This is a genomic window from Roseibium sp. MMSF_3544 (assembly GCF_030732845.1).
In the GTDB taxonomy this organism is placed as follows: Bacteria; Pseudomonadota; Alphaproteobacteria; order Rhizobiales; family Stappiaceae; genus Roseibium.
Genome location: NZ_JASHKA010000011.1, coordinates 1 through 57,671, shown reverse-complemented (window position 1 = coordinate 57,671; position 57,671 = coordinate 1). Strand labels below are relative to the sequence as shown.

Genomic DNA, 57,671 nt, shown 5'->3' with positions numbered 1-57,671 from the left:
TCTGCGTTGGCGCAGGCCTGAACCTGAGCGCCCTTCGCCGGCCCGGGCCCGCTCTCACCATGGGCACGTTTTTGAGGCCATTGCTCATGCCTGTGCTCGCATTTGGGTTTGCGTCCCTTTTTGGCGTGGACGGCCCGGCATTCATGGCCATGATCGTCGCCAGCGCAGTCCCGTGCGCCAGCAATTCCTTTCTTCTTGCCAAGCAAATGGGCGGAGATGCAAAACTGATGGCGGAAATCATCACCTTGCAGACACTCGCTGCAACCGTGACTGTGCCCCTGGCGCTGCTCATTTTCACCTGACTTTCGCGTGCGGGGCCCGGAGCCGTGCTCTGCGTCATCCGGTGTGCATGTGGACAGCGGGCATGAGGTGAATTGTGTCTTGTGCACATCCCCGATTCGCCCTATAGGGATGGTCTCGATGACCGCGACAGATACCCATCGAGACAGCCCCTATCCCCATCGTCATTTGCTGGGCATTGAGGGCCTTCACCCCCACGAAATTCTGGGCCTTTTGGATCGTGCAGAGGAAGCTGTCGAGGTTTCCCGGCAAGTGCACAAGCGCAAGCAGGTCCTGGAAGGCCGAACCCAGATCAATCTGTTTTTCGAAAACTCGACGCGCACGCAGAGCTCGTTCGAGCTGGCCGGCAAACGGTTGGGAGCGGACGTCATGAACATGGCGGTGTCCCAATCATCGGTGAAGAAGGGCGAAACGCTGATCGATACGGCTGCAACGCTCAACGCTATGCATCCGGATCTTCTTGTCGTGCGACACCATGCAGCCGGCGCAGTTCACCTGCTCGCGCGCAAAGTCGGTTGCTCCGTTGTCAATGCCGGTGACGGCCCGCATGAGCACCCGACACAGGCGCTGCTCGACGCGCTCACCATCCGCCGGCACAAGGGTAAGATCGCCCGTCTGACAGTCGCCATATGTGGTGACATCGCGCATTCTCGAGTTGCCCGCTCAAACATCATTCTCCTGAATGCGCTCGGTGCGCGCGTGCGCGTCGTCGCGCCGACCACGCTGCTGCCGTCGGGAATTGCAAAGATGGGTGTCGAGGTCTTCAACGACATGCACGAGGGCCTGAAAGGCGCGGACATTATCATGATGCTGCGCCTCCAGCGCGAACGCATGAACGGTGCCTTCGTGCCCTCGGTGCGGGAATACTACCGCTACTACGGCCTTGATGCGGAAAAGCTGGCCTTTGCACGCGACGACGCCCTTGTCATGCATCCCGGACCGATGAACCGGGGGGTGGAGATCGATGCCTCCATTGCCGATGGGGCGCAAAGCCTGATCCGGGAGCAGGTCGAAATGGGGGTTGCCGTGCGCATGGCTGTCCTGGAAGCGCTCGCCGCCAATTTGCCGAACCACTAGAGGAACAAGATCGTGGCACTCGATACCCCCAGACCTCTGGTTCTCTCAAATGCCAGGGTGATCGACCCGGCCCGCGACCTCGACGCGCCCGGATCGATCATCATCGCCGACCGCACCATCCTGGCTGCGGGGCCGGAAGCCGCAAACCAGGGGGCGCCCTACGGCGCAGAAATCGTCGACTGCAAGGGGGCGATCGCCTGTCCGGGCCTGATTGACATGTGCGTTTCTGTCGGCGAGCCGGGCGCAGAGCACCGCGAAACACTTGCCAGCGCGTCTCAGGCCGCAGCGGCTGGCGGCGTGACCACAATCTGCACCATGCCGGACACCGATCCGGTTATCGACGACCCAGCCCTGGTTGACTTCATCCTGCGGCGCGCCCGCGACACTGCCATTGTCAACGTTCATCCGCTGGCCGCCCTAACCAAGGGGTTGGAAGGCAACGAGATGTCCGAGATCGGCCTCTTGAAAGAAGCCGGAGCCGTCGCTTTCACCAACGGGCACAAGTCCGTCAAGAATGCGCAGGTCATGCGCCGTATGATGACGTATGCGCGCGACTTCGATGCGCTCGTGATCCATCACACCGAGGATCCGGACCTTGCAGGCGGCGTCATGAATGCCGGCCTCAACGCAAGCTGGAAGGGTCTCTCCGGCGTCCCGCGCGAGGCCGAGATCATCATGCTGGAACGCGACCTTCGCCTCGTCGGCATGTCGAAGGGTAAGTACCACGCGAACCTGATCTCGACGTCCGAAAGCGCGGACGTGGTTCGCACCGGAAAGAAGCGCGGTCTCGACATCACGGCCGGCGTCTCAATCAATCACCTCACCCACAACGAAAACGACATCGGTGCCTATCGCACCTTCTTCAAGATGTCGCCGCCGTTGCGTGACGAAGATGACAGGCAAGCGATGATTGCAGCGGTCGCGAACGGTACCATCGATATCATTTGCTCGAACCATGATCCGCAGGACGTGGAAACAAAGCGGCACCCCTGGGCGGAGGCCGAGGACGGCGCAATTGGTCTTGAAACCCTGCTCGCGGCTGCGCTCAGGCTTTATCATTCAGAACAGGTCGACCTGATCACGCTTCTGGCGACCATGACGAACAGACCCGCCGACAGGCTGGGGCTGGAAACAGGACGTCTAACCAAGGGTGCGCCTGCCGACATCACCGTGTTTGATCCCGAACGGCCCTGGGTTCTGGAAAAAAGCACAATTCGCTCGCGCTCGAAGAACTCCCCTTTCGAAGATGCGCGTTTTTCCGGCCGCGTCATGCGAACAGTCGTCGCCGGCAAAACCGTCTACGCCTACTCCTGACGCGACCACCGCTCAGGTGAACAGACCATTCAGATTGCGTTCAGGTGAAATGGTGTTCGGTTGAGACATCTCGATCGCGCCAAAATTTGAGTGGACACTGGCGCGACGTCCTTAACTGAATGGTTTAGCCAATGCGTCTTGTCAGTCTCGTTTTCGGTGTCGTGGCCCTGTCCGTGACACCCGCCTCATCTGCCGATCTTTACATGAAATACAAGCTCTTTGCGGTCGGGCTGCCGATCGGCTCAGGTGTCGTGAATGTCGATATCAACGACAATGGCTATTCCATCGAGGCAAGTGGCGGGACATCAGCTTTCGGCAAGCTCGTCTCCGACGGCAAGGGCTCCGTCAAGGTCCACGGCGGCGTGAACGGCGGCGGTCTTGCACCCAAGAGCTACGCGCTCGAGGTCAAGAGCGATGACGAGAACGGGACGGTGTCGATGAAGATGCGCAAAGGCAAAATCGACAAGGTTGCCGTCAATCCGCCCCAAGACCGCATGAACCAACGCATCAAGGTGACACCCGAACATCTGAAGAACGTGCTCGACCCGCTGACCGCTGCCGTCTTCCCGGCGCCCAAGGGACTTTCGCCCGAGAGCTGCAACCGGACACTGGAGCTTTACGACGGCAAGGAGCGCTACAACGTTCACCTGAGCTACAAGTCGCGGCGGAAGGCAAAGACTTCCGACGGGCGTTTCAACGGCGACGTGCTGGTCTGCCGGGCTCGTTACGAGCCGATTGCCGGGCACCGGCCAAAGCGCAAGACCATCCAGGAACTCGCCAAGAACAAATCAATGGAGATCTGGCTCGCCCCTGTCGGCGACAAGCCCTACCTCGTGCCGCTCAGAGCGAGCATGAACGCGCCCTTCGGTCCGTTGGTGGTTCAGGCGGAAAAATACAAACTCAAGGGCTGATTTCACCTCCCCATCCCTTGTTCCCTGCCGGTGAAAGCAAGCCAGGGATCTGAAATTCCGTATTTTTCACAAGCCCCGGACTTGATCCGGGGAACCATGCAGTTACATTGCCGAAACGTTCCGTGTCCGCGCGTCAGGGGAGACAATCCGCGTGCCTGATCCCATCAGCTGGGAATTCGCCTGGCCCTATTATCTGGGCGCCCTTTTGTTCGGCTACTTGCTCGGATCGATCCCGTTCGGACTGGTTTTCACACGCATGGCCGGACTTGGCGATATCCGCAATATCGGTTCGGGAAACATTGGCACCACGAATGTCCTGCGCACGGGCAGAAAGTCGCTTGCAGCCGCCACGCTTCTCGGAGACGGCCTGAAAGGCACAGCTGCGGTGCTGATCGTGAGCGCTCTTTATGGGCAGGAAATGGCGCTTGTTGCGGGATTCGGCGCCTTTCTTGGACATCTCTTTCCGGTTTGGCTGAAGTTCAAGGGTGGCAAGGGCGTCGCCACCTATATCGGCATCATGCTCGGACTGTTCTGGCCGATGGGACTGCTCTTTATCGCCATATGGATCGGCATGGCACTGATCTTCCGTTACTCGTCCCTCTCCGCACTCACGGCAAGCCTTGCCACGCCAGTCCTGCTCTATTTTGTCTTCAGCCGGGTTCAACTTGCGGAAATGGCCCTGCTGATGACGGTGCTGCTCTGGGCCAAGCACCATGAGAACATCGGGCGGCTGCTGCGCGGCGCGGAAAGCAAAATCGGTGCAAAGTCGACTGCAGCGCCAGAACCAGAACCTGATGCCGGCAGCGGAGGCTCATGAGCGGCGTCAGCTCCTATAAAGCGTTCAGCCTCACCGAGGATCAGCGACTTGCGTGGCTGCGTTTAATAAGATCGGAAAACATCGGCCCAGCTCTTTTCCGCGATCTTTTGAACCACGCCGGTTCTGCCGAACGGGCTCTGGAGATGCTGCCCGAACTCTCCAAACGGGGCGGCAAGAAAAGCTACCGCCTGTGTCCGGTTGAAGATGCTGTGGCAGAACTCGAGGCGCACAAGCGGTTTGGTGCGAGACTTGTCGCTCTGGGAGAAGCCCACTATCCGCCACACCTGAAACACATTGACGGCCCGCCGCCATTGCTGTCGGTGAAAGGTGGCGAGGTCCCGGTGGCCAGCCGAATGGTCGCAATTGTCGGAGCGCGAAACGCATCGCTTTCGGGTCGCAAGCTGGCCGGAAACTTTGCGCGCGACCTTGGCGCTCATGGTTTTGCAATCGCATCCGGGCTCGCACGCGGGATTGACGCCGCCGCTCACGAAGCAGCCTTGCAGACAGGGACGCTGGCCGTCTTCGCCGGTGGTCTCAATGTGCTCTATCCTCCGGAACATGGACGCCTACTCGCTGCAATGCTCGACGCAGGCGGCGCCGCGATCAGCGAGATGCCGCTCGGGTGGAAGCCGCGCGGCAGGGACTTTCCGCGTCGCAACAGGCTGATATCCGGGGTTTCCCTCGCCGTGGTCGTGATTGAGGCTGCCAAGGCATCTGGTTCGCTCCACACTGCCCGCTTCGCCCTTGAGCAGAACCGGGACATATATGCGGTCCCGGGCTCACCGCTGGACCCGCGCTCGGAAGGTGCAAACGCCTTGATCAGGCAAGGTGCAACACTCGCGAGATCTGCGGACGATGTGCTTGAAGGACTTGCCGGCCGGGTCGAGCCGGATCTTCCGCTGTTTCGCGGCATTACGGAACCGCCGGGCGAACGGTCTGCTGCATCCCACGAACCGGATGACAGGCTGCGCAGCAAGATCGTCGAAGCGCTCGGTCCTGCGCCCGTGGAGCTTGACGAACTGATCCGGTTTGTCGAAGCGGACGCCCGCTCGGTCAACGTTATCCTGCTTGAGCTGGAACTCGCCGGACGGCTTGAACGTCATGCAGGACAGAAAGTGTCCCTGCTGATGGGGACGTCCTGACAGCAAGTGAGGCCGCCGACTGGCAGCCTCTCTGGGCTAGCGCCCGGTCAGGCGGCGCGCACCTCCCGGAGGAAGTTCGAGACCATTGAACTCAGAGTGTTGGCTTTTTCCGACAGGTCCTGCGCTGATCCGAGCATTTCATTGGCAGCGACACCGGTTCGATCGGCGCTTTCGTTCAGATCGGTGATCGTCGCGGTCACCTCATCCGTTCCGCTGGCAGCCTGGTTGATGCTCTGGGCAATCTCGTGTGTTGCGGCATTCTGCTGTTCGACGGCTTCTGCAATCGCCCTGGCGATCTCGGCCACGGTTTCGATCTCGGTCGCAATTTCCTCGATCGCCTTCATTGTGCCGTTGGTGTCCTGCTGAATGGCGTTGATCTGCGCGGCGATATCCTCGGTTGCTTTCGAGGTCTGGTTGGCGAGGCTTTTGACTTCCGAAGCGACCACGGCAAAGCCCTTGCCGGCTTCACCGGCACGTGCCGCTTCGATGGTGGCATTGAGCGCCAACAAGTTGGTCTGCTCCGCGATACCAGTGATCAGATTCAGAACTTCGCCGATATCGGCGACCTTGCCCGAAAGCTCCTGCATTCTTTCCCGGCTTTCCTTGGTCACGTTGAAGGCCTGAACAGTCTTGTTCGACTGCTCGTTGACCTGGCTGGTGATCTGCTGGATCGAGGCGCCGAGTTCTTCCGCAGCGGATGCGACGGTCTGAACGTTGTTGGAGGCCTGTTGCGCGGAGCCGGCAACGCCAGAGGCCTGGACGCGCGACTGTTCGGCCGTATCGGACAAGGAACCTGCGGTGTGCGTCATCTCCAGGGAAGACTGCGAAACGTCTTCAACGATCGCGCCAACGCCCTGTTCGAAGTCACGGGCGAGCGTCTCCATGGCTTCCGCTTTTTCCAGGCGCGCACGTTCGTCGGATTCCCGTGTGGTCTGTTGCAGGTTCTCCACTTCCAGCGCATTGGCCTTGAAGACATGCACTGCCTGGATCATGTCGCCGATTTCGTCGCTGCGGCGGGTTTCCTCGATTTCAACACTCAGGTCCCCTTGGGACAACCGGCCCATAACGCCATTGAGGGATTTAAGCGGACTGGTGACACCCCTGTTGACGAACAGAGAGATGCCGATACCGGTCGCAATCGACAAGGCAAGCAGCCCCCAAAGGACATTGCGCGATAGCGAAATGCTGCTTTGCAGATCGTCCAGTGCCTGCTGTTCGCTGGCAATCGCCTGATCGGCCAGAGCGTTAATCTCACTTTCAAGGACGGCAATGAGCTCCTGCTGCATCTGATCGATCGACGCAATCGCCTGCAGCTTGAGTTCAGGCTTGTACATATCGAAAATCTTGCGGCCGCCTTCGTCCAGAACCTTGTGAAGTTCTTCGACCTTGGCGAGCTGTTCCTGTTCCTTCTCATCGGTCTCGAGCATGCCGAACAGGCCCAGAAATCCCCCGAACGTTTTCGAATACTTGTCGAAATCGGCGGCCGCATTCACGTCGCCGCGCATATGGGCATTCAAAGAGGAAATCATGTCCCCGCCTTCGTCGACCATCTCAAGATAGTACTGGATGCTTGGCAGGCGCTCGTTGAGGACCTCGTCCAGATCAAGCGCGAAGGCAGCGCCGCTGATTTCCTGCGTTTTCAGGTTGTCCAGAATTTTTTCAAGTTCCAAGCCGGTTGCGCTCAGCTCGTTCGCAGCCATTTGCGCCGATCGTTCATTGGCAGGATCAAAGCGATCGAACACCTCGGTGATCGCACGGTCCCGATAAAGCAGGATGTTGCTGTCCAGAAGCTGAACACCGGCATCCTCGTCGCCCACGATCTGGCGGTATTCGCCGAGTTCGGCCTGAAACTCCTGAAATTTTTGTTCAAAAGTCGTTCGCTTGCCTTCCTCTCCGCTCACGAATTCAAGCACGCTCGAATTCATGGCGTTGAGGTTATCCAGCATGGAAAGTGTAAGGATTGCCGTCGGGACGGCCACTTCTTTGACCTGTGTGGCCTTTTCACTGACCGTGTTGTTGATAATCTGCACGCCAAGCGTGACGGTGCCGACTAGACCGAGTAAGCCCAAAAGTGGAATACCGATCTTTTTCCCGACGGTCAGTTTCATTATGCCCCTCCTATAGAAAGTGCAGGTTTTCCCCAGCAACGGACACAAATGCCCGCAAATCCCGCAAACAAACTCAGCCAGAATTCTTAAGAAATGCTGCCCATCAATCAGATCAGTTTGGTTTTACATGCGAGATATTTAAATATAAAATCTTAGGTTGTAACCAATTGTGTACCTTACACAGAAAAATACAAATGATTTTGGGTTATCATATTGCAACCACAGCCTTTTTGGCTGAACGCATTCAGACCTGACGTTTTTTGATTTTTGTTGTCTGAGACCTGCTTTCCGCCGAATCACAAAACCAAGGAGAGCGAACAAGCATCAGACGGTCACTTGACCCCAGACGCGCAAAGGTCCATTTGACAGGCGGCGCCCGATCCTTGATCGTCAGCGCACCTTATTTCTCCTTCTCCACCGGACGGGGGCTCCGTTTCCGGCAAAAAAATTTGGGTAAGAATGAACGTCGTCATTGTGGAATCGCCGGCGAAAGCCAAGACGATCAACAAATATCTTGGCTCCGATTACACCGTTCTGGCTTCATACGGTCACGTCCGTGATTTGCCTCCGAAGGACGGCTCGGTTCAGCCTGACGACAATTTTGCCATGAGCTGGCAGGTAGACAGCAAATCCCAAAAGCGTCTCAGCGAAATCGCGAGCGCGGTAAAGGATGCTGACCGCCTTATCCTGGCAACTGACCCTGACCGTGAAGGGGAAGCGATTTCGTGGCACGTTTTGGAAGTGCTTCAAAAGAAGCGCGTGCTGAAGGACAAGCAGGTTGAGCGCGTCGTCTTCAACGCGATCACCAAGAAAGCCATTCTCGAGGCGATGGACAATCCGCGGCAGCTCGACGCGCCCCTCGTCGACGCCTATCTCGCACGCCGCGCCCTCGACTATCTTGTAGGCTTCACCCTGTCGCCGGTGCTCTGGCGGAAGCTTCCCGGGGCACGTTCAGCCGGCCGCGTCCAGTCCGTCGCGCTGCGGCTGATCTGTGACCGCGAAATGGAAATCGAAACCTTCTGCGCACAGGAATACTGGTCGATTTTCGCGAATATGAAGACCCCCGCGGGCGATATGTTCCAGGCGGGTGTCACCGGGTTCGACGGCAAGAAAATCGGACGGCACGACATTGCCAACGAATCCGAAGCATCGACAATCAAGGCGATGCTCGAAAGCGCAAGTTTCCGCGTCGACAGCGTCGCTTCCAAACCCGCACGACGCAATCCGGCTGCCCCGTTCACAACGTCCACCCTGCAACAGGAAGCGTCCCGCAAACTCGGCTTTGCCGCTTCCCGGACGATGCAGGTTGCCCAAAAGCTCTACGAGGGCATTTCGATTGGCGGCGAAACCTCGGGCCTCATTACCTATATGCGTACCGATGGTGTACAGATCGCAGGTGAGGCTGTCGCCGCCGCCCGCAGCGTGATCGGGCAGGATTTCGGCGACAAATACGTGCCGGAAAAGCCGCGCCATTATTCCTCCAAGGCAAAGAACGCGCAGGAAGCCCACGAGGCGATCCGCCCGACCGACCTGTCCCGCCGTCCAAAGGACGTGGCACGCTTTCTCGATCCGGACCAGGCGAAGCTCTACGAGCTGATCTGGAAGCGGACCATGGCGTCGCAGATGGAATCCGCGGTTCTGGAACGCACGACAATCGAGATTCTCGCCAAGGGATCCGGCAAGAGCGCAAACCTGCGCGCGACCGGATCCGTCGTGCGTTTTGACGGCTTCCTTGCGCTCTACCAGGAAAGCAAGGACGACGAGGAAGACGAGAATTCGCGCCGCTTGCCGCCGGTCGAAAATGGAGCTGAACTGACGGCTGCTTCGGTTGACGGCAAGTCAGAAGCCATCGAGGCTACGCAGCACTTCACAACGCCGCCACCGCGATACACCGAAGCCAGTCTCGTGAAGAAAATGGAAGAGCTGGGTATCGGCCGCCCGTCCACCTACGCGTCCACTTTGCAGACACTGCGCGATCGCGATTACGTCGAACTGGACAAGAAACAGCTTGTCCCACAGGACAAGGGGCGCATCGTCACCGCGTTTCTGGAAAGCTTTTTCCACCGCTATGTGGAGTTCGATTTCACGGCAAGCCTTGAAGAACAGCTCGACAAGATTTCCGCCGGCGAATTGTCCTGGCTGGATGTCTTGCGCGATTTCTGGACGAATTTCTCAGGCGCTGTCGATGAAATCAAGGACCTTCGGGTTGCGGAAGTGATTGATGCGCTCAACGAGCTTCTTGGACCGCACATCTTTCCACCCAAGGAAGACGGCACCAATCCACGGCAATGCCCATCCTGCGACACCGGCCAGCTCTCGCTGAAAGTGAGCCGCTGGGGCGCCTTTATCGGCTGCTCCAACTACCCGGAATGCGGCTATACGCGACAGCTTGGCAAACCGAACGGCGAAGACGGTGAAGCCGACGAAGGTCCCAAGGTGCTCGGCGTCGACCCGGAATCGGGCCTGGATGTCTCCCTGCGCAACGGCCGCTTCGGACCTTATGTGCAGCTCGGCGAAGAAGCCAAACCCAAGCGGGCCTCGCTGCCCAAGGGCTGGTCGGCGCCGGACATGGACCTGGAAAAAGCACTGCAGCTGCTGTCGCTGCCGCGTGAAGTTGGCCTCCATCCGGAAGACGGCAAGATGATCACAGCTGGTATCGGCCGCTATGGTCCGTTTGTCCTGCACGAAGGAACCTACGCCAACCTGTCCTCGGCTGATGAGGTCTTTTCGGTCGGCATCAACCGCGCCGTGGATGCACTAGCTGAAAAGCGCGCCAAGGGCGGCGGCCGGCGCGGCGCTGCCGCGACACCGCTCAAAGAACTCGGCGAGCATCCGGAAGAAGGCGGTCCGGTCAATGTTTATGACGGTCGTTATGGTCCTTACGTTAAACACGGCAAGATCAACGCGACCTTGCCCAAGGATACCGACCCGAAGGCCGTTACCCTGGAGCAGGCTGTCGAACTGATTGCAGCAAAAGCTGCCAAAGGCGGTGGAAAAAAGAAAACCGCTGCAAAGAAGACGACAAAGAAAGCAAACGGAGGCGCGAAGTCCTCCGCCAAGAAAACGGCTGCCGAAAAGACGACGGGAAATACGACAGGCAAGGCCAAGGTAGATGCGTCGTCGGAAGAGGTGCCCTGGGATGACGCGACTTGAGCGCCAAACGGATTAACACCCGCAAACACACCAAACGCAAACACGCCAAAGTTCCAGGCGAGATGCCTTCCCGAGAAGACATTCTCGCCTTTGTCGCCGATAATCCTGGCCGGGCAGGAAAACGGGAAATTGCCAGACACTTCGGTATCATTGGCGGCGCTCGCATTCACCTGAAAAAGATGCTGAAGGACCTCTCCGAGGAGGGCCTGATCGAAAAGCGCAACAAGCGCATGATCCGGCCGGGAGACCTGCCACCCGTCTTTGTTGCCAACCTTGTCGGACGAGACCGCGACGGCGACCTTCTTGGCACCCCACTAGACTGGGACGACGAGGCAGGCGAACCACCAAGAATTCTGGTTCTGTCGGGCAAAACCAAATCAACGCAGCCCGGTGTCGGGGACAGAGCCCTGATCCGATTGACGGAAGCAGAAGCCGGACCTGAAGCTGACCACGTTGCTCGGGTGATGAAGGTTCTGGAAAAGAAGCAGGGCGCAATCCTCGGCATCTTCAGGAAACGGGACGGAGACCGACCGCCCTATCTGGAACCGATTGACCGCAAGCAGCGCGAACTGGATGTCGACCCGTCTGACCTGAAAGAAGCTGATGACGGCGACTTGGTCAGCGTTCAGGTAACGCGCTCCGGCCGCTATGGTCATCCACGCGCATCCATCGTTGAGCGTTTCGGCTCGATGAATTCGGAGAAGGCGATTTCCGAGATCGCCTTGCAGTCCCACGGTATCCCGCATGTTTTTCCGGCTGCTGTGGAAGCCCAGGCAGAGGCGGCGAAACCGGTCAAGACACTCGGCAAGCGCGAGGACTGGCGCCGGATCCCGCTGATCACGATCGATCCGCCGGATGCGAAAGACCATGACGATGCGGTCTTTGCCGAAGCTGACGACACTGCCGAGAACGAAGGCGGTCAGATTGTCTATGTGGCCATTGCCGATGTCGCGCACTACGTCACGCCCGGCTCTCCGATGGACCGGGAAGCCAATATCCGCGGCAATTCGGTCTATTTTCCCGACCGCGTGATCCCGATGCTGCCGGAACGCATTTCCAATGTGCTTTGCTCCTTGCGTGAGAAGGAAGACAAGCCGGCCTTGGCGGTGCGCATGGTTTTCGACAAGAACGGGCGCAAACTCACGCATACATTTCACCGCATTCTGATGCGCTCTGCTGCGAAGCTCTCCTATCAGCAGGCACAAAAGGCGATTGATGGCGTTCCGGACGACAAGAGCGAACCGCTGTTGGAGGGCATCCTCAATCCGCTCTGGGACGCCTATGCCGTCCTGAAAAAAGGCCGGGATGCCCGGGAACCGCTGGAACTCGACCTGCCGGAGCGCAAGATCAAGCTGAAGAAGGATGGAACCGTCGATCACGTCTTCGTGCCGGAGCGGCTGGATGCGCACAAGCTGATCGAGGAATTCATGATCCAGGCCAATGTTGCGGCCGCGGAGACACTGGAAAAGAAGAAGAGCCCCCTGCTCTACCGGGTTCACGACGCCTCTACACCGGAGAAGCTCGAGAACCTCAAAGACTTTCTCTCCACGCTCAACATGAAGCTGCCGTCGAGCGGTGGCCTGCGCCCTTCCGCGTTCAACGGTATTCTGGCGAAGGTGAAGGACACCCCGCAGGCACATCTTGTGAACGAGGTGGTTCTGCGCAGTCAGGCCCAGGCGGAATATACGCCGCAGAACATCGGCCACTTCGGTCTCAATCTGCGCCGGTATGCGCACTTCACCTCACCGATCCGGCGATATGCGGACCTGATCGTCCACCGGGGGCTCATTTCCGCTCTCGGTTTGGGGACCGACGGACTGCCAGAGGGAATTGAGAGCAAACTGGAAGCCATTGGGGCGGAAATCTCGGGGGCCGAGCGGCGCGCCATGCTGGCCGAACGCGACACGATCGACCGGTTGATCGCGTTGTGGATGAGCGACCGGATCGGTGCGACTTTCCAGGGACGTATCGCCGGCGTCGTGAAGTCTGGTCTGTTCATCCGGTTGCAGGACACCGGAGCAGATGGCTTTGTTCCGGCCTCGACCATCGGTCTCGACTATTACCGATATGACGAAGGGTCGCACGCGCTGGTAGGTGACAAAACCGGCGAGACTTACCAACTTGGCGATGAAGTGGAAGTCAGGCTGGTGGAAGCTGCACCGTTTGCCGGTGCACTGACATTCGAGTTGCTCAGTCACGGACGCATTGCAGGCAAGAAGATCCGCAAGGCGGCACCGAAAGCCAGACGTGGTCCGCCCAAGGGCGCCCGCACCAAGACCTCCAGCAAAAAACCGAGCCGAAGGAGGCCAAGGTGACGGTTCGATACGATTTGAACGACGAAGTGGAAATTCCGGACGGCCACGCGGAAAAACCACGCCGCCCGATCTTTCGTTCAATGATGCGCGGCGCCATGAACAGATGCATGCATTGCGGCCGCGGCAAGTTGTTCGACGGGTTTTTGACGACCCGGCACGCCTGTCCGGACTGCGGCGAGGAGTTTCACCACCATCGCGCAGACGACGCACCGCCCTATTTCACGATCACGATCGTCGGCCACATCATCATTCCAGCGCTGCTCATTGTGGAGGTCATGTGGCGCCCGGCCATCTGGATCCACATGTCGATCTGGCTTCCGCTGACCTTGCTGTTATCTTTGGCCTTGATGCGCCCCATCAAGGGGGCACTTGTTGGGCTGCAATGGGCGCTTTACATGCACGGGTTCGATCCCGATGCAGAAGATGATTTTCCGGTCGCTCCCGCGCCCTCTGAAAGGATTTCATGACCGGTTCCTTCGAAAAGCAACTGGCGAAAGACGAACGGGCCGGCGACTATCCCTACATCCGGCCGAAAGACGCCGCGACGCTGCTCATTCTGGATCGCAGCTCCAGCGGACATGTTCGGCTGTTGATGGGCCGGCGTCACATGCGGCACACTTTCATGCCCGGCAAGTTCGTTTTCCCCGGGGGGCGCGTCGATCCGGCTGACTCCCGCATCGCCAATGTTCTGCCCTATCACCCGGATGTGGAAGCCAAACTGTCCCATGGATTGAAGAACAGCAAGTCAGCTGCGCGGGTGCGTGCGCTCGCGCTTGCTGCCATCCGTGAGACCTATGAGGAAGCCGGTCTGTTCGTAGGCCGGAAGTGCGACGGGCAGCAAATGCGTCTCGGCACCGGCTTTGAAGCCTTCCAGGAGCGGGGTATCCAGCCGGATCTTGGAGGTTTGCGGCTGATCGCCAGGGCGATAACGCCTCCCCAGCGCCCACGGCGCTTCGATACACGTTTTCTGGCGGTTTGGGCCGGCGAAATCGCCGACCGGCTTCCGGAAGGAACCGGCCCTTCCGGCGAACTTGAGGACTGCGCCTGGCTGACTTTCGAGGAAGCCCGCGAGAAAGAATTGCCGCTGATCACCACGAAGATCCTGACCGATCTGGAAGAACGGCTGTCTGCAGATCCTGATCTTTCGCCCACAACTGATGTCCCGTATTATTTTTTCAGGAAAGGCAGTTTCGTCCGCAGTTCGATCTGAGGCACTTGAGCCACATCTTTGGTGTCGACGGTAAGTCAGCAATTTTCGTTCCGAAGCCAAGCAAGCGCTTGACTTTCGCGCTCCGATGAGTAGTTTGCGCGCTAATTTCAGACATTGGGGCAGACTCACCGCCAGCCAATCTGGCCATGAGAAATCTTTGCCCGACAACCGAGAACAGGATCCAAGGCCATGGCCAAGGCGACAACAATCAAAATCAAGCTTCAGTCCACGGCGGACACCGGTTTCTTCTATGTCACGAAGAAGAACTCCCGCACTATGACCGAAAAAATGGTCAAAAGAAAATACGACCCGATTGCCAAGAAGCACGTCGAGTTCAAAGAAGCCAAAATCAAGTAATTCCGGCCATCACCGGAACATCAAGAACCCGCCCTCACCGGCGGGTTTTTTGTTGATAAAATCGAAGCTGGAAACGGCGAAACGCCAGCCCGAACTATTCTCTGGCAGGAAGATCGAATTTTAAGGGTTAGTAGTGGTCGGCGGGAACACGGCATTCGAGGAGGCCACTCTTCGGCCGGTTCCCTGCCGACCTGCCCCACGGACCCAGGAGATGCGGCGGACCTGAGCACTCCGAGGGGAAACTTTTGCCAAACTCAGCGTTAGGACAATTGCCTTATCGTCAAAGTCACGATCAGGTAAAACCCTAACCTGCGGCCACACTACCGTATTGTAACCCAATTGCAATATTTTCTGCAAAATATGCACAGATACAATGGGATTTTAGTAAATCCGTAACCTTAACGTGAAGCTAGGTTGCCAGCGAAACGAACTACTCACGCACCGTAACGCGTCGCACAACATCTTTTGATTGTGTCAAAACTTGCCGTTTTCTTTGCCGTATAAAGATTTCGATGAAAGCGCAAGTGTCAGGCTTCGCCCAGATATACCCGGACAGTTTCAAGAAACTTTGCAACCGATATCGGCTTGGAAATGTAGGCTTCACATCCACCCTGGCGAATGCGTTCCTCATCGCCTTTCATGGCAAAGGCTGTGACGGCAATGACCGGAATTGCGGAGATCGTTTCGTCTTCCTTGATCCATTTGGTCACTTCCAGACCGGACACTTCGGGCAACTGTATGTCCATCAGGATCAGATCCGGATGATGCTCACGGGCGAGCTGCAGGGCCTCAATGCCGGTGCGGGTCTGAAGTGTATTGTAGCCGTGCGCTTCCAGCAGATCATGAAACAACTTCATGTTCAGCTCGTTGTCTTCCACGATCAACACGGTTTTTGCCATACAATCCGGCCCTTCGCCCGGCGCCCTGCCGGTCCTATTTTCTCGACCCAGTCTTTTGATGCGGTAGAACCCTGCCCCCACCCGCATTAGATTTGTTGTAACCCGGAATCGTTTCAGAAAGGCAAAAAAACACAATGAAAAATATACAGGGAAAGTCATTATCCGTTGAAGAAGCTCAAGGAATTGCCACTGAAGCGCTTCTTCAACTCAGCCGGGACCCTGAACAGATCGGCCGATTTCTTGCATTTTCTGGAATCGGACCGGATATGATTCGATCTGCTGCCAACGAACCCGGCTTCCTGGCGGGTGTGCTTGAATTCTACATGTCGGACGAGCCATTGCTGCTGGCTTTTTGTGAAAATTCCAGCATAAGGCCGACCATGATCGCCGCCGCCCGCTATGTCCTTGGAGGGGGCCAGGAAGACCATGTCTGAACCGACTCCCGTCCTGCCGGACGTGCTTGCACAGATCCAGGCGCTGCCGTCCTCAACCAGACGACTGATTGTCTGCGATGTCGATGAGGTGATCCTTCATCTGATCAAGCACCTGGAAGACTACCTGCACGAACGCGACCTTGCCTTTTTGAGCCACCAATACCGCTTCACGGGCAATATCGGCCAGCGCAAGGACCGGACCGCGTTGACTTCCGATGAAGTCCGGCGGCACCTGTTGACGTTTTTCGATGAGGTTAGTCACAGGCAGGACATGGTGCACGGCGCAGACAAGGCGCTCGCAAAGCTTTCCGAGAACTGGGACATCGTTTTGCTGACTAATCTTCCGGGCGGGCACAACAAGCCCCTGCGCGAGAAGCTGCTGTCCGACATGGGCATCCCGTTTCCCGTTGTGACCAATTCCGGTGCAAAGGGCGGTGCCGTGGCGGCTCTTGCAGCGCAGCGCTCTGCTCCCGTTGTCTTTATCGATGACAGTCCGACCAACCACACGTCCGTACAGGCATCCCTGCCCTCGGCGGTCCAGATCCAGTTCATTGCAGACGCGAGGTTCAGGGCGAATGCTGAACAAGATGCTCACATCGACCTGCTGACAGGTGATTGGCAGGAGACGGCTGCCTTCATCAGGGCTATCTTTTGAAGCGAGAACTGAGCCAGGCCAGGTTCGAAGGATAGCGGCGCCTTATCGTGACTCAAAACCATCAAGGACCAAAAGCTTTATGCAGGGATTGTGGCGCCAGGCCGGAGGCCGGGTCCAGCCGCTGCCATTCCTGCGGCAGTCCGCGCCTTGTGTCGCATTCTGAGCTCGACGCGCTGGCGATCGCGCATATTGATTGCGATGCGTTTTATGCGTCCGTTGAAAAGCGGGATAATCCGGAACTGCAGGACGTTCCGGTCATTGTGGGGGGCGGTCAGCGCGGCGTCGTCTCAACCTGCTGCTACATCGCGCGCATCTACGGTGTGCGCTCGGCAATGCCGATGTTCAAGGCGCTTGAGGCCTGTCCGGACGCAGTAGTCATCAGACCGAACATGGAAAAGTACTCGAAGGTGGGGAAGGAAATCCGCGAACGGATGCGAGCGCTCACACCGCTTGTCGAGCCCCTTTCCATCGACGAAGCCTTTCTCGACCTGACCGGCACCGAACGGCTGCATCAGGCCACGCCTGCCGAAACGCTGGCGCGGTTTGTCAGAGGGCTTGAATCCGATATCGGCATTTCAGCCTCCGTCGGTCTCGCGCCAAACAAGTTTCTGGCAAAACTTGCTTCGGACCTTGAAAAACCAAGGGGGTTTTCCGTGATCGGTGCCGCGGAAGCAGAAGACGTGCTGGCCGCGATGCCCGTCGGACGCATCTGGGGCGTCGGCAAGGTGTTTCAAAAGAAGCTGGAAAAGGACGGTATCAAGACCATCGGCCAACTCCAGACGATGGATGCTGCGGATCTTGCGCGTCGTTACGGATCAATCGGCCTCAGGCTGGCAACGCTTTCCCACGGCGACGACAGCCGGACAGTCAAGCCTTCGCGCGGTGCGAAGAGCATTTCGACGGAAACCACGTTCCGAACGGACATCTCCAGCCTGGATACCCTTCGGCCAATCCTGCGGAACCTGTCGGAGAAAGTGTCCGCAAGACTGAAAAAGTCAGACCTCTCGGGGCGCGGTATCACGTTGAAATTGAAGACCGGCGACTTCAAGACCATTACCAGAGCGCGGCACCTGACCGATCCGACGCAACTTGCCGACAAGATTTACGCCGCAGGCGAAGCGCTGCTTGAAAACGAAGTGGATGGCCGCAGGTTCAGGCTTATCGGCATCGGTGTCAGTGATCTGGAGGCCGCCGACCGCGCCGACCCGGAGGATCTGCTCGACCAATCGGCAGAGCGCCGCAAGCATGCAGAGCTGGCCGTGGACAAGCTTCGCGACAAGTTTGGCAACGCCGCTGTAGAGCTTGGTCTCACGCATGTTGCCAGAACGGCGGAAAAACCCAGAAAGTCTTGAATTTTGGAACTACTGCTGTGAGCAGTTTCCCTCGTCATACACCTCGAGCGCAGCCATTTTTCCCTTGATGCTGAAATCGCCGTAATCCAGGTTCAGCCGCCCGCTGACACCGTTTTGAAAAAGCCAGAAGGACAACTGGTAGACCGGGGTCAGTTCGCCGGTCGCGTCCTCGGCGCCCGGATCGAAATAGGCGACCGTCACCGGCCAGTAGCTCAGACCTGCGAGCGAGGCTTCGGGACTGTCGGCGTCAGCCTTTATCGGACTTGCCGCCTTTGCGCCGATCACCGTTGTCGTGGAATAGACCTTTTCGCCAGTTTCAGCACCGTCATAAATATCAGCCGTGAGGAAGGACACCCCCTCCTCGGCGGCTTTGAGAACCGAGAGCAGGTGTTCCGTCGGGAAGAGGACCTCTCGGCCGATCTCAAGCGATTTTTCCGAAGGCTCCTTGAGTTCGACTGTCTTGGCGTCGGAGCCGACGCGCGCAGTTCCTCTCGTTTCTTCCACGAGCTCCTGATCCACATAGGTCTTGGACAGGAACTGGTAGCTCTCCGCTTGAGGCTCCTCGAAAGACGTCGTCTGCAGGTCGGTTACCTGCGATCCGCCATCCGTGTTCTGAAATCTTGTGACAAAACGGAAATTGACGCTGTAGCCGTCACAGGAATTTCCGGAAAACTCGTAGACCATCCGACCGCTCAGTCCGGCGATCCCGGCATTGTCATCCGATTCACCAAGCTTCATGTCATAGACTGCCCGGTGCGGAACCAGCTTGTGGCCGGCCTTGCTGCTGACTGTCGCGCCGGTCGCGGCCACCGGAAGCAGGCTGGCCGTTGCGATCATTGCAAAAAAGGAGCCGGCCAAAGACACGGACATCAGAACGCGCGACATGTGTTATTCCTCAATTCTCCTCCGGCCGGTCCTGCCGCCGGATCTCTTAGATTTCATTATGCGATTATCTGCACCTTTCGCTACCGCGAAAATGCAGAAGAACGATAAAACCCCAGATAGCATGCATTATCTCACACGACTGATCCCGGTGTGATGTTGCGAAATACAATTCGCTCACCTCGATTGATCGATTTTCCACCCGCTTTCGGATTTGGCCTTGTCAGCATTTTCAATTTGCGCCAAAGACACGGCGAATTCGCCCAACCCGGAGACCCCAAATGAGCACCATCGAAAACCGCCTCGCTGACCTTGGCATTTCCCTGCCTGAAGCTGCAGCGCCGGCCGCCAACTACGTTCCGTTCGTCAAAACCGGAAACCAACTCTTTGTTTCCGGGCAGCTTCCAATGGCAAGCGGCAAGATCGAGGTAACCGGCAAGCTCGGCGACACTGTTGGGCTGGACGAAGGCAAGGCGGCCGCCAAGGCTTGCGCAATCAACCTTCTGGCCCAGGCAAAGGCCGCCACGGGTGATCTCGACAAGGTAACGCGCCTTGTGAAAATTGTCGGCTTCGTCAACTCGACCGCGGACTTCACCGACCAGCCTCAAGTCATCAATGGGGCATCCGACTTCCTCGTTGACGTCATGGGCGATAAAGGACGCCACGCCCGCTCTGCAGTCAGCGCAGCCTCCCTTCCCTTCGGTGCCGCCGTTGAAATCGAAGCGATCTTCGAAATCGAGGCCTGATTTTCCAAAGACACCACGAGGCAACGCCCGGCGGGACGACAGCCAACACATGCAGACAGATCTTGAAACCATTTTCGCGCGGCCGATTGCGCACCGCGGGTATCATGATGCCGACAACGGCATGATGGAAAACACGCCGACGGCGATATCGCGGGCGATTGAAAAGAACTTCGCGATCGAGGTCGACCTGCAGGAAACGGCTGACGGCGAAGCGCTTGTTTTCCATGACTATACGCTGGACCGTCTGGCGGAAGGCACAGGCAGGGTTATCGACTTTCCGTCATCTGAACTGGTTCAAATTCATATGAAAACCGGTACGGACAGCCTCTGGCTGCTTCAGGACCTTCTTGATCTGGTCGATGGAAAGGTTCCGCTGGTCATCGAAATCAAGTCGCTGATGCGGCGCGACGCACAGGGGGATTTCGTGCGACGCGTCGTTGATCAGGTGTCGAGCTATCGCGGGCCTGCCTGTATCAAGACGTTCGATCCGGACATGCTCTCGCATGCAAGGCGCTTCAAGCCCTTAGTGCTGCGCGGGATTGTGGCGGATGGGGCAGAACCTGGCCCGGACTACACGCGCTATAGCCGTACCGACCGTTTTATCCTGCGCCATCTGCTTCACGTTCCGCGCACGCGGCCTCATTTCATATCCTATGGCGTGAAGGACCTTCCCAAAGCAGGTCCGAGCTTTTTCAGATCGGTGTTCAAACTGCCGCTCATGACCTGGACGGTGAAGACACGGGACCAGCGCGACATCGCTTCCCGGTACGCGGACCAAATCGTCTTTGAGGGTTTTGATCCCGATGCTGCCAACGGCAGGACTTGAGGCAACCGCGTTTTTCCAAAGTCACGCGAGCAGCTTGTGCCTGCCGAAATGCCGTTCCCTCTTGCGATGCAAAATGTCCGCGCTACATTTCGGATGTGGTTTCCAATTGTGATTGCTGTTGACGCATGAGTTCTTCCCAGTCTGAGGAAAACAACGGGCCGGATGTTTCCGGCAGCGAGCAAACCGTTTCGCTGCGCATCCTGTCATCCCTGAAAGACGTTCCTGCAAAATCCTGGGACAGCGTCGCCAACCCGGGCTGGAGCCTCTCGCCGACCGGAGCCCTCGCAAAGGAGGAAGCATGTCCGGCCGATACACAACTGTCCACCTCAGAGTTGGCCCAGGCACTCGGCTCGGACGTTAATCCAGTTTCTGAAGATATATCCTTCAACCCTTTCTTGTCGCATGCTTTTCTTGAATCTCTGGAAGCCGCCGGCTGTGCAACAAATGCAACCGGCTGGATGCCACGCCATATGCTCCTGCAAGATAGTTCGGGAGCGGTTCTCGGTGCTGTTCCGGCTTATCTCAAGAGCCATTCCCAGGGCGAGTATGTCTTCGATCATAGCTGGGCCGATGCGTTTTTCCGCGCCGGAGGTGACTACTACCCGAAACTTCAGATTTCCGTTCCTTTTACGCCAGCCACCGGACGGCGCTTCCTGATCGGTCCGGGCATCAACCGGGAAGCGGGCCTGCAGGCGCTCGCAGCAGGCCTCGTGCAGGTATGCCAGCGAACCGGTGCCTCTTCCGTTCACGCCACATTTCTCACAAAGCCGGAGTGGGACGGCCTCGGCGAGCTTGGCTATCTGCAAAGGACAGATCAGCAGTTTCACTGGGAGAACAACGGTTACGACAGTTTCGACGGCTTCCTGGCAGATCTCGCCTCGCGCAAGCGCAAGGCGATCAAGAAAGAGCGGCGCGAGGCGCTCAGCGCTGAAGGCCTCGAAGTGGAGTGGGTCACCGGCTCAGACCTGAAAGAAGCCCATTGGGACGCGTTTTACGGCTTCTATATGGATACGGGATCACGAAAGTGGGGACGCCCTTATCTCAATCGGAAATTCTTCTCGCTGATCAATGAGCGGCTCAGCGAGCGGACGTTACTCGTGCTGGCCAAGCGAGACGGCCGCTATGTTGCAGGTGCGCTAAATTTCATTGGTTCTGAAACGCTGTTCGGGCGGCACTGGGGATGCACCGAGCACCACCCCTTCCTGCACTTTGAGCTCTGCTACTATCAGGCCATCGACTTCGCGATTGCAAAAGGCCTGAAGCGGGTCGAAGCCGGTGCGCAGGGCGCGCATAAGCTGGCGCGCGGCTATCTGCCAACCACCACCTATTCTGCGCACTGGATCGCCCATGAAGGGCTGCATCAGGCTGTTGCCGACTACCTTGAGCATGAGCGCTTCGCCGTTGAACGGGAAAATGAGGCACTTGCCGACCACGCGCCCTTCAAGAAGGGTGACTGACAAGCGCCCCGACGTTCAGAACGTCAGGTGCATCTCCCATTGCTGGATCGTGTCCTGTGCACCTGCCTTGTCCAGAAACGCATTTATCGATGACGCGTTGGAGTCGACGTTCACAAAGGTCAGTTGCTCCGCGCCCACGCTCGTACCGAGCTTTCTCAAGATCGCTGTTCCGATGCCCTTTCTGCGCTGATCGCTCCGAACCGCGATCTGTGCCACGGACCCATCCGGGTTGGCGGCGCCCCAGCCGAGCAGCCCGTCGCTGCCCCGAAAACCGTACAGAAGTATCTGGTCTGCCAGAGCCACCAGAGCTGCCCGTCCGTTTTGCGGTGTCGGGCGTGCGTCGAAAAAGCGGCTCTCATCCTCCGGGAGCTCATCTACCGTCAATCTCGCCGGTTCCGGTCCATCCTGACTGACAAGGCCCGGACAGTCCGCGGGAAGCTTGCACACTCTCAGGATGCGCGTTTCCGCAAATCCAAAATTGCGGTACGCCTCAACCGCCTTGTCATTGGTGGTGATGACCTCAAGCTGAAGACCGGTAGCTCCATCTGCTTTTTGCTTTTGAATGACCTCGCGCATCAGCGTCCGGGACAATCCCTTACGGCGGTGCGCCGGTGCGGTTCCAACGGAAACCGCGTAGGCCCGCCCTGCGATGCTGATATCAGGTGCGCCGGAATACCAGAAACCGGCAATCTCCGGCCCATCCATTGCCACGAAGGAATGCTCGGCAGAAAACCCGCGCTGCTTCTGGAAAGTGACAAATTTCTCAAGTGTGAGGCTGAGCGGCACCGTATAGTCTGAAAAAGCGTCGTTCATCGCCGCGCACAGTTGCGCGGCCTCTAACGTTCGGCAGTCCGTGATCTGGTAGGGCATACTATCTGTAATTCTGATCTAAGGTTTTGAATAGATTTCTTAAATCACCTTCTCGCGACACCTCATCTTGAGGCGCGAAGCGCAGCGAAACTCGAAGAATGAGTCACAAATTCAGTCCTTGCCGCCCATACTTCGAAACACCGCCAAACGGCCCTTCTCGATGAAGCTCTGGGGTCAATCTGAAAAGGTTTATCAAAACGAAGAGAACCAACAGCTGAGTCGCTGAAACGTCGTCAGTTGAAACTCTCCGCGACATCATACATCACCGGTTCAAAGCTCTTGCAAAGGGCGTGAATGCGCCGGTTGCGTTCACGCATTTCTTCTGTCCTGAGCATTGCAAGAAAGTCTTCGCGCCTGCGCCATTGGGAATAGTTCGCAATCCGTGTCTGCGCATCATTGACATGCAGTCCGGCGCCGATGAAGCCCGGCTGATGCTGGATGAAATTCTGATAGGCGTCCTTCAACTCGTCCAGGAGGTCGAAACATGTTCCGGGGGTCATTTCGAACGTCGTGATGACTGTTTGGCAATCGCTGTCACTGGAAATCTCAGGCATGGCTCTCCTCCATTAATTTAACCCGAAGGCTGGCACGATTTGGCAAGAGCGGCAATATGAAGAGCACCAGTATTCGCAGACCCCCGTGCCGGACGTTGACCTAGGCCAGCGCTCCGTCGAGGTCCGCGATCAGATCCTCGGCATCTTCGAGGCCGACGGACAAGCGGAAAATTCCGTCGCCGGCGAAGTCGCGGTAAGACTGGAGCTGATCTCCCTGGAGCCGGAACGACGTCTCCATCAGCGGGTCCGTTTCCATCCAGAAAACAAGAGACCGGTGATGGCCGAGCGAGACCGCATAGTGGATCACGTCCAGCCGGTCGATCATCTGCTGCGCGACAGAGCGGCCTGTCGCTGCGTCACCGACCTGAAAGGAAATCATGCCGGAGAAGTTTGACATCTGGCGGGCGGCAAGGCCGTTCTGAGGATGCGACGCAAGGCCCGGATACATGACCCGTGTCACCTTCGGGTGGCTTTCCAGCCAATTGGCAACCGACAACGCTCCTTCCTGATGCGCCTTCATCCGCAGGGGTAAGGTGGCCGCGCCCCTGGCAATCAGCCAGGCATTAAAAGGCGACAAGACGCCGCCGTGATGGATCGCGGCCTCAGCGCGCATCCGGGCGATCAGGTCTGCTCGACCGGCGACCGCACCGCCGACCGCATCACCATGGCCGCCGATGTACTTCGTGATCGAATGCATCACCAGATCAACACCAAGCCCGATCGCATCCATCCCGAGTGGCGAGGCAAATGTCGCATCGCAGCTATGCAGCGCTCCGGCCTGTCGCGCCAGTGCGGAAACAGCTTTCAGATCCGTCAAACGGGTTATTGGATTTACAGGCGTTTCGGTATGAACGAGCTTCGTGTTCGAGCGGAGCGCTGCTTCAACAGCGCGAAGGTCGGACATGTTGACCGTCGTGACCTCAATTCCCATGCGCGGCAAAGTGTCTCGCGCGAGCTCCGCGACACCTGCATAGGAGACATCGGAAACGATCACGTGGTCGCCAGCGGACAGAAACGTCAGGAAAATCGCCGTTGCCGCAGCCATTCCCGACGCCAAACAGAGGCAGCTCTCAGCTCCTTGCAGCGCCGCAATCTTCTTTTCCAGCATGGCAACTGTTGGATTGTCCCACCTGGAATAGATGAAACCGCCCTCACCCTCTTCCAGATCATGCGCCGAAAAACCGGTAACTTCATCGCTGACATAAGTTGAGCTCATATGCAGTGGTGGCGCAGAGGCGCGTGTTGCCGGGTCAGGCGACTCTCCGGCGTGGATCGCGGTGGTCATCGCTCCGGCCGGCCTGTTGTTCGTCTTCATTGCCTGTCCCTTTTTCCGCTCGAAGGTCAGCCTTGCGCTGCCTCGACCCCTTCTGCCCGCATACTCTTAACTGCCTCAAGCGCAAGGGAAAGCAGTTTTTCGTAATGCGCAGAACGCGAACTTCCGTGCCGCCAGACCAGATACATGACCCGGCTCATCGACGTGCCCTCAAGCTTCTTCAGAAGGAGGTTCGGCTCCTTGGGAAATTCCGACGCGATATAGGCCGCAGGAAACAGTGCAAGCCCCATTCCGATCGAGGCCATCTGGCGCAATGCGTCGAGGCTGGTGCCTTCATAATCCTGCAGAAAATCCGCGCCCGCAGCTCTCGCAAGCACCTGGACATCGTTATGCAGGCGAAAACCATGCCCGAGAGACAGGAGTTTTTCGCCCTTGAGCAGGGCAACGGGAACAACATCGAGACCTGCAAGCGGATGCGTTCTTGGAACGGCCAGCGAAACACTCTCGTGACACAGCTCACGTTCAACAAGTTGACCTGACGGCGCTATGTCGGGCGTGATGATGCAATCGAGCGACCCTGCCGCCAGTCCCTCTTCAAGTAGATTTGGGCGATCTTCGCGAATGTAGAGCTCAAGATCAGGGAAGTGATGCTTCAGAATCGGCAGCAGGTAAGGCATGAAATATGGCCCAAATGTGGGAGACACACCAAGACGGATCAAACCGCCTAGATTTGCCTGTCCCGCCTGAGCCATGACCACAATTTCGTCCAAACTCTCAAGAGCCTGCCGAGCCAGGGGTAATAGTCTTTCGCCCGCCGCCGTCAGGCTGATGTCACCACCGCCACGCTCCAGCAGGCTGCTGCCCAACTGATCTTCTAAGAGCTTGAATTGAGAGGACAATGTCGGCTGGGACACATGACATTTTTCAGCGGCTTTGCCGAAGTGCAAGGTCTCTGCAAGGGCGATAAAATAGTCCAGTTGACGGGGCGAGGGTCGGAAACGCATGTAACAATCCCAGTCGATAGAGTTTCCCTATCAATATAATACAAACAATGTATTTCTTCTATGTGAAATGCGCCCCATATCTTGGGTGTCAACACAGCACAGCCCGAGATGGAGGTAGGAGATGTACAATCGCTTGAAATCCTTGCGCAGCCAGCACAACACGCTGGATTCCTTGATCCGCCGCGAGGAGATGCATCCCTACCCCGATACGCATCACATCCGATCCTTGAAAAAATTCAAGCTGCGTCTGCGAGACGAGATCGCCCGCATAGAAGGCGGACTGAACGCAAACCGGCTGGTCTACTGATCGGCTTCCGCAAACCCCAAACAAGAAGGGATGAGGATATGACCCCGTTCTGGCCTTTCATGGCCTTACCTGCAGTGCAACCGCAGTTCACCCGCCGGACCCGGTTGCAGGATCTGGAAGCACGTATGTCGTCCTTCCTGACAGAGAAGCAGGCGTCGAGCACCAGCTGCCCCAAGGTGCTCGACAATATCAAGGTCGCAAAGTCGACCGTCCAGCGTGAGTTGGCCACCGGTTAAGCAGACCGGCCCGGGTTTCACCTTCCGAAACCGGCAGAGCCACGGCAGCTGGATCAACCCGCCCGCGAAGGCCCCGCGGGCGGGTTTTATTTTGCGCTTCTGAAGCCGGTGATCATTCCGCCGGAAGAGCCGCAGTCTCCTCGTCCGATGCGACCTGGGTTTTTGCCTTGCTTGGCGGGCGCACCCTGAAGAAGAGCGCATACAGCACGGGAGCTGCGATCAGCGTCAGGACAGTTGCAAAAGCCAGGCCGCCCATGATCGTCACCGCCATGCCGCGGAAGAATGCGTCGGACAAGAGCGGTGCCATGCCGAGAATAGTCGTGATCGCCGCCAACATGACCGGCCGCATACGCGACACGCTTGCTTCAACAATGGCCGCGTATTTCTCCCGTCCTTCCTCGATGAGACGGTCTATCTCTTCCAGAAGAACAATGGCGTTCTTGATCAGCATGCCTGAAAGCGACAGGAAGCCGAGCAGCGACATGAAACCAAATGGAGTGTCTGTCGCCAAAAGCGCGATCGCCACGCCGTTGATCGACATCGGCACCATAAGCCAGATAATCAGGGGCTGACGAACTGACCCGAAGAGCAGGATCGAGATGATCAGCATCACCAGAAAGCCAAGAGGCAGCTGCGCCCCGAGAGACGCCTGCGCATCGTTGGTGCTTTCATATTCGCCACCCCACTCCAGCGCGTAACCGGGTGGCAGGGCAATTGCCTCGATCTGAGGCCGGACGCGGGCAAGCGCCGCAGACGCTGTTTCGCCTGCCGTTGTCTCAGCCTTGACGGTCAGCGTCCGCACACGGTCGCGCCGGTGGATCAGCGTGTCCTGCGGCTCCATGACGAATTCCCGGACAACCTGATCGATCGGAATGTAGCGGCGCTGTCCGGCACTCCAGACCAGGGAATCTGACACGCTCTCATTGACCGATATGCCGTCCGGCCCGGCCTTGCGCGCAACGATCGGAATGCTTTCGTCGACATCGCGATAGGAACCGACCTGGACACCTTCCGTGGCGAACTGGAGCGAAATCGAAAGCTCCTCGCGGGTCACACCGGAAATCCGTGAGCGATCCTCATCGAAAATCGGCCGGACCACCAGCTCGCGCTGACGCCAATCGGTGTTCACATCCGCCAACTTGTTCTGCGGCAGCGCGAAGATCGCCTCCGCCTCGTCGCCGAGATGCTTGAGAACATTGGCATCCGGACCAGAAAAACGAGCCTCGATCTTGGCTCCGCCACCGGGTCCGAACACAAGCCGCTTTGTGATGATCTGTGCGGAGGGGAAACGCTCGCCGAACTGCCGGCGTAGATCCAGCGCCAGCAAATCAATGTCATCGCGGTTGTCTGTGCGGATCAGCATGTGGCCATACGCGGGATTGGCGTCCTCCGGCGCGTAGGTCAGCATGAAGCGCGTCGCCCCGCCCCCTGCGAAGCTGGTGACAGCGGCAACACGATCATCCTTCAGCACGATCTCTTCCATCGCCTTGAGGTCAGCTTCCGTCGCGCGGATGTCCGTGCCCTGCGGTGACCAGTAATGAACGTAGAAGATCGGCGTGTTGCTGTCGGGGAAGAAGGCCTGTTTAACGTTGCCGAAAGCCATGACGCAGACAACGGTGATGCCCACGAGTGCCAGCACCGTCAGCAACCGTACATGCAGTGCCCCGACAAGAAAGCCACGATAAATCGTGTAGAGGATCCCTTTGTAGGGGTCATGGTCGTCCAGATTCCCCGATGCACTCCGGAAAAAATACTTTCCGAACAGCGGTGTCACCGTAACCGCGAACACCCAGGACAAGAGCAGAGAGATTCCGATGACCGCAAAGAGCGAGAACAGGAACTCGCCGGTCGCGTCAGGCGACAGGCCAATACCGGAAAAGGCCATGATGCCGATGACGGTTGCGCCAAGGAGTGGCCACATCGTCTGCCTGACCACCCGGCTGGCTGCTTCGATCGCTCTTTGGCCGCGTTGCATGTTGATCATCATGCCTTCGGCAACCACGATGGCATTGTCCACCAGCATGCCCATGGCGATAATCAGGGCTCCAAGCGAGATCCGTTCCATCTCAATATTGAAGATGCGCATGAACAGAACAGTCGCCATCACCGTCAGCAGCAGCACTGTTCCGACGACGACAGCAGCCCGCCACCCCATGAACAGGGCCAGCACGCTGATGACAATCACGACGGATGCCGCAAGGTTCAGGATGAAGCCGTTGACAGAAGCATCGACAACCACATTCTGTTCGTAGATCGGGTGGATCTGCATGCCGACGGGCAGCAGCGCTTCGATCTCCGCCAGCCGTTCGACCACCTTGTCGCCAACTTCAACGATATTGGTGCCGTCAACCTGGGACACGCCGATGGTTACGGCTTCGTGGCCGTTATGGCGGGTCAGCCGGCTTGGCCGTTCCGGTTCACCCAAATCCAGGGTGGCAATATCCGACAACCGGATCATCGCCGTGGAGCCGGGCCGTCCGATGACGAGATCCTGGATCCCGCTGAAATCCTCAAAAGCCGATGGCGTCATCAAGCGGATACGGGACTGTCCAGAGACCGCGGAGCCATTGGTCTGAATGCGGTTTTCCGCATCAAGGACACCGATGATGTCGGTCATGGAAATACCAAGGCCCGCCATCTTGTCCTGGTCGACATCCAGATAGATGACGTCTTCCGGTTCCCCGGAAACCTCAACCTTTCCGACGCCCGGTACCGCCAAAAGCTCCCGGCGAATGCGCTTCACCGTGTCTCGGATGTCGCGATTGGTGTAGCCATCGGCGGTGAATGCGTAAAAAAGCCCATAAACATCGCCGAAGCTGTCATAGACAAGCGGTGTTCCAGCGCCGACAGGCAGATTTCTGACCTCGTCGTCAACCTTGCGGCGCAATTCGTCCCAGACCTGTGGCAGCTCAGTGCCGTCATAGGTAGGTTTGATTTCAACGCTGATGCGTGACAACCCCGGCTCGGACACAGACCTGATCTGGTCGAGTTGGGGCATCTGCTGAATGGCCGTCTCCAAAATCTCGGTGACTTCATTTTCCACTTCAGCCGCCGTCGCGCCGGGGTATCCAGTAATGACCTGGGCTTCCTTGATGGTGAAAGCCGGATCTTCCAAGCGCCCGACAGACGTCAATCCCCATAGGCCACCGAGGAGCGCCATAAGGACGATCATCCAGGTATTGACCGGTTTTTCGATGGAATAGCGTGCAATGTCCATGGAAGCTGATCCTTTGTCTTCAGGGGTTGGGATCAGCGCAGACGGCGCACGACCTGGCCATCGCTTAGATAAGCAACGCCCGCGGAAACGATTTCGTCACCAGGCTCAAGCCCGGCGCGGACGGGAATATAGTCGCCCATGATCGTTCCGATTTCGACGGGCTGCTTCGAAACAGCGCCCGTGTCGTCTGCGAATTTCCAGACATAGGTTGCCCCCTCCCCGTCAATCGCAACCGCCCCAGTCGGCACGAGAAACTGCTCGCCGAGTTCAAGACCTTCGGGCAAGAACTTCACGATCACCGAGGCAGTCATTCCGGGAGATAGCTGGGCGACACCTTCGCGCGGCATTGCCAGCGTGATCCGATACGTCTGTGCGACATCGTCCACCTGGCTCGAGTGCTCACGGTATTCGAGCGGAAACAGCTTTTCGCCATATGCCGGAAACTTCGCCTCGATGGAGGAAACTTCCGACTCCGTCACACGTCCGAACAAGGCCTCCGCGACGTTGATGTCGACCTGAACTTCCGAGACATCGTGCATTCGCACAATCGGAGTTCCGACACTGACGGTGGTAAAGTTGTCCACCAGCCGGACCGAGACAATACCGTCAAACGGCGCCTCGAGAGAGGTATATTCGAGGTTCTGGCGAGCCTCCTTGAGACGTTCCACCGCAAGGTCATAGACGTTTTGCTGTTCATCGAAAGAAGACTGGGAGATCACGGACCGGTCGCGGAGCGTTTCAAGGCGATCCAGCTCACGCTTGGCCTGCTCGACGTTGATCGTCGCTTCACGCACCGCGCGGTCATAGTCTGTCGTGTCGAGCCTGGCAATCAGATCACCCTTCTTGACCTGCTGGCTTTCAAGGACAGGCAGTTCAACCAGCTTGCCGGACACCTGAAAGGACAGATCCACGGTCTGGACCGCGGCAACCCGACCGGCAAAGCGCCGTTCCAGAAGACCGATCTGATCAGTCACTGTGAATATCTTCGCAGGTCTTGGAGCTGCATGCAGTTTTGCTTCGGCCTCGGCAACCGGGTTCGCTGCATCATCCTGGCAGGCAGCCAGAAATGCTGCTGCCAATAGAAAACCCGCCCAACGGGTCAATGAACTTCTGTTTGCTGCCAACATCGGGTGGTCCGTCCTAACTTAGTCCTGTTCGAGGCGCTGCCGGAGTTCATCGAGAACCAGCGCGCGCTCTTCGTCGGTGAGTATCGAGACACAGTGAGCGACTGAAAAATGCAGTCCTTCGAGGCTGGCCCAGATTGCCATTGCTTTTCCGAACTGATCGGTTTCTTCGGCAATGGCGGCTTTGAGTTTCGCCTTGGCCTTCAAGAAAGGTTCGCTCAGCTCAGGCCGATCTGCTGTCGTCGCCAGAACGGCCTGGGCCACGTCCCGCTTGGTTTCCAGCCATTTCTCCGTCACGTCGATCATGCCGCTCAAGGTCGGTGAGCGTGACGTCAGGTTTCGTGTCCTGGCATCCAGCACATCGGCTTCGAACTGCCCGACAAGAAACTCGACCATTCCAGTTATAAGGGCGTCCTTTGTGGGGAAATTGTAGAGTACGCCACCTTTGGAGAACCCGCTTTCCTCTGCCACAGCATCAATGGTCAGGCTCGGTGCGCCAGCGCGCCGGATAACCTCTATCGCCGCAGCCAGAATGTCCGCTTTCGAATCCTGCGACTTCCGCGTAGCCCGAGCTGTCATTTTTTTACCGTCCAGTCAGTACAGTTTTGAAGGTAAATATACCGTCCAGCCGGTACAGACAAGGCCATTTTTACAGGGCAGCTTTGAGCCGATGGGGCAGCTCATAGAAGAAGGGGCCGGGCTTTGAGGGAAATCAGTGACTTAACCGGGAACAGTTCCTGGCAATGAAAAATCCGTGATCGCAACGGCGCACCCGTGGATGTTCCGGATCAGGCTGCCGCATCCGCCATGGCGGCTTCATTGGCGGCCTGCTCGGCGGCGGCTGCCTCTGCGGCAAGGCGTGCCCGCTCGCGCGCTTCTTCTTCCATGCGTTCGGCAAATTCGATGAATTCATTCGCCGGCATCGGCTGCGCAAAATAATAGCCCTGGGCGGCGGTCACGCCGAGCTCAAGCAGCCGCTCGATCTGCTCTTCCTGCTCGACACCTTCCGCGATGATGCCCATGCCGAGATTGTCGGCCAGCTCCACCATGGAATCCACGATCGTAGTGGAGTTGTCGTCCGAGCTGATGGTGTCGATGAACATCTTGTCGATCTTGATGATGTCGACGCCGAGTTTCTGAAGATACGCCATACCGCCATGCCCGGTCCCCACATCGTCAAGCGCAACGCGAACGCCAAGCGCCTGGAGTTCGGCCATGATCTTGCGCGCTAGATCCATGTCCTCAAGCGGATGACGTTCTGTCACCTCAACAACAATCTGCTGGAAGGAAATCTTGGACTTTTCAAAAATGGATTTGATGTCTGCGACAACCTCGCGATCCAGAAAATGACCGGCGAACAGATTGATCGACAGCTTGAGATCGGGGTTTTCGCCGTAAAGCTCTCCAACCTCTTCGGAGGAAATGCGCATCATGTGACGGGTCATGTCGAAGATGTGGCCATTGTTTTCCGCATAAGCCATGAACTGTCCCGGTGAAACGACCATACCGTTCGGCCGGCGCCAGCGCATCAAGACCTCACATCCGCGTAGTCTCAGGCTCTCGATGTCCATCACAGGCTGATAATAGGGAATGAATTCACCGTTGCGAATGGCTGCAATGAACTCGTCGTTGGCTTCGCTTTCCGGACGCCAGGACAGCCAGACGCCGATGGCCACAAACAGAACCGCAAATCCCGCACAGCCGGTCGCAGCCACCACTTTCAAATCTTTAACGACCTGAAAAGCCGCCGATTCCGGTGCCGTGATCTTGGCAACAAGCGGATAGAGTTCCGACCTCACTTCAACTGAAAGCACGCCTTCCGGCTTGGAGCCCTCGGAGTTGTACCCACCGACATTGTACCAGAGCAGATTGTCGCCAAGACGAAGCTCCGCCCTGCGATAAGACCGCAAGTATTCAGGGCCAGGATCCATCGCGATGACCGCAGGTGTCACTTCGGCAAGCAGGCGGGTCTGGTCCTTGAGATCCCAACTGATCACGGCGGCCTTGGCACCGAGGTAATCGCGGTCAAGCATACCGATCCCAACCAGCGGGCCATCGGTGCGCACAGGCGGCAGGATCACTTTGCCCGCCAGTTCGCGATCTGGAATGATACACATACGCTGGCCCTTGGCATCCGCCAGCCCGATGGCATCAATCATACCGTTTTCGATGATCAACTTTTCATAAATCACGCGATCTTCGGCGCTGCAGGTTTGCACCCCATCGCGGTCCAGCCGTTGAAGGAGTGTCACGGTGCTGCTGATCGCTTCTTCGGCGCGCCGGATGGACACCTGGCCCATCGCCTCCATTTCGGTGATGGCCCGGCGTTCGGCAAACTGGTTCAAGATAATGTTGATCGCAAACAGGGGTGCCGTCGCCAAAATTAGCGCGATCAACACAGTCTTTGCAAAGCCGACATACCGGAAAGACAAAACGCGGGCCTGTTTACCAATAAATTCTTTCTGACCATGGCTGATCTGGGTAAACAAGGACTGAATGTGTTGATATTTCATCCAGATCAAAGCTGCTGTCAAAGGGCATGTGCTTAGGTGTGTTCAACGCCAGAAACCGGATGAAGGGAGATTTTCATGCAGGCGCTGTTTATCGGACAAGCCTATATTGACGTCACGTTTCTGACCGACAACCTTCCCACCGGCGACGAAAAGGCGATCGCCAAGGACTACGCGATCAGTTTTGGGGGCAACGCAGTGACGGCAGCCTTCTGCTGCGCGAAGCTGGGACATAAGCCCGACATTCTATGTTCGCTTGCTGACGATTGGCTGGCGCGCATGTTTCTGGACATGGCAGCCGCCTACGGAATTTCCGTAAACGGCCGGAAGGTGAAAGAATCGTCCCTGTCTTTCATCATGCCCAAGGACGGCAAGCGCGCTATTGTGAGGTGCCGCGACAACGAGTTTCTTCACCCCTTTCCGCCGCTGACGCTGACAGGGACGAAAGCGTTGCATATCGACGGACATATGCCCGACGCGGCCCTCCACTATGCAGCGACGTGCAAAAATCTTGGCATCCTTACGTCTCTCGATGGTGGCGCGGTCAGGGAGAACACGGACGAGGTGCTCGAAAACATCGATATAGCTGTCGTGTCAGAGCGCTTCTGCGAGCAACTCGGCAAGAGTATCGGTGAGACGCTGGCGTATTTGCGCTCAAAGAACTGCCCGGTCGGTGCCGTGACGCATGGCGAACACGGCATGGTCTGGTACGAAGCAGGCGGGCCTGACAAAGTCATGCCCGCGCTCAATGTGCCGCTGGCAAAAGTCGTCGATTCAAACGGTGCCGGCGATGTGTTTCATGGCGCTTACATTGCCTCTTACCTCCACTGGCCGGAACGCAGCTGGACGCAGCACTTCGAGTTCGCGCGCTGCGCTTCGACCTATGCCATCCAGCATCTGGGCAACGAGGCCAGCCTGCCGACACTGGATGACATCGAGCGCACAGGAAAAGAGTTTCAGGAAAAAACGGCCGCCTAAACGCGCGTAGCGAGCGACATTGATCAAAACTTCGAAACCTTGCTTAGCGGCGAGGCTTTCGCCTTGCCTCGCCTTTGAACATGAAGCAGAGTGAGGCCGCCTTTTTTCTGGTGGAGTTTTGAATGATGTTTTCTCCCACGCCCCGTATTGCAGCTGGCCTTTGTGCAGCAGTCAGCCTCATTGCGTTACAAGCCACACCTGCACTTGCGTTTGATCCGACCGGCAACCAGATTGCCGATGCCTTCCTGGGTTTGCTCGATGCACAGGAAGGAACGATCGAAAGCTACGGGGCTGTCAACGAATCCGGCAACACCGTCACGATCCAGGATCTCGTCGTTTCCAACGAGGACGATCAGGACCAGAAGGTGACAATCAAATCCACCATGCTTTCGGGCGGCGAGATCCTCGGCAATGGACGTCTGAAACTGGAAAGTCTCGATCTTGAGAACCTTGAGCTGAGCGCCGACGACGGTGGAATGACCCTCGCAAGCATGAGCGTTACAGAACTGGTTTTGCCTTCGTCCGAGGAAGCTGCCGCCGGAAACGCACCTGTCAATGCCGGCTACAGAACCTTTGAAGTCGATACCATCGAAGTGCGGGATGAGGATGGCAAGATCGCGGACATTGCGAAAATCTCCTCGTCTATCGACAGCATGGACGGCGACTTGCCAACCTCGGGAAGTTTTTCTTTGACCGGTGCGACGGTTGACGTGAAAGAGCTGGAGGTGGAGGAAGCCAAGTCGCTCACCGATCTGGGATACGAGACCCTCTCGTTCGACGTCAGTGCATCGGGAAAATGGGATCCGGATGCCGCGACAGCCGACATTTCTGAATTGAAAATCAATGCCAAGGACGCCGCGAGCCTTGCAATCTCACTCTCCTTCGGTGGCATTACCCGCGACGTCGTCGCGCAATTGGAAGAAAAGTCGGAAAATCCCGAAGAAGCGATGGCCCTCTTGCAGAATGTCACGATCATCAATGCCAAGATTCGGCTCGACGATGAATCCCTGACCGGCCGCATCCTCGATCAGGAGGCCAAGAAAGCAGGTGTTGAGGTGCCGGTTTTCGTCTCCGGGCTCACAGGAAGTCTGCCATTGATGCTTGGCATGTTGCAGAACAAAGAGCTGGAAGCCCAGGTCACAGAAGCAGTGACCGAATACCTCACAACGCCTGGCTCGCTGGAAGTTGTTGCTTCGCCGGCCGCGCCGGTGCCGTTCTCACAGATCATGGGAACAGCAATGATCGCGCCGCAAATGATCCCTCAGATCCTTTCAGTCGGCATTACAGCGAACCAGTAAGACCAAAAAAGCCCGGGCATGCCCGGGCTTTCTTTTTGGCTAAAACACACAACGCTATTCGGCGGCTTCGTTCTTGCTTTGAAACTGAAGCTCACAAAGACGGCGATAGATACCGTCGTGCTCGAAGAGTTCGTCGTGCGTGCCGCTTTCTGTGACCTTGCCCGCATCGATGACGTGGATCTGGTGGGCATGACGGACGGTACTCAGCCTGTGGGCGATCACCAGTGTCGTCCGGCCAACCATCAGGGTCTCCAGCGCAGACTGGATCTTCTTTTCTGATTCGGCATCCAGTGCAGATGTGGCCTCATCAAGAAGCAGGATTGGCGCATCGCGCAGCATTGCGCGCGCAATTGCAATCCTCTGTCGTTGTCCGCCGGACAGGTTGTTGCCGCCCTGCCCGGCCTTAGCTTCATACCCATCGGGAAGCGACACGATGAAGTCGTGTGCATTTGCAGCTTTTGCAGCTTCCTCGATCTCACCCTGCGTGGCTCCGGGCTTTCCAACGGCGATGTTTTCACGAATGCTGTTGTTGAAGAGAAACGGATCCTGCCCGACATAAGCGATATGGTCGCGCAAAGAACGCTGCGTAACATCCTTGATGTCCTGGCCGTCAATCCGGATATTGCCGGATTGCGGATCGTAAAAACGTTCCAGGAGGGCGAATACGGTTGATTTGCCGGCACCAGAAGCACCCACGAGCGCCGTCATCTTGCCCCCATCAGCGATGAAGCTTGTCCCGTGGAGTGCAGCGCTCTCACCGTAGGAAAACGCAACATCGCGAAGTTCGATCTGACCATCCGATATCTTGAGATCGGGCGCGTTCGGCGCGTCCTCGTGGTCGGGCTTTCTGTCAACGAGTTCGTACATGATGCGCAGGCCGACGAGCTGCTTGCCAAGATTGACGTTCAGTCGCGCAAGCCGGCGCGCCGGATCATAGGCTAGCAGCAACGCGGTTATGAACGAAAACAGCGCGCCAGGATCCTGGCCCAGCTCGATTACTGAAAACCCGCCGTAAAAGATGACAAGCGCAATCGCAATGCCGCCAAGCGTATCCATCAACGGAGACGTCCGTGCGGTTAAAGAAGCGATCTTGTTCGATTGCCTTTTCACTTCCTGAAGCCCGACTTCCATCCTCTCGCGCATCACCGGTTCCATGCCAAACGCGCGCACAATGCGGACCCCAAGAACGGTTTCCTGCATGACAGTGCTGACCTTGGCATTGGAGACAACCTGACGCTTGACGTATTCCTTCACCCGCCGGATGAGAAAGGCGACCCCGATGACCGCCGGAGGCATTGTAAAGAAAGCGAAAAGGCTCAGGAGCGGGTTTTGGATCACCATGACCGCGGTCAAACCGATCAATGTCAGCACGTCACGCCCGAGCGTCGTCACGATCATATCCAGCGTCGTCCTGACTGCCCCGACCCCCTGGCTGACCTGAACGCCAATTTCTGCAAGGGAGTGCTTGTCGAAATAGGCCTGATTCTGGCGCAATAGAATCGCAAACATACGCCTGCGCAAATCCGTGACGATTTCGTTGCCAACGCGCGCCAAAACGACAATCTGACCGTAGGTCGCAACGCCTTTAAGCGTAAAGATGAATAGAACCACCGCGCCGATCACGTAGACCATTTGCGCGTCTTTGTTGACGAAGACCTCGTTGACGACATCGCGCATGATCCAGGCGCTGGCCGCTGTTGTCGCGGCAATCAAGCCCATGAAAACGAATGCCAGAAGGTATTTCGGAATATAAGTCCGAAAGTTCTCGCTGAGCACACGCTTGATCAACTGCACCGCCCCATTCGGATCGGTCCAGGTTTTGGACTTGAACGGATTTCGCACCAAGCGGTCCCTTTCTGAGGGCATCGAAGTCGTCCGGTTGTTGCGAGGGCCAGATCAGCCGGCCCTCACGGTTTTCTTGAGAAACGCACTCTCAGTCGCAGTCTGACTGCAAACGGAACTATTTTAGTCTTCTGGCAAGTTCAACCGCAAATGCAGGTCGCGCAACTGTGCGGCAGTGACGTCGCTCGGCGCTCCCATCATCAGATCTTCCGCCTTCTGGTTCATCGGGAAGAGCATCACTTCGCGAATGTTGGCTTCGTCTGCGAGCAACATCACCATCCTGTCGATGCCGGCTGCACATCCGCCGTGAGGCGGTGCACCATACTGAAAGGCATTGACCATACCACCGAAGCGCCTGTCGACTTCGTCTGCCGGATAGCCGGCAATTTCAAAAGCCTTGTACATGATTTCCGGCTTGTGGTTCCGGATTGCCCCGGACACCAGTTCGTGGCCGTTGCAAGACAGATCGTATTGCCAGCCACGGACATCAAGCGGGTCACCTTCAAGCGCTTCCATGCCGCCCTGGGGCATGGAGAAAGGATTGTGCTCAAAGTCGATCTCACCGGTCTCTTCGTCCCGCTCGTAGATCGGAAAGTCGACGATCCACACGAATTCGAACCGGTCCTTGTCGCTATGGCCCAGTTCCTCGCCGATAATCACACGCGCCTTGGCGGCAACAGGCTCGAACTGCTTCGGCTTGCCCCCAAGGAAGAAAGCGGCATCCCCAACCTCAAGACCAAGCTGAACGCGGATCGCCTCGGTCCGTTCCGGACCGATGTTCTTGGCGAGCGGCCCGGCCGCTTCCATGGAACCGTCTTCGGCCTTGCGCCAGAAGATGTAGCCCATGCCCGGCAGGCCTTCACCCTGGGCGAACTTGTTCATCCGATCACAGAACTTGCGGCTGCCGCCCTTAGGCGCAGGTATGGCGCGGATCTCGGTCCCCGGCTGCTCCAGAAGCTTGGCAAAGATCGCAAATCCGGACCCAGCAAAATGCTCGGAAACGATCTGCATCTTGATCGGGTTCCTGAGGTCCGGCTTGTCAGTGCCATACCAAAGAGCCGAGTCCTTATAAGAAATCTGTGGCCAATTGCGGTTGACCGGACGGCCCTTGCCGAACCTTTCGAAACAACCGGCCATCACCGGTTCGATCGTGTCGAAGACGTCCTGCTGTGTGACAAAGGACATCTCCATGTCGAGCTGGTAGAAGTCGGTCGGTGACCGGTCGGCACGCGGGTCTTCGTCGCGAAAACACGGCGCGATCTGGAAATACTTGTCGAAGCCGGAAACCATCAGCAACTGCTTGAATTGCTGAGGCGCCTGAGGCAGCGCGTAGAATTTGCCCGGATGCAGGCGGGACGGCACCAGAAAATCACGTGCACCTTCCGGAGAAGACGCGGTGATGATCGGCGTCTGGAACTCGTTGAAACCAATTGACCACATACGGTCACGCAAATCACGAATCACCTCGGAGCGCAGCATCATGTTGTTGTGCAGCTTCTCGCGGCGCAGATCGAGGAAGCGATACTTCAACCGGACTTCTTCCGGGTACTCCAACTCGCCGAACACCGGTAAAGGCAGTTCCTTTGCAGGCCCAAGAATTTCCATTTCGCGAATGAAGATTTCGATCTCACCGGTTGGCAGATCCGGGTTGATTGTTTCGTCCGTGCGTTTTTTGACGTTGCCGTCAATGCGGATACACCATTCGGAGCGCACGGTTTCGGCCAGCCCGAATGCAGCCGAGTCAGGGTCGACGACACACTGCGTCACGCCATAATGATCGCGCAGATCAATGAATAGCACCCCGCCATGATCTCGGACGCGATGGACCCAACCGGAAAGACGGATGGTTTGGCCCTCGTCGGACAAACGAAGATCACCGCATGTGTGGCTACGGTAGGGGTGCATTCTATTTCCTCAGCAGTTTTCTTGGCATGAAAAATCGTTACGGCCCACCGAAGGCAGGCCGTGTCGGGCTGCACAAGCCATGTCGCGGAGCGAAAGTCAAGGGAGAGGCCTTGGCGATGGCCGCTGATCTTCCTCATCCAGGCCAGCGACGCGCCCTCGTCTCGAGGGAACGAGCCAAAGAATGGGCGCATTAAGGCAGAAGCTGGCTCCCATCCAACCAATCTGTCGATGAGGAGGTGTTGAAACTTGCAAGGAAAAATTGAAAATCGGTGCATTCCAACCTTATCGTTAAGGTCTCTCCGATCTTGGAACTGGGGCCCGAACATGATTTCACTGCTTTTTGCACTCCTGACGATCGCGATTGTCCTGGCTTGGCGGGACCACTGGCGTCTTTCTTACCTCGTGTTTGCGGTCACGCTCGCGATGAGCATCTATTGGCTCGATTTCCACGCAACAACACCGCTTTCAATCAAACTGTAGGAGCCAAGGCATGATCATTCTCGCTCCTCACCCGTCGCGCACGCTCAACGCGATCGGACTTCTTGTGGTCTGCGGCATCCTGATAGCGGCCTATGCGTTCCAGTTCGCACTGGATGAATTGCCCTGTCCGCTCTGCCTGTTGCAGCGTGTTGCGCTGGTCGGTGTCGGTTACGGCCTCTGCCTCAATCTGATTTATGGAGCAAAGCCGCATCACTACGGCATCATGCTGCTATCGGCCATTTATGGAGGCAGTGTCTCGGTGCGGCAGATCCTGCTTCACATCGTCCCCGGCACAGGCAGCTACGGGTCTCCCGTCCTCGGCTTGCACTATTACACCTGGGCCGGGATCTGCTTCTTTCTGGTCATATTGGGGACAGCCGTCATGTTGCTCTTCGAAGGGCAATACAAAAAGGCATTGGTCGACAAACCCGAACACGGGCGTTTCGGCGGTCAGCCGCTCGCGAAGCTTGCCTTCTTCCTGATGCTGTTTTTGGCAGCAGCAAATGTTGTCACCACGTTCCTGGAGTGCGGACCGGGCATCTGTGACGATCCACCGACCGACTACAAGCTCATTGAGGAACTCAAATCTGACGGTTGATCTTGCGCAAGAGCTAGCTGTCGACGGCCTGAAGCAACGGGTGCCACTGGCCCCGAATTTCGTGGGAGCGGGAGTCGCTGTAATCGAAGACCCCCGACCCTGCCGCGGCGTGACAGGCGTAAAGAACACGGTCTGAGATCCGGGCGAGCAAAGGATATCCCTTGTCTGAGAGCGTTTGTTCGAGGTCCTTTACCTGCGTCGAGCGACGGTTGATGCGATTTGCGACGACATAAATGTCAGCTTTGCCTTTTCTCACGCGTTTGATGTCGGAAATGCCATCGAGAAACTTGATGGTCGCATTCCAGTCGAATGCGGACGCCAGCACCGGGACCACGATATCGGATGCCTCGGCAATCAGGTTCTTCGCAAGCTCGGAGCGCAGTCCGCCGGGTCCGTCAATCACGATCGCATCGAGTTTCTTGTCCTTGTCGCCGATGGCGTCTTCCTTGCTCCAGTTGAGCGCTTCGATCCGGGAAAGGCTCTTGGGACGGCGCTTGACCCAGGACAGGCTGGATTTCTGCCTGTCTGCATCCGCAAGCGCGACGTCTTCGCCTCGGGCAGCCAATGCAACGGCAAGGTTCGTGGCCACGGTTGTCTTGCCGCATCCGCCTTTGGAGTTCACCACAAGTATCTTGCGCATTTGCACACCTCTTTCGAAACGGCCCCGTACAATACCACACTCCAACATAGGCGCACTAATTGCGCCTTTTCAAGAGGCCAATTGCTCAAAAATGCCATTTCGTGGCGACAAAGCGGCAGAACTCGGGTATAGCTGAGCATCACCATGCATGTGATTACAAAAACAAAAGATCTCGCCGCCGCCTGCCAGCGCCTTGCAGCCAATGACTACGTTACTGTGGACACGGAATTTCTCCGCGAAACCACGTTTTGGCCGAAGCTGTGCGTCATTCAGATGGCTGGACCGGACATGGCCTTCATTGTCGACGCCCTTTCGGAAGGTCTTGACCTCGCTCCCTTTTTCGAACTGATGCGCGACGATAGTGTGACAAAGGTCTTTCACGCTGCGCGTCAGGACATCGAGATCATCTACCATCTCGGCGAACTCATTCCCGCGCCCCTGTTCGACACCCAGGTGGCAGCCATGGTTTGCGGGTTTGGTGATTCCATTTCCTACGACCAGCTCATCTACAAGGTCACCGGTGCAAGGATTGACAAGTCGTCCCGGTTCACCGATTGGGCCCGCCGCCCGCTGACGAACAAACAGCTCGACTATGCACTTGCCGACGTCACCCATCTGAGGGACGCCTATCAGTTCCTGAAGGCAAATCTGGCCGAACAGAATCGCAGCCACTGGGTGCGGGACGAAATGGAAGTCCTGACCTCGGTCGGAACTTACCGGGCTGAGCCGGATCAGGCCTGGAAACGGCTCAAGCTCCGCGTCAGGAAACCGATCGAACTCGCCGTCATGATGGAAGTTGCCGCCTGGCGGGAGCGCGAGGCACAGGACCGGAACGTTCCCCGCAGCCGTGTCATCAAGGACGATGCGATCTACGAGCTTGCCGCACAACAACCCCAGGACCCCGAAGCCTTGAGCCGGCTGAGAACCGTCCCGCGAGGTTTTGAGCGATCGAAGTCTGCAGACGAGATCATCAAGGCCGTAAAGCGCGCGCTGAAGGTGCCGAAGGAGAGTCTGCCCAGGCTGCCGAAGGGCCGGCAGGCACCGGATGGATCAGCAGCCGCGGTGGATCTTCTGAAAGTGCTCCTGAAAATGGTCAGCGAAGCGCACGGGGTTGCTGCAAAAGTCATCGCCACGGTTGACGATCTTGAAAAAATCGCCGCTGACGATGCCGCCGACGTGGCCGCCATGAAGGGCTGGCGGCGTGAACTGTTCGGAGAACTTGCGCTGCAGCTGAAACGCGGCGAGGTCGCTCTTGCGTTCCAGAATCGCCAAATCATAGCGTTGCCGCAGTCCCGCCCGGCCGAGATGAAAACTCAGGCGGCGGAGTAATCCGTCAGAAGATAGAGGCGTTTTCAACCGGACCGGATGGCAACATCCGTTTCAATGATTTTCCCGAGCTGATAGGCGCGCTTGCGCAGTCTTTCGCCATCCAGATTCGACAAATCGCGGCCGAGATCGAGTGATATGCCGTGGCCGGTCTTTTCAATTCCCACCTTCGGCAGCAGACCCGCCATCGAGGCGCTCAGAAGAGACGCCACGCGCAACGTGGCGCCAAGAACCTTTGCTCGGATCCTCAACCGATCCGTGAACAGCTGCCTGATGACCAGCGACAATGCCCCCTCCCGCAGTCCCTGGTGCCGGTAGAAAACGGCAGCAGCCAGATACGCACGGCTGGCGTGATCGAGGCCGACGAAGGACGCATTGGAGATGATGTTCAGGCTCTGCTCGCCGCGATAATCCGGATGGGCGCGCCAGCCGATATCGGACAAAAGGCAGGCAGCATGGCGCAATCTGCGTTCGTTCGCCGTCTCCTCGATTTCCAACTCACGGAAGAGCGCATCGGTCCAACTGATAAGCTCTTCGGCATGGTCCGGTGAGCGAGAGCGCAAGATGCACAATTCACGAGCCGCTTCGATGACAGGGTCCTGTGCCTGCATCTCTGGCGGCAATTTTTCGTGCAACAAGCCTTCGCGGACCCCTGTTGCCGAGAACACCAGCCGCTCCGCCTTCATTGACGTCAGCACCTGCTCGAGCACGACGGCCCCGATCGGCACAAGCGGGCGACGCTGTTTGGAGACAACTTCGGCCATCTCGATCCCTTCAAGGTTCGGGACCGCAATCTTCCGGCAAAAGGCAATCGCCTCGTCCGCGCTCATTTCGTAATTGTGCATTACGTGCAAAGGGTAATCGTTCTGCATCAGATGCAAACGGCCGAGGGACCGCCATGTCCCGCCGACAGCAAAAAAGGTTCGTTCGCCCGGCAGAAGACCTGGCCAGTCATAACCCGCCAGAGCATCTTCCGTGATTTTTCGGGCTTTTGAGATCTTGCCGTCGGCTTCTTCTGACAAGCGCAATCCGCCAAGCGGAAACGTGGAACCCCGGCCCGGCTCGTTTTCTGATATTTCAACAAGTTCAAGGCTGCCGCCACCCATGTCACCGACAATCCCGCGTGGCTGCCAGAACCCGGCGATGACGCCGAGTGCAGAGTAATACGCTTCCTCGCTGCCATTGAGGATGCGCACCGGCGCATCCAGATACTGCTCGACCTCGCGAACAAAGTCTGCACCGTTTTCCGCATCGCGCGCGGCCGCCGTCGCAACAATGTAAAGATCCTTGCAACCTGTGTGCTGGATCAGAGCCTTGAAGCGCTCCAGTTCACTCAACGCGGTCTGCACGGATTCTTCCGCAAGCCGCCCCGTGGCCGCTACGCCGCGCCCCAGGCCAGCCAGAACCTTTTCATTGAAAAGCATGGTCGGTGTGCGTGCCTTGCGTTCATAAATCACCAGGCGCACCGAGTTTGAGCCGATATCGACCACTGCAACCGGTCCGGTCCCATTGAGCCGCCCACGGGCCGGACGAAACTGGCTAGTCATGTCATCCTCGTTTTTGCCGTTTCACGAACGGCTTCGGGCGATCGCTCTTCAAGGACTTGCCCCGGCCCGAAAGCGAGGGGTTGGTCATGAAGTACTGGTGTGCATTGAAGGGTTCTTCATTTGCACCCGGTTCGATGCGCTCGTGGCTGCCATCGGAGTGGATTCGCCAGCTCTGCTGATTGTCTTTCAGGTTTGCAACCATGATCTGGTCGAGTACCTGTTCGTGCACGGTCGGCGTGAGAAGCGGGGACAAAACCTCAACGCGCCGATCGATATTCCGCGGCATCAGGTCCGCTGACCCGATGTAAACATACGCCTCTGGCGACGGCAGTCCGTGCCCGTTCCCGAAACAGAAGATCCTCGAATGCTCCAGAAAACGGCCTACGATGGATTTCACCCTTATGTTCTCAGAAAGTCCGGCAATACCAGGCCTCAGGCAGCAAATCCCGCGGATGACGAGGTCGATCTGAACACCGGCACGGCTGGCTCTGTAAAGCGCGTCGATAATCTGAGGATCGACCAGCGAGTTCATCTTCATCCAGATCTGGCCTGGCCGCCCTTCCCTGGCATGTTCAATTTCCGCCTCGGTCAACTCAAGCATGCGCCGGCGCAGGTTCACCGGTGACACCAGCAGATGATTGAGTTCGTCCGGCTCCGCATATCCGGTGATGTAGTTGAAAACCCTGGCAGCATCCTCGCCAATGCCGGGATCGTCGGTGAAAAACGAAAGGTCCTCATAGATCCTGGCCGTAATCGGATGGTAGTTGCCTGTGCCGATGTGGCAGTAGGTCTTGAGCTGATCGTGCTCCCGTCTGATCACCATGGACAGTTTGGAATGCGTTTTCAGTTCTATGAAGCCGAAAACGACCTGAACGCCCGCCCGTTCCAGGTCGCGTGCCCATTTGATATTGGCGGCCTCATCGAACCGCGCCTTCAATTCCACCAGAGCAGTGACAGACTTGCCTGCCTCGGCCGCTTCGGCGAGAGCCTTGACAATGGGTGAATTGTTCGACGTGCGGTAAAGGGTCTGCTTGATGGCGACAACATCAGGGTCGCGCGCAGCTTGACGGAGATATTGGACAACAACATCAAACGATTCATAGGGATGATGAACGATGATGTCCTTTTGGTGAATCGCCGCCAGACAATCCCCGCCGTGCTCCCGGATCCGTTCTGGAAAGCGTGCGGTGTAAGGCTCGAATTTCAGGTCGGGACGCTCAAGATCGACGATCTGCGAGAGATTGTTTAGGGCTAAAAGTCCATTGGCGAGAAATATTTCACTCTTGCCGACATCAAGCGCTTCTGCCACGAACTCGCGTAGCGCCGGTGGCGTCGTATCCTGGATTTCCAGACGGATCACGGACCCACGGCGCCTGCGCTTTAGCGCACTTTCAAACAGCCGGACCAGATCTTCCGCTTCTTCCTCGATCTCCAGATCGCTGTCGCGAATGACACGAAACGCACCCTTTCCGCGAATTTCATACCCAGGAAACAGGCGGCCGATATACAGACTGACGACGCGCTCGATGGCGATAAAACGGGCGGCTCCATCCTCACCGTTCGGCAGACGGACAAACCGGTCGACCTGGTTCGGTATCTTGAGCAACGCAATCATGCCGCGCCCACCGGACGTCGGCACAAGTTCGAACACAATCGAAAAGCCCAGGTTCGGAATGAACGGAAACGGATGTGCAGGGTCGATTGCCAGCGGTGTCAGGACAGGGAACACGTAAGCGAGAAAGTAATCCTGAAGCCAGGTATTATCCGCCTCGCTCAAGGTGTCGCCACGCAGAATTTCAATGCCTTCTTCGGCAATCTCTCCGCGCAACTCGCCCCAGATCTGCTGCTGGGACGCCTGCAAGTCACGTACGGCGTCGCTGATCTTTTCCAGCTGTTCGGTCGGTGTCAGCCCGTCATCGGAAAGGTTGGTGACCTCGGCACGCTGCTGGCCGCGCAATCCGGCCACGCGGACCATGAAAAACTCGTCGAGATTGTTTGCGGAGATGGACAGGAACCGGACACGCTCAAGAAGCGGGTGATTGTGGTTCATCGCCTCTTCGAGAACTCTCAGATTGAATTGCAGCCAAGACAGTTCCCGGTTCATGAAACGAGCTGGGGATTTCGCCAATTCAACGAGTTCCGGAAGGTCATCTTCGCCGCGCAGGTCCGAAGAGGCGGATAGAATGTCTGAAATATCAGTCGCTTCATTCATCGCATCTTCCCCAAGCCGAAGGACCATGCGGCCCCTTTGCGAACGCTGTCAGTTGTGAGTAACACGGAGCGGCTGCCGGGCAAATGACACGAATGTCGCAAGGGCGCCTTTCACCGGCCTTTATGCACATTTTCCAGAACCCGGCCGGCAAGCGGTTTGGTAATTTTGACGCGGCCGGCCAACGCTTCCCTGTCGATCGCCTGCACGGCCCTCATGGCCACTTCAAGCGATCTTTCCATACGCACAACAAGATAGTCCACCACGCCAATATCGACTGAAATCTGCCGGTCGGCGAAGAGTTTCACCAGAACCCTGCGCAAAAGATCATCGTCCGGCTCCAGAATTTCCACAGGGGTGGCGGCGCGCAAACGCGACATCAAGTCCGGGAGCGTGATTTTCCAGCTGGCTGGCCAGGTCCGGCTGGTGATCAAAACGTTCTTCCCTGCCTGCCTGGCTTCATTGAGAAGGTGAAACAGCGCGGTTTCGTTGACGCCCAGATGAGCGTTTTCGATCACGGCGACCGGTGCCCCCGCGAGGCTGGGAACATCCTCTTCCAGGAGATCAGGAGATGAAACCACGAAAGCTGCGTTCTCGTCCTGAAACGCGCGAACGAGATGCGTTTTGCCGGATCCGACGGGTCCGGCAAGGATCACCACCGGCGACGGCCAGTCGGGCCAGACCTCTAGCAGTTCGAAGGCTGCCCTGTTGGATTGGCCGACGAGGTAATCGTCGCGGCCAAGCGCAGCCTCGTGCGGTAACTCCAAAGGCAGCTGGCGCGGTGGTTCCGCCATGATCCTGTCACTTACTCTTTGGCCGCCGTCGTTGAGCGGCCAAGTCCCTTGTAAACTGGGCTTGCTAGGTACTGCTTCAGGCCGAAGCGCGCAAGCACCCCGATCATGGCAGCAGCTGGAACGGCGACCAGCATCCCCACAAATCCAAAGAGATATCCAAAGGCGAACAGGGCAAACATCAGCGTGACAGGATGCAGTCCGGTGCTTTCGCCGACGAGTTTCGGCTGCAGCACGTTGCCTTCCAGAAACTGACCAACCGCGAAAATCGCGCCAACAGCGACAATCCAGGGCCAGTCCGGCCAGAATTGCACGAGCGCGACCCCGACCGACAAGACAAAACCCAGAACGGCCCCAACAAAGGGAATGAAGCTGACAAGCCCGGCCACCATGCCTATCAGAAGCCCGAAATTGAGCCCGACAACGGCCAAGGAAATCGCGTAGAAGAACCCGAGAATAACGCAAACGGATACCTGGCCACGTACGAAACCGGCCACCGCCGCATCCATTTCCCTGGCCAGCCCGCGGATTTCCTCAACGTGATCGCGCGGGATCCAGCTGTCGATCCGCTCGACCATATGGTCCCAATCCAGAAGCAGATAAAACGCGACCACTGGCGTAATCACGAACAGCGAGAGGATCGACAGCAATGCCTGACCACCGCTCCAGATCGATTGCGCCAGTTTGCCTGCAAAAGATGCCCCCTGCCCGATAAGGTCCGTCATCGACGACTGCAGGTCCTCGGGCGACAGGCCGGCGAGGCTTGCCAGATTGGCCGGAAAGTATTTTGCAAGCAGTGCCTGGAGACGGCGAACGAGATCCGGAACGTTTTCCAGAAACGACGCCAGCTGAGTACCAAGGACCGGCAAAAGCAATACGAAGAACACCACCAGGACAAGAATGAAGGTCAGCAGAATTGTGAGCGTCGCCCACAGTCGGTCCATGCCAAGTTTTTCAAGCCTGTCGCAGACCGGATCGAGCAGGTAGGCCACCGCCATACCTGCTACGAACGGCAGGAGAACACTGGAAAACACGTAAAGGAAGACGCAGAAAACAGCCAGGGAGATCAACCAGAACTGAACCTGACGGCGCAAAGTCATGAAAATTCCTCCAAGGGGGGCAAAAAGGAAGACTTCGGATAGTCCGCGACACTATACAGTCAGACGGCACTCGAGACAGCCTTCAATGCTCTTAGGGCGGTCGCTGTTCACAGGTCAAGGCAACGATTTGGCTGGGATGTACAGGTCGTACCCTTGTGAAAAAGCGCGCAAGCATGTATGCGCGGCGGAGACAATTGAATGCGACTGTCCGTCAACGCGGAAAACACCAGCCTGGAGCCGACATGAGCCAGTCCAAGCCCTCGGAAAGCAACGGTCTGACCTATGCGGATGCCGGTGTCGACATTGACGCTGGCAACGCGCTGGTCAATCGCATCAAACCGCTGGTCAAGGCGACGTCGCGTCCCGGTGCCGACAGCGACATCGGCGGTTTTGGCGGTTTGTTCGATCTGAAAGGCGCCGGCTTTGACGACCCTATCCTGGTGGCGGCAAATGATGGTGTCGGAACAAAGCTGAAAATTGCAATCGAAACCGGCCAGCACCGAACGGTCGGAATTGATCTTGTCGCCATGTGCGTCAACGACCTTGTGGTCCAGGGCGCTGAACCGCTGTTCTTCCTCGATTATTTCGCAACCGGCGCACTCGACGTCGACACGGCTACCGACGTCGTCGCCGGAATTGCGGATGGCTGCAAACAGGCCGGAGCTGCTCTGATCGGCGGCGAGACTGCGGAAATGCCCGGCATGTATGGCGAAGGCGATTACGACCTCGCTGGCTTTTCCGTCGGCGCTGTTGAACGGGGCCAGATCCTGCCGCGCAAGGATGTGAACCCGGGAGATGTGTTGCTCGGCCTGTCATCTTCGGGAGTGCATTCCAACGGCTATTCGATGGTGCGCAAGATCATCGAAATTTCGGGACTTTCCTGGTCCGATACAGCGCCCTTTGATACCGGCAAGTCGCTTGGCGAAGCGTTGATGGAACCGACGCGCATCTACGTCAAACCGCTGCTGGCGGCCATGAAGCAAACCGGCGGCATCAAGGCCCTCGCCCACATCACCGGCGGCGGCCTTCCCGAAAACCTTCCCCGTGTCTTGCCGGACACCTGTTCGGCCCGGATCGACCTTTCAGCGATCAAGACACCCGCGGTTTTCTCCTGGCTTGCCAACACGGGAGGCGTCGCAGAATCCGAGATGCTGCGCACGTTCAACTGCGGCGTCGGCATGGTGGTCGTGGTCGCCGCCGACGAGGCCGATGATGTCGAACGGGTTCTCACCGAAGCGGGAGAGACCGTGTCCCGGATCGGAAGCCTCGAAACGGCCGGCGACAAACAGGCTTTCTTCGACAACAATCTGGATTTAAAGGCATGAGCCGTAAACGTACAGCCGTCCTGATTTCCGGGCGCGGCTCAAACATGGGCGCGCTGATCTCCGCAGCCCTGGTGCCGTCCTACCCGGCTGAAATCGCCCTCGTCATTTCAAATCGGCCGGACGCCAAGGGCCTTGAACGAGCCCAAGAATTCAGCATTCCGACCGAGGTTGTCGATCACAAGGATTTCCAGGGCGACCGTGAAGCCTTTGAAAAGGCAATCGACGAAGTCTTGCGCGAACACAAGATCGAATTGGTCGCACTCGCCGGTTTCATGCGCATTCTGACCCCTTATCTCGTCAACGCCTGGTCGGGCCGTATGATCAATATCCACCCGGCGCTGCTGCCCTCCTTCAAGGGCTTGGCGACACACGAGCGGGCGCTTGAAGAAGGCGTCAAACTTCACGGCGCGACTGTCCATTTCGTCTCGGCTGAAATGGACGACGGCCCGATCATCATGCAGGGCGCCGTTCCGGTGCTCGATCAAGACACGCCCGACGCGCTCGCAGCGCGCGTGCTCGACGTCGAACACAAGCTCTATCCAAGGGCGCTTGAACTCGTTGCCACCGGCAAGGCGAAAGTGAGCGGCGCGCGCGTCCTCACCGGCGTCGAAGACCAAACAAGCTCTAGTCTTATCTGGCCCTGATAGCGGCAGCCTCGCCTGACGTTCCTACCCTATTTCGTACCGATTTGATCCATCGTGATCTCGCGCCCGAAATACCGCTCAGCATTTTTGTAAGCGATCTTTTCAGCAACTTCGCGTGGCAGCTTCGACAACCAGAGCCGGTTCGATTCAATTATTTCAGAATAGCTGTCCCACTGGCTGTTGACCCAGGTATCGCTGCCGATCATCAGCCGGTCTTGAAAATCGAAGAAGATTTCCAGCCATTGAGGGTCCAGGTTTTCGCTACGACCCAGGATGTTGTATTCGCGCAAGGATGTGTCAGCGAGCAGATCCGGAAACTCATCCATAAGCTCATAGACGTCGGGTGCTGGTGTTCCCAGCCCCGCATGGGCCCAGATGATCTTCACGTCCGGATCAAGACTGTAGAGCCAACGGACGGGTTCGGTTCCCGAGTGGACATGCAAATAGATGTCCCGTTCTTTCGCCATTTCGATGACTTTCCGGAACAAGGCTTCATCGGATGTGTCCAGCACACGGATATGAAACTCGCCGATACCCTCGTGTGGATAGCTTTCCAGACGCCCTTCAAGGTAAGCGTCCATGCCGTCCATCTTGGTCCAATTGGATGACCCGGCCGAGCCGTGATAGGGCCTGAGTTCCGGTACGATCCGGTTGGGTGCGTATTCCCAGAGCATGATCGTGCCCTCGTCGGGCGTTGAGGAAACCAGCGCCATGGCGACACCGTTCTTGTCCATCAGTTCAATCACGCTCTTGACCGGATAACGATCCCAGGCGGGTTCCTTGTAGTGAACATGAGCGTCAAAGAGTGGAAGATCCCAGGCGCCCTCCCCGATCGGTTCATGACCGGGATCGGCGTATGCGCTCACCATCTGGAAACCTAATAGAGCCGCGGCAGCGGCGACTATAAAAGGCTTAGGGTACGGTCCCAGGAACCAATCGGCCATCTTTTGTCTTCTCCCCTGACACACTCGTCACTCGCGGCGGTTTTGGAAAAAATCCGCTTTGAACACATTGATTGCTAACCAGTGATGATGCGGAATGCAATTTGCGCCGGAGAAGCGGATGAATTTGATCTCGCCACCGGGGCAACAGATACTCCTGAAACGCAGTCCCACCCCGCGCTACTTCAGGTCAATTGGAGCGTCCCTTGAGCCCCCTTCACGAAGCTATCTCATACGCGACGCCACCTGCTTTGCTCATTGGAAACGGTATCAACCGTTTTTCGGCACAGACCAGTTCGAGCTGGGAGAACCTTCTCGACGAACTCGCATCCGGCCAGGGCCTTTCCCTCAGTCCTGCGGAGATGGCGGAAATGTCGAATACCGAATTCTTCGACGTACTCGACCTGGCGAGACCTCAGGACGATAAGCTCAATCTACAAAAGGAATTCTGCCGCCTTATGGCCACCTGGGAGCCGGCAGCGCACCATGAAAGGATCGTGCGCTGGGCCGAGCGCAAGAACACTCCGATCATTACTGTCAACTTCGACGAAAGTCTTTCCAGGGCGGTCGATGCCGACTTTGTCCGATCAAAAAACCGGTTCACGGACTTCTATCCCTGGGGATGCTATTTTTCCTCGCAAGACGTCTCCCGCCCACGAGAAGCTTTCGCGATCTGGCACGCACACGGCATGATGCGCTATTCGCGCAGTATCCGCCTGGGCCTTACCCATTATATGGGCGCCGTGCAGCGGGCAAGGAGCTGGGTATACGCCAGGCAGGACGGGCTGCACCGGGCAACCAGACTTGGTGTAGGTGAGTGGCGCGGCGCAGATACCTGGCTGGATATCCTTTTTCACAGCCCCTTGATGATTTTCGGCTTCGGCTTTCGAAAGGATGAAAACTTCTTTCGCTGGCTGTTTCTGGAACGGGCCCGATTGCACAAGATTGCGCCTCACCTGAAGCAGAAAACCTGGTTCGTGGAGGTCCAATCCGATGCGATCCAGCATCGGAAGCCATTTTTCGAACGCTTGGGCGTCGACCTTGTAACCGTCGAAACCTATCAGGACATATACGCTGCCGCGCTGTGGGATCTTTGACACCGTGTGCTTATGCGAGGTTCCAGCTTCGTGCTATACTCGCGAAAATTGCGAAGGGTTTCGGGATGATTGCTGCAGGCCTCACAGTTCTGGCCGGCACCACCAAGGGCGCCTTTCTGATATCCGGAGGCCGCGACCGGTCCGGATGGACAGTCAAAGGCCCGCTTTGCGACGGTTGGCCGGTCAACCACGTTATCGGAGACGCTGAAAGCGGTACGATCTGGGCTGGCGGCGGCGGCGACTGGCACGGCGCCGGGGTCTGGCGTTCCGAAGACGGCGGTGAAAGCTGGGAGTTGACCAAGCTCACCAAAGGTACAATGGACGACTGGGCGGCCGGAGATCCCGGTTTCGCCGAAATGATCGGCTGGATCGATCAGCCCCTGCCCTATGGCGACAGTTTTTCGCAAATCTGGTCGCTCGGCTACGCCCATGGAACGCTTTATGCGGGCACCAAGCCTGCAAAACTGCTGGCAAGCCGGGACCGGGGCGAAAGCTTTGAGCATCTTGAGGGCCTAGCCAATCACCCTTCCGCGGGAAGCTGGAATCCGGGTGCAGCCGGACTGGTGCTTCACACAATTGTTTCTGATCCTCAGGACGCGAAAAAACTCTGGATCGGAATATCGGCGGCAGGCGTCTTTGCGACCGAGGACGGCGGCGCCACGTGGGAACGGCGCAACAGATTGTCGAATGCGGCAGCCTGCGAAGGTCACACACATCCAGCAGCGCCAAGCGACGGCGAGACCGGGCACTGTGTCCACAACATGATGCGCGCACCCGGCGACGGTGACCTGCTTTACCAGCAGAACCACCACGGCGTCTGGAAATCGCCAGACGGTGGACGGAGCTGGGATGACATCAACGAAGGCCTCCCCTCCACCTTCGGATTTCCGATCCGCGTTCATCCACGCGACCCCCACACGATCTGGACTTTTCCCTTGAATGGCGACAGCACCGGCCGTTTTCCACCGGACGCATCAGCCGCCGTCTGGAAATCGTCGGATGGCGGGCAGAACTGGCAGGCAAAGCGGGAAGGTCTGCCGCAGGACACCTGTTTCTTCACAGTCTTGCGCCAGGCCATGGCCGGCGACGCCAGAGAACCCGCCGGGCTCTATTTCGGCACCAACTCCGGCTCAATCTTCGCAAGTTTCGACGAAGGCGAAAACTGGCAGGAAATCGCGCGGCACCTGCCGACTGTTCTGTCGGTTGAGGTGATGGACCGGCATTAATCGCCGTTTTTGCTGCGGTAACCGACCATCGGCACTCGACCGCTAGCCGGCGCCCCTGTCGCCATCCCGGCCAAGCACAGCGCAAGCGGGATGACAAATCCAGGATTCCGGATCGCCACACAGGTTCCTGTTTCCACACAGTCGATGTTAGTGACAAATCAATTTTCATCAGATATACAGTCAATATGCAGTCAATTTTCGAAAGTTCACGCTCAATATGACCGACTGGTGCCCTGACCTGACAAGCAGCAACGCCCCACGCTATATCGCGATTGCCGACAGCATCGAAGCTGATCTCTCAACCGGCCGACTTACGCCGGGAGACCGGCTTCCGGCGCAGCGGCATTTGGCAAAAACCCTTGGCCTTGATTTCACGACGGTTGCCAGGGGCTATACCGAAGCACGCCGGCGTGGCCTGTTGTCGTCGCAAGTCGGCAGCGGGACCTATGTTGCCGACCCGGAAAACCCGTTCGCACGCAGCACCGAAGATCTTGGCCCAAGACGCTCCAGTCTTCCGGACTTTTCCATGAACCTCCCGCCGGAGCCTGACAGCCCGGCGCTTTCCGACAAAATGCGGATCGGTTTTGCGGCAGTTTCTCAGGATCTGATCCCGCTCTTGCGCTACCAGAGCTTCGAGGCATCGGAACCGGATCAGGCCGCTGCTGCGCGCTGGCTGGAAGGTGCTGGACTTACCGCAAAACCGGAGCAAGTGCTGTTTTCTCCCGGAGCGCAGGCTGCACTTGCGAACATTCTGACAACGCTCACAGAGCCTGGCGACAGGATCGCTTGCGAAGCGGTGACCTATCCCGGCATACGCTCAATCTGCGCGCAGCTTCATCTGGAGCTAACCGGCCTTGAAACCGATGCGGACGGCATTGTCCCTGATGCGTTCAAGGCAGCCTGCATTTCCGGTGGGTTGAAGGCCCTTTACCTCAATCCGACGCTGCACAATCCAACGACCCGGACGGTACCCTTCAAACGCCGGAAGGAATTGGCCGCGATTGCACAATCCTTCGGAATTCCGATCCTTGAAGATGACGCCTACGGCCTGATCAGCCCCAAAGCCCCCCTGCCCTTCGCCGCCATTGCTCCGGACATCACCTGGTACATCTGTTCTCTATCCAAATGTCTTGGCGCGGGCCTGCGGCTTGCCTATGTGGTCGCGCCGAACCAGGGCGCAGCGTGGCAATTTTCCCGCGCCATCCGGACAAGCCAGGTCATGCCCTCACCGCTGACCGTGGCGCTGGCGACCCGATGGATCGAAGATGGGACCGCGACAGCACTTTTGGAAGCGATCCGATCTGAAAGCGCTGCACGGCAGATACTTGCTGCCAAACACCTGAAAAATGACGCGATACTGTCAGACCCGGACGGCTTCCATCTATGGCTTTGCTTGTCCAATGGCTGGGGCCGATCCGCCTTTGTCAGTCAGCTGCGTAACTTGCAGATCGGCATTGTCGAGGCCGATGCATTTACGGTTTCAGGAACACCCGCAGACGCCGTGCGCCTTGGGCTTGGTGGTCCACTGAGCCGCGCTCAACTAGCAAACGCGCTCGAAATTGTCGCCCAGACACTGGCAGCCTCCCCCGCACGAGCGTCGGTCTATTTTTGATCGCACACCAAGTCAGGCACATCTGAAGGCGGCCATTTTGCCGCAGCGAGAGCTCTTGACTTGGTGGTTCATTTCCATAAATTGAATGCATACATATTCCTATCATTAAATGAGTGACCGGAAACTGTTGAGCAGTTCAGGTCACTCCTGACAGTCAGAAGTGGGACAGTCCATGCAGACTCAACAAAGCTGGCCCGAACTCCCGCCGATACGGACCGGTATCAAGGGCCGTTGCCCGCGCTGTGGCGAAGGCAAGATCTTCGATGGTTTTTTGAAACTCAGGCCCAATTGCAATCACTGCGGCCTCGATTACAGCTTCGCCGACCCGGCTGACGGTCCGGCCTTTTTCGTGATCTGCTTCGGCTGCGTGCCGGCGGTTGCGTTCGCCATCTGGCTGGAAATCGCCTACACCGCGCCCTACTGGGTGCACCTGGTCACCACCCTACCGCTGATCCTTTTGACCTGCATTCCCATGCTGCGTCCGCTGAAAGGATGGCTGGTGGCGAGCCAGTATTTCTACAAGGCCGAAGAAGGCCGGCTGGCCAATCCGGACACGAACTCCTCAGAAAGCCCGACCTGACGACCGGGAGCCCCAAACCTGAATTCAGGCAAGGCTCTATGAGGCCAGGCAGCGCGCCCTCGCGGGATGCGCTGCCATTTTTGTTTTCTCTGCAGTGGCGGTACTCAGTTTCAAACACTCAGTCCGGCTTTATCCAAACCGCCGTATCGTGAAACGCTGCGCCGCCATAGGGCGCGACGGGATCGGCACCGGTCAGCGTGTTGATGCCTTTTCCGTCTTCAAACGCGGAATTCGGCCAGATGCCTTCTGAAATGACCGTGCCGGGTGCAATGCCCATTACTAGGCGTGCGTGCAGCGTCACTGCGCCCCGCCGGTTTCCCATTTTTACCTTGGCGCTATCTTCAATCCCGAAACGGGCGGCATCTGCCGGTGTGATCCAGACTTCCGGCCTGCCTTCTTTCTTCCTGGAGGTCTCTGTCTCGTTGAACGAAGAGTTCAGGAAGGACCGTGCCGGTGACGTTGCCAACCGGAGCGGATGCTCATCGTCCGCAAGCTCGATAATGTCCCACTGGTCGGGAAGGTTCGGCATCTCGGCGCATGGACCGAAGACCGTGTCACCGTCGGGTTTGTTCGGGGCGGCAGAGCGGCCCCAGTCGGGCCGGAAATGAAACTTGCCGTCGGCGTGGCCGAACCCGTTCAGGTAGTGTGAGGTTTCGAAATCAGGCTGCAGGTCGCGCCACTTTTCCGCTTCCAGCTGCGCCAGTGTTCCATGACCGGAATTCTGCAGCATCCAGTCGATTTGATCGCGCGCGCTCATATCGAAACCGGGATGAGGTTTTGAATCAACGCGCTTGGCGATCTCGTTGATCACAAAGATATTTTCTTTGGGTCCATCCGGCGGCTCGACGGCCTTCGGACCGAGCGACAGATACTGGTGGCCACCGCCCTTATAGATGTCGTCATGCTCCAGGAACTGCGTCGCGGGCAGCACGATATCGGCCATTTGGGCCGTTTCGGTCAGGAAATGTTCGTGGACAACGGTGAAGAGATCTTCGCGCTCAAAACCTTTCCTGACCAGTTCCTGTTCGGGAGCGACCGACATCGGATTGGTGTTCTGCGTCAGCAGGGCTTTGACGGGCGGCCCGCCCTGAAGCGCTTCCGCGTCTCCAGTCAGAATTCGGCCGATAAGGCTTTGGTCCAGTGCGCGGACGGAGACGTCCTTCAAAGACGTTGCCTCAATCATCTCCTTGTTGAACTGAAACAGTCCGCCGTTGTTGTGGAACGCACCGCCACCCTCGTATTGCCAGTTTCCGGCGACGCTGGCGATTGAGGCGGCGGCATGCATCCCGACCGCGCCATTGCGCGAACGGGTGAAGCCATATCCAAGACGGAAGAACGTCTTTTTTGTTTCACCGATCAGACGCGCAACATCTTCAATCTGGTCCGCGTCGAGACCGGTAATTTGCGCCGCCCACTCAGGTGTTCTGGAACAAAGGTGCTCTTCCAGCTCTTTCGGGCAGTCCGTGTAGGCGTTGAGATAGTCCCAATCGGCATGACCGTCCCGGAAGAGCACGTGCATGATTGCGCAAGCAAGCGCTGCGTCCGTGCCCGGCTTCAGAACGAGGCCGATATCTGCCTGTTTCATCGTTTCAGTTTCGTAGACGTCAACCACGATGATACGCGCACCGCGTTGCTTGCGTGCCGCAATCACGTGGGTCATGACGTTAACCTGGGTCGCGACCGGGTTTGTTCCCCAGATGACGATCTGGTCGGAGCGGGCCATTTCCCGCGGATCAGGACCAGTCAGCCGTCCAGTGGCTGCGACATAGCCTGTCCAGGCCATGTTGGTGCAGAAACTGTCGAACTGGCGTGAATAGCCCTTGGCGTGGCGCAGCCGGTGAATGCTGTCCCGCTGGATCAGACCCATTGTGCCGGCATAATGATACGGCCAAACGCTTTCGGCACCATATTCCGCTTCTGCAGCCAGGAATTTCTCGGCAATCAGATCCAGCGCTGCATCCCAGGAGATTTCCTCAAACCGCGCTTCCCCCTTCTTGCCGACCCGCCGCAGCGGCTGCATCAGCCGGTCCGGGTGATAGAGGCGCTCGGGATAGCGCGCAACCTTCGCGCAGACCACTCCCGCCGTATAGTCGTTGTCGCGCGCGCCATTCAAACGCCGCACGTCGCCATCAGGATAAAAGTGAACTTCAACCGAACACGAGGACGGACAATCGTGCGGACAGGTTGAAAACGTACTTTTCGGCGGTTGCTGGTTCATGAAGCGTCCATTCGACGAGATTGCTGGGTCTAGGGTGCGGACTCATAAATGAAGCCGATTTGGCGGCAGAAATGGCGAAATCTCGCGAGGAAGCGTGTGAAGAGCGGGCTTGTTGCCCGGTCGAGCACGGTGACGCTGCGAGGTGAAGCCATTTTGCCGTCCTTCGGATTTGGCCGTTTTGGCCATCTGCTGCGTCGGGAAAGGCTTGAAAATGAACCACATTTCCTGCGCTTTCCCTCCTTTCATCTGGTCAAAACGATCCAA

Annotated in this window: 51 protein-coding genes (1 of these 51 running past the window's edge); 30 read left to right on the top strand and 21 right to left on the bottom strand. The window is 57.6% G+C overall.

What is annotated here, in order from left to right; genetic code table 11:
* The 6 genes from RBB47_RS16890 to dprA all read left to right on the top strand — a co-directional run.
* A protein-coding gene (locus RBB47_RS16890) for an AEC family transporter (RefSeq protein ID WP_305987028.1) crosses the window boundary here: on the top strand, positions 1-302 show its 3' end. Its footprint begins 625 nt before the window's first position; only the last 302 of its 927 coding nucleotides appear in the window; the start codon falls outside the window, past its left edge; its stop codon occupies positions 300-302.
* Positions 303-420: 118 nt separating this feature from the next.
* Positions 421-1,377 carry an aspartate carbamoyltransferase catalytic subunit gene (locus RBB47_RS16885; protein WP_371932805.1) on the top strand — a complete coding sequence of 319 codons (957 nt, stop codon included), beginning with the start codon at positions 421-423 and terminating at the stop codon, positions 1,375-1,377.
* Positions 1,378-1,389: 12 nt separating this feature from the next.
* Complete coding sequence (locus tag RBB47_RS16880; protein ID WP_305987026.1) at positions 1,390-2,691, top strand: dihydroorotase; 1,302 nt, start codon at positions 1,390-1,392, stop codon at positions 2,689-2,691.
* A gap of 131 nt (positions 2,692-2,822) precedes the next feature.
* Positions 2,823-3,602: a DUF3108 domain-containing protein gene (locus RBB47_RS16875; RefSeq protein WP_305987025.1), complete on the top strand. Its 780-nt coding sequence runs from the start codon at positions 2,823-2,825 to the stop codon at positions 3,600-3,602.
* A 151-nt stretch (positions 3,603-3,753) separates the two neighbouring features.
* Entirely contained in the window at positions 3,754-4,419 is a 666-nt protein-coding gene (plsY, locus tag RBB47_RS16870) for a glycerol-3-phosphate 1-O-acyltransferase PlsY (RefSeq protein WP_305987024.1), read from the top strand.
* Complete coding sequence (gene dprA / locus RBB47_RS16865) at positions 4,416-5,561, top strand: DNA-processing protein DprA (protein WP_305987023.1); 1,146 nt, start codon at positions 4,416-4,418, stop codon at positions 5,559-5,561. The genes plsY and dprA overlap by 4 nt, the downstream gene beginning before the upstream one ends.
* 47 nt (positions 5,562-5,608) lie before the next feature.
* On the opposite strand, the gene RBB47_RS16860 is transcribed toward dprA, so the two are convergent.
* Positions 5,609-7,669, bottom strand: coding sequence for a methyl-accepting chemotaxis protein (locus RBB47_RS16860; RefSeq protein WP_305987022.1), 2,061 nt, complete (start codon positions 7,667-7,669; stop codon positions 5,609-5,611).
* 459 nt (positions 7,670-8,128) lie between these two features.
* Between RBB47_RS16860 and topA the strand changes: the two genes are divergently transcribed.
* The 5 genes from topA (at position 8,129) to rpmG (ending at position 14,704) form a co-directional block, all read left to right on the top strand.
* Positions 8,129-10,822, top strand: a complete 2,694-nt coding sequence (gene topA / locus RBB47_RS16855) for a type I DNA topoisomerase (RefSeq protein WP_305987021.1) — start codon at positions 8,129-8,131, stop codon at positions 10,820-10,822.
* 62 nt (positions 10,823-10,884) lie between these two features.
* A complete protein-coding gene (rnr, locus tag RBB47_RS16850) occupies positions 10,885-13,137 on the top strand; it encodes a ribonuclease R (protein WP_305987192.1) in 2,253 nt (750 codons plus the stop codon).
* Positions 13,134-13,604, top strand: coding sequence for a DUF983 domain-containing protein (locus RBB47_RS16845; protein WP_305987020.1), 471 nt, complete (start codon positions 13,134-13,136; stop codon positions 13,602-13,604). Before rnr ends, RBB47_RS16845 begins: the two co-directional genes overlap by 4 nt.
* Entirely contained in the window at positions 13,601-14,347 is a 747-nt protein-coding gene (locus tag RBB47_RS16840) for an NUDIX hydrolase (protein ID WP_305987019.1), read from the top strand. The genes RBB47_RS16845 and RBB47_RS16840 overlap by 4 nt, the downstream gene beginning before the upstream one ends.
* A 189-nt stretch (positions 14,348-14,536) precedes the next feature.
* The gene (rpmG, locus tag RBB47_RS16835; RefSeq protein WP_131616129.1) at positions 14,537-14,704 is read left to right on the top strand and encodes a 50S ribosomal protein L33; all 168 of its coding nucleotides are present in this window, start codon (positions 14,537-14,539) and stop codon (positions 14,702-14,704) included.
* A gap of 527 nt (positions 14,705-15,231) precedes the next feature.
* On the opposite strand, the gene RBB47_RS16830 is transcribed toward rpmG, so the two are convergent.
* Complete coding sequence (locus RBB47_RS16830; protein WP_305987018.1) at positions 15,232-15,603, bottom strand: response regulator; 372 nt, start codon at positions 15,601-15,603, stop codon at positions 15,232-15,234.
* A gap of 134 nt (positions 15,604-15,737) precedes the next feature.
* Between RBB47_RS16830 and RBB47_RS16825 the strand changes: the two genes are divergently transcribed.
* Genes RBB47_RS16825 through RBB47_RS16815 form a run of 3 tightly spaced genes read left to right on the top strand, consistent with a single transcriptional unit; the run spans position 15,738 to position 18,044 of the window.
* On the top strand, positions 15,738-16,037 hold the full coding sequence (locus tag RBB47_RS16825; protein WP_305987017.1) for a DUF3572 domain-containing protein: 300 nt from the start codon (positions 15,738-15,740) through the stop codon (positions 16,035-16,037).
* Positions 16,030-16,692, top strand: coding sequence for a hypothetical protein (locus RBB47_RS16820; protein ID WP_305987016.1), 663 nt, complete (start codon positions 16,030-16,032; stop codon positions 16,690-16,692). The genes RBB47_RS16825 and RBB47_RS16820 overlap by 8 nt, the downstream gene beginning before the upstream one ends.
* A 44-nt stretch (positions 16,693-16,736) precedes the next feature.
* The gene (locus RBB47_RS16815; protein ID WP_305987191.1) at positions 16,737-18,044 is read left to right on the top strand and encodes a DNA polymerase IV; all 1,308 of its coding nucleotides are present in this window, start codon (positions 16,737-16,739) and stop codon (positions 18,042-18,044) included.
* Positions 18,045-18,053: 9 nt separating this feature from the next.
* On the opposite strand, the gene RBB47_RS16810 is transcribed toward RBB47_RS16815, so the two are convergent.
* Positions 18,054-18,929 carry a cell envelope integrity EipB family protein gene (locus tag RBB47_RS16810; RefSeq protein ID WP_305987015.1) on the bottom strand — a complete coding sequence of 292 codons (876 nt, stop codon included), beginning with the start codon at positions 18,927-18,929 and terminating at the stop codon, positions 18,054-18,056.
* A gap of 278 nt (positions 18,930-19,207) precedes the next feature.
* On the opposite strand from RBB47_RS16810, the gene RBB47_RS16805 reads away from it, so the two are divergent.
* From RBB47_RS16805 to RBB47_RS16795, 3 genes are all read left to right on the top strand, one after another.
* A complete protein-coding gene (locus tag RBB47_RS16805; RefSeq protein WP_305987014.1) occupies positions 19,208-19,672 on the top strand; it encodes a RidA family protein in 465 nt (154 codons plus the stop codon).
* Positions 19,673-19,721: 49 nt separating this feature from the next.
* Positions 19,722-20,498 (top strand): glycerophosphodiester phosphodiesterase family protein, encoded by a 777-nt coding sequence (locus tag RBB47_RS16800; protein WP_305987013.1) that lies wholly within the window; start codon positions 19,722-19,724, stop codon positions 20,496-20,498.
* Between the two features lie 125 nt (positions 20,499-20,623).
* A complete protein-coding gene (locus tag RBB47_RS16795) occupies positions 20,624-21,955 on the top strand; it encodes a GNAT family N-acetyltransferase (RefSeq protein ID WP_305987012.1) in 1,332 nt (443 codons plus the stop codon).
* Between the two features lie 15 nt (positions 21,956-21,970).
* Here the strand turns inward: RBB47_RS16795 and RBB47_RS16790 are convergent, their stop codons facing one another.
* The 4 genes from RBB47_RS16790 to RBB47_RS16775 all read right to left on the bottom strand — a co-directional run bounded on the left by RBB47_RS16790 (position 21,971) and on the right by RBB47_RS16775 (position 25,656).
* Positions 21,971-22,825, bottom strand: coding sequence for a GNAT family N-acetyltransferase (locus RBB47_RS16790; protein ID WP_305987011.1), 855 nt, complete (start codon positions 22,823-22,825; stop codon positions 21,971-21,973).
* Positions 22,826-23,058: 233 nt separating this feature from the next.
* Entirely contained in the window at positions 23,059-23,379 is a 321-nt protein-coding gene (locus RBB47_RS16785) for an antibiotic biosynthesis monooxygenase (RefSeq protein ID WP_305987010.1), read from the bottom strand.
* Positions 23,380-23,479: 100 nt separating this feature from the next.
* Complete coding sequence (locus RBB47_RS16780; RefSeq protein WP_305987009.1) at positions 23,480-24,694, bottom strand: PLP-dependent aspartate aminotransferase family protein; 1,215 nt, start codon at positions 24,692-24,694, stop codon at positions 23,480-23,482.
* A 26-nt stretch (positions 24,695-24,720) separates the two neighbouring features.
* Entirely contained in the window at positions 24,721-25,656 is a 936-nt protein-coding gene (locus tag RBB47_RS16775; protein ID WP_305987008.1) for a LysR substrate-binding domain-containing protein, read from the bottom strand.
* A 121-nt stretch (positions 25,657-25,777) separates the two neighbouring features.
* Between RBB47_RS16775 and RBB47_RS16770 the strand changes: the two genes are divergently transcribed.
* Positions 25,778-25,963: a YdcH family protein gene (locus RBB47_RS16770; protein WP_305987007.1), complete on the top strand. Its 186-nt coding sequence runs from the start codon at positions 25,778-25,780 to the stop codon at positions 25,961-25,963.
* 38 nt (positions 25,964-26,001) lie between these two features.
* On the top strand, positions 26,002-26,199 hold the full coding sequence (locus tag RBB47_RS16765) for a hypothetical protein (protein WP_305987006.1): 198 nt from the start codon (positions 26,002-26,004) through the stop codon (positions 26,197-26,199).
* 112 nt (positions 26,200-26,311) lie between these two features.
* Here the strand turns inward: RBB47_RS16765 and RBB47_RS16760 are convergent, their stop codons facing one another.
* The 4 genes from RBB47_RS16760 to RBB47_RS16745 all read right to left on the bottom strand — a co-directional run bounded on the left by RBB47_RS16760 (position 26,312) and on the right by RBB47_RS16745 (position 33,053).
* Complete coding sequence (locus tag RBB47_RS16760) at positions 26,312-29,416, bottom strand: efflux RND transporter permease subunit (protein WP_305987005.1); 3,105 nt, start codon at positions 29,414-29,416, stop codon at positions 26,312-26,314.
* 32 nt (positions 29,417-29,448) lie between these two features.
* Positions 29,449-30,543, bottom strand: a complete 1,095-nt coding sequence (locus RBB47_RS16755) for an efflux RND transporter periplasmic adaptor subunit (RefSeq protein ID WP_305987004.1) — start codon at positions 30,541-30,543, stop codon at positions 29,449-29,451.
* Positions 30,544-30,561: 18 nt separating this feature from the next.
* The gene (locus RBB47_RS16750; protein WP_305987003.1) at positions 30,562-31,119 is read right to left on the bottom strand and encodes a TetR/AcrR family transcriptional regulator; all 558 of its coding nucleotides are present in this window, start codon (positions 31,117-31,119) and stop codon (positions 30,562-30,564) included.
* A gap of 209 nt (positions 31,120-31,328) precedes the next feature.
* Positions 31,329-33,053 carry an EAL domain-containing protein gene (locus RBB47_RS16745; RefSeq protein WP_305987002.1) on the bottom strand — a complete coding sequence of 575 codons (1,725 nt, stop codon included), beginning with the start codon at positions 33,051-33,053 and terminating at the stop codon, positions 31,329-31,331.
* A gap of 75 nt (positions 33,054-33,128) precedes the next feature.
* On the opposite strand from RBB47_RS16745, the gene RBB47_RS16740 reads away from it, so the two are divergent.
* Positions 33,129-34,028, top strand: coding sequence for a sugar kinase (locus RBB47_RS16740; RefSeq protein WP_305987001.1), 900 nt, complete (start codon positions 33,129-33,131; stop codon positions 34,026-34,028).
* Between the two features lie 122 nt (positions 34,029-34,150).
* Positions 34,151-35,326: a hypothetical protein gene (locus RBB47_RS16735; RefSeq protein WP_305987000.1), complete on the top strand. Its 1,176-nt coding sequence runs from the start codon at positions 34,151-34,153 to the stop codon at positions 35,324-35,326.
* A 54-nt stretch (positions 35,327-35,380) separates the two neighbouring features.
* Here the strand turns inward: RBB47_RS16735 and RBB47_RS16730 are convergent, their stop codons facing one another.
* Together RBB47_RS16730 and aspS are read right to left on the bottom strand one after the other, a co-directional pair.
* The gene (locus tag RBB47_RS16730) at positions 35,381-37,192 is read right to left on the bottom strand and encodes an ABC transporter ATP-binding protein (protein WP_305986999.1); all 1,812 of its coding nucleotides are present in this window, start codon (positions 37,190-37,192) and stop codon (positions 35,381-35,383) included.
* A 99-nt stretch (positions 37,193-37,291) separates the two neighbouring features.
* Positions 37,292-39,073 (bottom strand): aspartate--tRNA ligase, encoded by a 1,782-nt coding sequence (aspS, locus tag RBB47_RS16725; protein ID WP_305986998.1) that lies wholly within the window; start codon positions 39,071-39,073, stop codon positions 37,292-37,294.
* 324 nt (positions 39,074-39,397) lie between these two features.
* Between aspS and RBB47_RS16720 the strand changes: the two genes are divergently transcribed.
* Entirely contained in the window at positions 39,398-39,553 is a 156-nt protein-coding gene (locus tag RBB47_RS16720; RefSeq protein ID WP_305986997.1) for a DUF5993 family protein, read from the top strand.
* A gap of 10 nt (positions 39,554-39,563) precedes the next feature.
* Positions 39,564-40,151 carry a disulfide bond formation protein B gene (locus RBB47_RS16715; RefSeq protein WP_305986996.1) on the top strand — a complete coding sequence of 196 codons (588 nt, stop codon included), beginning with the start codon at positions 39,564-39,566 and terminating at the stop codon, positions 40,149-40,151.
* A gap of 13 nt (positions 40,152-40,164) precedes the next feature.
* On the opposite strand, the gene RBB47_RS16710 is transcribed toward RBB47_RS16715, so the two are convergent.
* Positions 40,165-40,791, bottom strand: coding sequence for a ParA family protein (locus RBB47_RS16710; RefSeq protein WP_305986995.1), 627 nt, complete (start codon positions 40,789-40,791; stop codon positions 40,165-40,167).
* A 144-nt stretch (positions 40,792-40,935) separates the two neighbouring features.
* Between RBB47_RS16710 and rnd the strand changes: the two genes are divergently transcribed.
* Entirely contained in the window at positions 40,936-42,120 is a 1,185-nt protein-coding gene (rnd, locus tag RBB47_RS16705) for a ribonuclease D (protein WP_305986994.1), read from the top strand.
* Positions 42,121-42,143: 23 nt separating this feature from the next.
* Here the strand turns inward: rnd and RBB47_RS16700 are convergent, their stop codons facing one another.
* The 4 genes from RBB47_RS16700 to RBB47_RS16685 form a co-directional block, all read right to left on the bottom strand.
* Complete coding sequence (locus RBB47_RS16700) at positions 42,144-43,664, bottom strand: Ppx/GppA phosphatase family protein (protein ID WP_305986993.1); 1,521 nt, start codon at positions 43,662-43,664, stop codon at positions 42,144-42,146.
* 1 nt (position 43,665) lies between these two features.
* On the bottom strand, positions 43,666-45,876 hold the full coding sequence (locus tag RBB47_RS16695; protein ID WP_305986992.1) for an RNA degradosome polyphosphate kinase: 2,211 nt from the start codon (positions 45,874-45,876) through the stop codon (positions 43,666-43,668).
* A gap of 110 nt (positions 45,877-45,986) precedes the next feature.
* Positions 45,987-46,667 (bottom strand): AAA family ATPase, encoded by a 681-nt coding sequence (locus tag RBB47_RS16690; protein ID WP_305986991.1) that lies wholly within the window; start codon positions 46,665-46,667, stop codon positions 45,987-45,989.
* 11 nt (positions 46,668-46,678) lie between these two features.
* Positions 46,679-47,764, bottom strand: a complete 1,086-nt coding sequence (locus tag RBB47_RS16685) for an AI-2E family transporter (protein ID WP_305986990.1) — start codon at positions 47,762-47,764, stop codon at positions 46,679-46,681.
* 242 nt (positions 47,765-48,006) lie between these two features.
* Between RBB47_RS16685 and purM the strand changes: the two genes are divergently transcribed.
* Positions 48,007-49,089, top strand: a complete 1,083-nt coding sequence (gene purM / locus RBB47_RS16680; protein WP_305986989.1) for a phosphoribosylformylglycinamidine cyclo-ligase — start codon at positions 48,007-48,009, stop codon at positions 49,087-49,089.
* The gene (gene purN, locus RBB47_RS16675; RefSeq protein WP_305986988.1) at positions 49,086-49,733 is read left to right on the top strand and encodes a phosphoribosylglycinamide formyltransferase; all 648 of its coding nucleotides are present in this window, start codon (positions 49,086-49,088) and stop codon (positions 49,731-49,733) included. Before purM ends, purN begins: the two co-directional genes overlap by 4 nt.
* 29 nt (positions 49,734-49,762) lie before the next feature.
* Here the strand turns inward: purN and RBB47_RS16670 are convergent, their stop codons facing one another.
* Complete coding sequence (locus RBB47_RS16670) at positions 49,763-50,602, bottom strand: amidohydrolase family protein (protein WP_305986987.1); 840 nt, start codon at positions 50,600-50,602, stop codon at positions 49,763-49,765.
* A 278-nt stretch (positions 50,603-50,880) separates the two neighbouring features.
* Between RBB47_RS16670 and RBB47_RS16665 the strand changes: the two genes are divergently transcribed.
* The 4 genes from RBB47_RS16665 (at position 50,881) to RBB47_RS16650 (ending at position 55,189) form a co-directional block, all read left to right on the top strand.
* Positions 50,881-51,771, top strand: coding sequence for a hypothetical protein (locus RBB47_RS16665; RefSeq protein ID WP_305986986.1), 891 nt, complete (start codon positions 50,881-50,883; stop codon positions 51,769-51,771).
* Between the two features lie 65 nt (positions 51,772-51,836).
* Positions 51,837-52,997, top strand: coding sequence for a WD40/YVTN/BNR-like repeat-containing protein (locus RBB47_RS16660; protein ID WP_371932804.1), 1,161 nt, complete (start codon positions 51,837-51,839; stop codon positions 52,995-52,997).
* A 217-nt stretch (positions 52,998-53,214) separates the two neighbouring features.
* Entirely contained in the window at positions 53,215-54,609 is a 1,395-nt protein-coding gene (locus RBB47_RS16655) for a PLP-dependent aminotransferase family protein (RefSeq protein WP_305986985.1), read from the top strand.
* 172 nt (positions 54,610-54,781) lie between these two features.
* On the top strand, positions 54,782-55,189 hold the full coding sequence (locus tag RBB47_RS16650) for a DUF983 domain-containing protein (RefSeq protein WP_305986984.1): 408 nt from the start codon (positions 54,782-54,784) through the stop codon (positions 55,187-55,189).
* A 118-nt stretch (positions 55,190-55,307) separates the two neighbouring features.
* Here RBB47_RS16650 and RBB47_RS16645 read toward each other — a convergent pair whose 3' ends face one another.
* Together RBB47_RS16645 and RBB47_RS16640 are read right to left on the bottom strand one after the other, a co-directional pair.
* Complete coding sequence (locus RBB47_RS16645; RefSeq protein WP_305986983.1) at positions 55,308-57,407, bottom strand: molybdopterin-dependent oxidoreductase; 2,100 nt, start codon at positions 57,405-57,407, stop codon at positions 55,308-55,310.
* 42 nt (positions 57,408-57,449) lie between these two features.
* Positions 57,450-57,671: hypothetical protein (locus RBB47_RS16640; protein WP_305986982.1), on the bottom strand; the 222-nt coding region annotated here is incomplete at its 5' end.

Bases quoted from the DNA above. Each gene is read 5' to 3' on its own strand.
- aspS (WP_305986998.1), bottom strand. From the start codon at position 39,073: ATGCACCCCTACCGTAGCCACACATGCGGTGATCTTCGTTTGTCCGAC.
- RBB47_RS16645 (WP_305986983.1), bottom strand. From the start codon at position 57,407: ATGAACCAGCAACCGCCGAAAAGTACGTTTTCAACCTGTCCGCACGAT.
- RBB47_RS16710 (WP_305986995.1), bottom strand. From the start codon at position 40,791: ATGCGCAAGATACTTGTGGTGAACTCCAAAGGCGGATGCGGCAAGACA.
- rnr (WP_305987192.1), top strand. From the start codon at position 10,885: ATGCCTTCCCGAGAAGACATTCTCGCCTTTGTCGCCGATAATCCTGGC.
- RBB47_RS16795 (WP_305987012.1), top strand. From the start codon at position 20,624: ATGAGTTCTTCCCAGTCTGAGGAAAACAACGGGCCGGATGTTTCCGGC.
- RBB47_RS16670 (WP_305986987.1), bottom strand. From the start codon at position 50,602: ATGGTGAGCGCATACGCCGATCCCGGTCATGAACCGATCGGGGAGGGC.
- RBB47_RS16785 (WP_305987010.1), bottom strand. From the start codon at position 23,379: ATGCCTGAGATTTCCAGTGACAGCGATTGCCAAACAGTCATCACGACG.
- rpmG (WP_131616129.1), top strand. From the start codon at position 14,537: ATGGCCAAGGCGACAACAATCAAAATCAAGCTTCAGTCCACGGCGGAC.
- RBB47_RS16745 (WP_305987002.1), bottom strand. From the start codon at position 33,053: ATGAAATATCAACACATTCAGTCCTTGTTTACCCAGATCAGCCATGGT.
- RBB47_RS16660 (WP_371932804.1), top strand. From the start codon at position 51,837: ATGATTGCTGCAGGCCTCACAGTTCTGGCCGGCACCACCAAGGGCGCC.
- RBB47_RS16875 (WP_305987025.1), top strand. From the start codon at position 2,823: ATGCGTCTTGTCAGTCTCGTTTTCGGTGTCGTGGCCCTGTCCGTGACA.
- RBB47_RS16730 (WP_305986999.1), bottom strand. From the start codon at position 37,192: ATGCCCTCAGAAAGGGACCGCTTGGTGCGAAATCCGTTCAAGTCCAAA.
- RBB47_RS16825 (WP_305987017.1), top strand. From the start codon at position 15,738: ATGAAAAATATACAGGGAAAGTCATTATCCGTTGAAGAAGCTCAAGGA.
- topA (WP_305987021.1), top strand. From the start codon at position 8,129: ATGAACGTCGTCATTGTGGAATCGCCGGCGAAAGCCAAGACGATCAAC.
- RBB47_RS16790 (WP_305987011.1), bottom strand. From the start codon at position 22,825: ATGCCCTACCAGATCACGGACTGCCGAACGTTAGAGGCCGCGCAACTG.
- RBB47_RS16740 (WP_305987001.1), top strand. From the start codon at position 33,129: ATGCAGGCGCTGTTTATCGGACAAGCCTATATTGACGTCACGTTTCTG.
- purM (WP_305986989.1), top strand. From the start codon at position 48,007: ATGAGCCAGTCCAAGCCCTCGGAAAGCAACGGTCTGACCTATGCGGAT.
- RBB47_RS16805 (WP_305987014.1), top strand. From the start codon at position 19,208: ATGAGCACCATCGAAAACCGCCTCGCTGACCTTGGCATTTCCCTGCCT.
- RBB47_RS16735 (WP_305987000.1), top strand. From the start codon at position 34,151: ATGATGTTTTCTCCCACGCCCCGTATTGCAGCTGGCCTTTGTGCAGCA.
- dprA (WP_305987023.1), top strand. From the start codon at position 4,416: ATGAGCGGCGTCAGCTCCTATAAAGCGTTCAGCCTCACCGAGGATCAG.
- RBB47_RS16820 (WP_305987016.1), top strand. From the start codon at position 16,030: ATGTCTGAACCGACTCCCGTCCTGCCGGACGTGCTTGCACAGATCCAG.
- purN (WP_305986988.1), top strand. From the start codon at position 49,086: ATGAGCCGTAAACGTACAGCCGTCCTGATTTCCGGGCGCGGCTCAAAC.
- RBB47_RS16780 (WP_305987009.1), bottom strand. From the start codon at position 24,694: ATGAAGACGAACAACAGGCCGGCCGGAGCGATGACCACCGCGATCCAC.
- RBB47_RS16775 (WP_305987008.1), bottom strand. From the start codon at position 25,656: ATGCGTTTCCGACCCTCGCCCCGTCAACTGGACTATTTTATCGCCCTT.
- RBB47_RS16715 (WP_305986996.1), top strand. From the start codon at position 39,564: ATGATCATTCTCGCTCCTCACCCGTCGCGCACGCTCAACGCGATCGGA.
- RBB47_RS16695 (WP_305986992.1), bottom strand. From the start codon at position 45,876: ATGAATGAAGCGACTGATATTTCAGACATTCTATCCGCCTCTTCGGAC.
- RBB47_RS16800 (WP_305987013.1), top strand. From the start codon at position 19,722: ATGCAGACAGATCTTGAAACCATTTTCGCGCGGCCGATTGCGCACCGC.
- RBB47_RS16700 (WP_305986993.1), bottom strand. From the start codon at position 43,664: ATGACTAGCCAGTTTCGTCCGGCCCGTGGGCGGCTCAATGGGACCGGA.
- RBB47_RS16770 (WP_305987007.1), top strand. From the start codon at position 25,778: ATGTACAATCGCTTGAAATCCTTGCGCAGCCAGCACAACACGCTGGAT.
- RBB47_RS16840 (WP_305987019.1), top strand. From the start codon at position 13,601: ATGACCGGTTCCTTCGAAAAGCAACTGGCGAAAGACGAACGGGCCGGC.
- RBB47_RS16750 (WP_305987003.1), bottom strand. From the start codon at position 31,119: ATGACAGCTCGGGCTACGCGGAAGTCGCAGGATTCGAAAGCGGACATT.
- RBB47_RS16755 (WP_305987004.1), bottom strand. From the start codon at position 30,543: ATGTTGGCAGCAAACAGAAGTTCATTGACCCGTTGGGCGGGTTTTCTA.
- RBB47_RS16655 (WP_305986985.1), top strand. From the start codon at position 53,215: ATGACCGACTGGTGCCCTGACCTGACAAGCAGCAACGCCCCACGCTAT.
- RBB47_RS16885 (WP_371932805.1), top strand. From the start codon at position 421: ATGACCGCGACAGATACCCATCGAGACAGCCCCTATCCCCATCGTCAT.
- RBB47_RS16685 (WP_305986990.1), bottom strand. From the start codon at position 47,764: ATGACTTTGCGCCGTCAGGTTCAGTTCTGGTTGATCTCCCTGGCTGTT.
- RBB47_RS16760 (WP_305987005.1), bottom strand. From the start codon at position 29,416: ATGGACATTGCACGCTATTCCATCGAAAAACCGGTCAATACCTGGATG.
- RBB47_RS16690 (WP_305986991.1), bottom strand. From the start codon at position 46,667: ATGGCGGAACCACCGCGCCAGCTGCCTTTGGAGTTACCGCACGAGGCT.
- RBB47_RS16765 (WP_305987006.1), top strand. From the start codon at position 26,002: ATGACCCCGTTCTGGCCTTTCATGGCCTTACCTGCAGTGCAACCGCAG.
- rnd (WP_305986994.1), top strand. From the start codon at position 40,936: ATGCATGTGATTACAAAAACAAAAGATCTCGCCGCCGCCTGCCAGCGC.
- RBB47_RS16650 (WP_305986984.1), top strand. From the start codon at position 54,782: ATGCAGACTCAACAAAGCTGGCCCGAACTCCCGCCGATACGGACCGGT.
- RBB47_RS16830 (WP_305987018.1), bottom strand. From the start codon at position 15,603: ATGGCAAAAACCGTGTTGATCGTGGAAGACAACGAGCTGAACATGAAG.
- RBB47_RS16860 (WP_305987022.1), bottom strand. From the start codon at position 7,669: ATGAAACTGACCGTCGGGAAAAAGATCGGTATTCCACTTTTGGGCTTA.
- RBB47_RS16720 (WP_305986997.1), top strand. From the start codon at position 39,398: ATGATTTCACTGCTTTTTGCACTCCTGACGATCGCGATTGTCCTGGCT.
- RBB47_RS16810 (WP_305987015.1), bottom strand. From the start codon at position 18,929: ATGTCGCGCGTTCTGATGTCCGTGTCTTTGGCCGGCTCCTTTTTTGCA.